General features: G+C 68.8%; 53 protein-coding genes (2 of these 53 only partly in view). 30 read left to right on the top strand and 23 right to left on the bottom strand.

The features are described from left to right. The 4 genes from NR810_RS32165 to NR810_RS32150 form a co-directional block, all read right to left on the bottom strand. Positions 1 to 1840: the 5' portion of a S41 family peptidase gene (locus tag NR810_RS32165; RefSeq protein ID WP_257458249.1), read on the bottom strand. Its footprint begins 404 nt before the window's first position; the window shows 1840 of its 2244 coding nt (coding positions 1–1840); the start codon lies at positions 1838 to 1840; its stop codon lies off the left edge, out of view. A 99-nt stretch (positions 1841 to 1939) separates the two neighbouring features. Continuing rightward, positions 1940 to 2776, bottom strand: a complete 837-nt coding sequence (locus tag NR810_RS32160) for a carbohydrate ABC transporter permease (protein ID WP_257458248.1) — start codon at positions 2774 to 2776, stop codon at positions 1940 to 1942. Further along, positions 2773 to 3729 carry a carbohydrate ABC transporter permease gene (locus NR810_RS32155; RefSeq protein ID WP_257458247.1) on the bottom strand — a complete coding sequence of 319 codons (957 nt, stop codon included), beginning with the start codon at positions 3727 to 3729 and terminating at the stop codon, positions 2773 to 2775. Before NR810_RS32155 ends, NR810_RS32160 begins: the two co-directional genes overlap by 4 nt. Next, positions 3726 to 4994, bottom strand: coding sequence for an ABC transporter substrate-binding protein (locus tag NR810_RS32150; protein ID WP_257458246.1), 1269 nt, complete (start codon positions 4992 to 4994; stop codon positions 3726 to 3728). Before NR810_RS32150 ends, NR810_RS32155 begins: the two co-directional genes overlap by 4 nt. Positions 4995 to 5125: 131 nt before the next feature. Here NR810_RS32150 and NR810_RS32145 point away from each other — a divergent pair, with 131 nt between their 5' ends. Next, positions 5126 to 6514 carry a carbohydrate porin gene (locus tag NR810_RS32145; protein WP_257458245.1) on the top strand — a complete coding sequence of 463 codons (1389 nt, stop codon included), beginning with the start codon at positions 5126 to 5128 and terminating at the stop codon, positions 6512 to 6514. 300 nt (positions 6515 to 6814) lie between these two features. Here the strand turns inward: NR810_RS32145 and NR810_RS32140 are convergent, their stop codons facing one another. Beyond that, a complete protein-coding gene (locus tag NR810_RS32140) occupies positions 6815 to 7414 on the bottom strand; it encodes a tRNA-uridine aminocarboxypropyltransferase (protein WP_257458244.1) in 600 nt (199 codons plus the stop codon). After that, positions 7411 to 7956, bottom strand: a complete 546-nt coding sequence (locus NR810_RS32135; protein WP_257458243.1) for a hypothetical protein — start codon at positions 7954 to 7956, stop codon at positions 7411 to 7413. The genes NR810_RS32140 and NR810_RS32135 overlap by 4 nt, the downstream gene beginning before the upstream one ends. 211 nt (positions 7957 to 8167) lie before the next feature. Here NR810_RS32135 and NR810_RS52635 point away from each other — a divergent pair, with 211 nt between their 5' ends. Further along, complete coding sequence (locus NR810_RS52635) at positions 8168 to 8407, top strand: ArsC/Spx/MgsR family protein (RefSeq protein ID WP_326522524.1); 240 nt, start codon at positions 8168 to 8170, stop codon at positions 8405 to 8407. A 79-nt stretch (positions 8408 to 8486) separates the two neighbouring features. Here the strand turns inward: NR810_RS52635 and NR810_RS52255 are convergent, their stop codons facing one another. The 4 genes from NR810_RS52255 to rtcR form a co-directional block, all read right to left on the bottom strand. Continuing rightward, entirely contained in the window at positions 8487 to 9353 is an 867-nt protein-coding gene (locus tag NR810_RS52255) for a DMT family transporter (RefSeq protein WP_306818669.1), read from the bottom strand. Positions 9354 to 9393: 40 nt separating this feature from the next. Further along, positions 9394 to 10743, bottom strand: a complete 1350-nt coding sequence (locus NR810_RS32110) for a hypothetical protein (RefSeq protein ID WP_257458242.1) — start codon at positions 10741 to 10743, stop codon at positions 9394 to 9396. A 42-nt stretch (positions 10744 to 10785) separates the two neighbouring features. Further along, complete coding sequence (locus tag NR810_RS32105) at positions 10786 to 12186, bottom strand: MATE family efflux transporter (RefSeq protein WP_257458241.1); 1401 nt, start codon at positions 12184 to 12186, stop codon at positions 10786 to 10788. Between the two features lie 141 nt (positions 12187 to 12327). Next, entirely contained in the window at positions 12328 to 13965 is a 1638-nt protein-coding gene (rtcR, locus tag NR810_RS32100) for an RNA repair transcriptional activator RtcR (protein ID WP_257458240.1), read from the bottom strand. Positions 13966 to 14093: 128 nt separating this feature from the next. Between rtcR and NR810_RS32095 the strand changes: the two genes are divergently transcribed. After that, the gene (locus tag NR810_RS32095) at positions 14094 to 15329 is read left to right on the top strand and encodes an RtcB family protein (protein ID WP_257458239.1); all 1236 of its coding nucleotides are present in this window, start codon (positions 14094 to 14096) and stop codon (positions 15327 to 15329) included. A gap of 192 nt (positions 15330 to 15521) precedes the next feature. Next, positions 15522 to 16535 carry an RNA 3'-terminal phosphate cyclase gene (gene rtcA / locus NR810_RS32090; protein ID WP_257458238.1) on the top strand — a complete coding sequence of 338 codons (1014 nt, stop codon included), beginning with the start codon at positions 15522 to 15524 and terminating at the stop codon, positions 16533 to 16535. 58 nt (positions 16536 to 16593) lie between these two features. Here the strand turns inward: rtcA and NR810_RS32085 are convergent, their stop codons facing one another. Both NR810_RS32085 and NR810_RS32080 read right to left on the bottom strand, forming a co-directional pair. Beyond that, positions 16594 to 17439 (bottom strand): hypothetical protein, encoded by an 846-nt coding sequence (locus NR810_RS32085; RefSeq protein ID WP_257458237.1) that lies wholly within the window; start codon positions 17437 to 17439, stop codon positions 16594 to 16596. Then, positions 17436 to 18128, bottom strand: a complete 693-nt coding sequence (locus tag NR810_RS32080; protein ID WP_257458236.1) for a hypothetical protein — start codon at positions 18126 to 18128, stop codon at positions 17436 to 17438. Before NR810_RS32080 ends, NR810_RS32085 begins: the two co-directional genes overlap by 4 nt. 205 nt (positions 18129 to 18333) lie before the next feature. Here NR810_RS32080 and NR810_RS32075 point away from each other — a divergent pair, with 205 nt between their 5' ends. After that, complete coding sequence (locus NR810_RS32075) at positions 18334 to 18546, top strand: hypothetical protein (RefSeq protein ID WP_257458235.1); 213 nt, start codon at positions 18334 to 18336, stop codon at positions 18544 to 18546. A 160-nt stretch (positions 18547 to 18706) separates the two neighbouring features. On the opposite strand, the gene NR810_RS32070 is transcribed toward NR810_RS32075, so the two are convergent. Next, positions 18707 to 19402 (bottom strand): hypothetical protein, encoded by a 696-nt coding sequence (locus tag NR810_RS32070; RefSeq protein WP_257458234.1) that lies wholly within the window; start codon positions 19400 to 19402, stop codon positions 18707 to 18709. A 227-nt stretch (positions 19403 to 19629) separates the two neighbouring features. On the opposite strand from NR810_RS32070, the gene NR810_RS32065 reads away from it, so the two are divergent. From NR810_RS32065 to ruvA, 4 genes are all read left to right on the top strand, one after another. Then, positions 19630 to 20763 (top strand): response regulator, encoded by a 1134-nt coding sequence (locus NR810_RS32065; protein ID WP_257458233.1) that lies wholly within the window; start codon positions 19630 to 19632, stop codon positions 20761 to 20763. A 133-nt stretch (positions 20764 to 20896) separates the two neighbouring features. Continuing rightward, entirely contained in the window at positions 20897 to 21646 is a 750-nt protein-coding gene (locus NR810_RS32060; protein ID WP_257458231.1) for a YebC/PmpR family DNA-binding transcriptional regulator, read from the top strand. 88 nt (positions 21647 to 21734) lie between these two features. Continuing rightward, positions 21735 to 22313 carry a crossover junction endodeoxyribonuclease RuvC gene (ruvC, locus tag NR810_RS32055; protein WP_257458230.1) on the top strand — a complete coding sequence of 193 codons (579 nt, stop codon included), beginning with the start codon at positions 21735 to 21737 and terminating at the stop codon, positions 22311 to 22313. Next, complete coding sequence (gene ruvA, locus NR810_RS32050; RefSeq protein WP_257458229.1) at positions 22310 to 22921, top strand: Holliday junction branch migration protein RuvA; 612 nt, start codon at positions 22310 to 22312, stop codon at positions 22919 to 22921. Before ruvC ends, ruvA begins: the two co-directional genes overlap by 4 nt. Positions 22922 to 22935: 14 nt before the next feature. Here the strand turns inward: ruvA and NR810_RS32045 are convergent, their stop codons facing one another. Continuing rightward, positions 22936 to 23091: a hypothetical protein gene (locus NR810_RS32045; RefSeq protein ID WP_204227196.1), complete on the bottom strand. Its 156-nt coding sequence runs from the start codon at positions 23089 to 23091 to the stop codon at positions 22936 to 22938. A gap of 80 nt (positions 23092 to 23171) precedes the next feature. On the opposite strand from NR810_RS32045, the gene NR810_RS32040 reads away from it, so the two are divergent. Continuing rightward, positions 23172 to 24122 carry an ATP-grasp domain-containing protein gene (locus NR810_RS32040; RefSeq protein WP_257458227.1) on the top strand — a complete coding sequence of 317 codons (951 nt, stop codon included), beginning with the start codon at positions 23172 to 23174 and terminating at the stop codon, positions 24120 to 24122. On the opposite strand, the gene NR810_RS32035 is transcribed toward NR810_RS32040, so the two are convergent. Then, positions 24113 to 24760 carry a TraR/DksA family transcriptional regulator gene (locus tag NR810_RS32035; protein WP_257458225.1) on the bottom strand — a complete coding sequence of 216 codons (648 nt, stop codon included), beginning with the start codon at positions 24758 to 24760 and terminating at the stop codon, positions 24113 to 24115. The genes NR810_RS32040 and NR810_RS32035 overlap by 10 nt on opposite strands. A gap of 46 nt (positions 24761 to 24806) precedes the next feature. Next, complete coding sequence (locus NR810_RS32030) at positions 24807 to 24968, bottom strand: hypothetical protein (RefSeq protein WP_257458224.1); 162 nt, start codon at positions 24966 to 24968, stop codon at positions 24807 to 24809. Positions 24969 to 25066: 98 nt separating this feature from the next. On the opposite strand from NR810_RS32030, the gene NR810_RS32025 reads away from it, so the two are divergent. The 6 genes from NR810_RS32025 (at position 25067) to NR810_RS32000 (ending at position 31581) form a co-directional block, all read left to right on the top strand. Next, entirely contained in the window at positions 25067 to 25702 is a 636-nt protein-coding gene (locus NR810_RS32025; RefSeq protein ID WP_257458223.1) for a hypothetical protein, read from the top strand. A 102-nt stretch (positions 25703 to 25804) separates the two neighbouring features. After that, positions 25805 to 27967, top strand: a complete 2163-nt coding sequence (locus tag NR810_RS32020) for a cation:proton antiporter domain-containing protein (RefSeq protein ID WP_257458222.1) — start codon at positions 25805 to 25807, stop codon at positions 27965 to 27967. Positions 27968 to 28018: 51 nt separating this feature from the next. After that, complete coding sequence (locus tag NR810_RS32015; RefSeq protein WP_257458221.1) at positions 28019 to 30130, top strand: cation:proton antiporter domain-containing protein; 2112 nt, start codon at positions 28019 to 28021, stop codon at positions 30128 to 30130. 46 nt (positions 30131 to 30176) lie between these two features. Beyond that, positions 30177 to 30995 (top strand): helix-turn-helix domain-containing protein, encoded by an 819-nt coding sequence (locus NR810_RS32010; RefSeq protein ID WP_257458219.1) that lies wholly within the window; start codon positions 30177 to 30179, stop codon positions 30993 to 30995. A 12-nt stretch (positions 30996 to 31007) separates the two neighbouring features. Then, positions 31008 to 31181, top strand: coding sequence for a hypothetical protein (locus NR810_RS32005; RefSeq protein WP_257458218.1), 174 nt, complete (start codon positions 31008 to 31010; stop codon positions 31179 to 31181). 37 nt (positions 31182 to 31218) lie between these two features. After that, the gene (locus tag NR810_RS32000) at positions 31219 to 31581 is read left to right on the top strand and encodes a hypothetical protein (protein WP_257458217.1); all 363 of its coding nucleotides are present in this window, start codon (positions 31219 to 31221) and stop codon (positions 31579 to 31581) included. 90 nt (positions 31582 to 31671) lie between these two features. On the opposite strand, the gene NR810_RS31995 is transcribed toward NR810_RS32000, so the two are convergent. Together NR810_RS31995 and NR810_RS31990 are read right to left on the bottom strand one after the other, a co-directional pair. Continuing rightward, a complete protein-coding gene (locus NR810_RS31995; protein ID WP_257458216.1) occupies positions 31672 to 32745 on the bottom strand; it encodes an MBL fold metallo-hydrolase in 1074 nt (357 codons plus the stop codon). Then, on the bottom strand, positions 32742 to 33983 hold the full coding sequence (locus NR810_RS31990; RefSeq protein ID WP_257458215.1) for a zinc-dependent alcohol dehydrogenase: 1242 nt from the start codon (positions 33981 to 33983) through the stop codon (positions 32742 to 32744). The genes NR810_RS31995 and NR810_RS31990 overlap by 4 nt, the downstream gene beginning before the upstream one ends. A 114-nt stretch (positions 33984 to 34097) precedes the next feature. Here NR810_RS31990 and ruvB point away from each other — a divergent pair, with 114 nt between their 5' ends. The 7 genes from ruvB to NR810_RS31955 all read left to right on the top strand — a co-directional run bounded on the left by ruvB (position 34098) and on the right by NR810_RS31955 (position 41775). After that, a complete protein-coding gene (ruvB, locus tag NR810_RS31985) occupies positions 34098 to 35135 on the top strand; it encodes a Holliday junction branch migration DNA helicase RuvB (RefSeq protein ID WP_257458214.1) in 1038 nt (345 codons plus the stop codon). A gap of 32 nt (positions 35136 to 35167) precedes the next feature. Further along, positions 35168 to 36622: a hypothetical protein gene (locus NR810_RS31980; RefSeq protein WP_257458290.1), complete on the top strand. Its 1455-nt coding sequence runs from the start codon at positions 35168 to 35170 to the stop codon at positions 36620 to 36622. A 387-nt stretch (positions 36623 to 37009) separates the two neighbouring features. Further along, complete coding sequence (gene lpxC / locus NR810_RS31975; RefSeq protein WP_257458213.1) at positions 37010 to 37939, top strand: UDP-3-O-acyl-N-acetylglucosamine deacetylase; 930 nt, start codon at positions 37010 to 37012, stop codon at positions 37937 to 37939. A gap of 59 nt (positions 37940 to 37998) precedes the next feature. Beyond that, positions 37999 to 39078, top strand: coding sequence for a thioredoxin domain-containing protein (locus NR810_RS31970; RefSeq protein WP_257458212.1), 1080 nt, complete (start codon positions 37999 to 38001; stop codon positions 39076 to 39078). Positions 39079 to 39091: 13 nt separating this feature from the next. Next, positions 39092 to 40354 carry a DUF4388 domain-containing protein gene (locus NR810_RS31965; RefSeq protein WP_257458211.1) on the top strand — a complete coding sequence of 421 codons (1263 nt, stop codon included), beginning with the start codon at positions 39092 to 39094 and terminating at the stop codon, positions 40352 to 40354. Then, positions 40351 to 41076: an orotidine-5'-phosphate decarboxylase gene (gene pyrF, locus NR810_RS31960; RefSeq protein ID WP_257458210.1), complete on the top strand. Its 726-nt coding sequence runs from the start codon at positions 40351 to 40353 to the stop codon at positions 41074 to 41076. The genes NR810_RS31965 and pyrF overlap by 4 nt, the downstream gene beginning before the upstream one ends. Positions 41077 to 41262: 186 nt before the next feature. Next, the gene (locus NR810_RS31955; RefSeq protein ID WP_306818668.1) at positions 41263 to 41775 is read left to right on the top strand and encodes a hypothetical protein; all 513 of its coding nucleotides are present in this window, start codon (positions 41263 to 41265) and stop codon (positions 41773 to 41775) included. Positions 41776 to 41785: 10 nt separating this feature from the next. Here NR810_RS31955 and NR810_RS31950 read toward each other — a convergent pair whose 3' ends face one another. Further along, a complete protein-coding gene (locus tag NR810_RS31950) occupies positions 41786 to 43375 on the bottom strand; it encodes a leucyl aminopeptidase (RefSeq protein ID WP_257458208.1) in 1590 nt (529 codons plus the stop codon). 117 nt (positions 43376 to 43492) lie between these two features. Between NR810_RS31950 and NR810_RS31945 the strand changes: the two genes are divergently transcribed. From NR810_RS31945 to NR810_RS31935, 3 genes are all read left to right on the top strand, one after another. Beyond that, entirely contained in the window at positions 43493 to 44386 is an 894-nt protein-coding gene (locus NR810_RS31945) for a zinc dependent phospholipase C family protein (RefSeq protein ID WP_257458207.1), read from the top strand. 122 nt (positions 44387 to 44508) lie between these two features. Beyond that, positions 44509 to 45285 (top strand): sulfite exporter TauE/SafE family protein, encoded by a 777-nt coding sequence (locus tag NR810_RS31940; protein WP_257458206.1) that lies wholly within the window; start codon positions 44509 to 44511, stop codon positions 45283 to 45285. Further along, positions 45264 to 45767 carry a hypothetical protein gene (locus NR810_RS31935; RefSeq protein WP_257458204.1) on the top strand — a complete coding sequence of 168 codons (504 nt, stop codon included), beginning with the start codon at positions 45264 to 45266 and terminating at the stop codon, positions 45765 to 45767. Before NR810_RS31940 ends, NR810_RS31935 begins: the two co-directional genes overlap by 22 nt. 17 nt (positions 45768 to 45784) lie before the next feature. Here the strand turns inward: NR810_RS31935 and NR810_RS31930 are convergent, their stop codons facing one another. From NR810_RS31930 to NR810_RS31920, 3 genes are all read right to left on the bottom strand, one after another. Further along, positions 45785 to 46588, bottom strand: a complete 804-nt coding sequence (locus tag NR810_RS31930) for a hypothetical protein (protein ID WP_257458203.1) — start codon at positions 46586 to 46588, stop codon at positions 45785 to 45787. A gap of 259 nt (positions 46589 to 46847) precedes the next feature. Further along, positions 46848 to 47717, bottom strand: coding sequence for a tetratricopeptide repeat protein (locus NR810_RS31925; RefSeq protein ID WP_257458202.1), 870 nt, complete (start codon positions 47715 to 47717; stop codon positions 46848 to 46850). Between the two features lie 24 nt (positions 47718 to 47741). Continuing rightward, positions 47742 to 49358 carry a helix-turn-helix domain-containing protein gene (locus tag NR810_RS31920; RefSeq protein ID WP_257458200.1) on the bottom strand — a complete coding sequence of 539 codons (1617 nt, stop codon included), beginning with the start codon at positions 49356 to 49358 and terminating at the stop codon, positions 47742 to 47744. A 373-nt stretch (positions 49359 to 49731) separates the two neighbouring features. Between NR810_RS31920 and NR810_RS31915 the strand changes: the two genes are divergently transcribed. The 4 genes from NR810_RS31915 (at position 49732) to NR810_RS31900 (ending at position 53238) form a co-directional block, all read left to right on the top strand. Then, positions 49732 to 51192 (top strand): M61 metallopeptidase family protein, encoded by a 1461-nt coding sequence (locus NR810_RS31915; RefSeq protein WP_257458198.1) that lies wholly within the window; start codon positions 49732 to 49734, stop codon positions 51190 to 51192. Between the two features lie 144 nt (positions 51193 to 51336). Further along, entirely contained in the window at positions 51337 to 51582 is a 246-nt protein-coding gene (locus tag NR810_RS31910) for a hypothetical protein (protein ID WP_257458197.1), read from the top strand. A gap of 94 nt (positions 51583 to 51676) precedes the next feature. After that, a complete protein-coding gene (gene bufB / locus NR810_RS31905; RefSeq protein WP_257458196.1) occupies positions 51677 to 52525 on the top strand; it encodes an MNIO family bufferin maturase in 849 nt (282 codons plus the stop codon). Beyond that, positions 52522 to 53238, top strand: coding sequence for an HvfC/BufC N-terminal domain-containing protein (locus tag NR810_RS31900; RefSeq protein ID WP_257458195.1), 717 nt, complete (start codon positions 52522 to 52524; stop codon positions 53236 to 53238). Before bufB ends, NR810_RS31900 begins: the two co-directional genes overlap by 4 nt. Positions 53239 to 53287: 49 nt before the next feature. Here the strand turns inward: NR810_RS31900 and NR810_RS31895 are convergent, their stop codons facing one another. Further along, on the bottom strand, positions 53288 to 55410 hold the 3' portion of the coding sequence (locus tag NR810_RS31895) for a TolB family protein (protein WP_257458193.1). 250 nt of this gene lie beyond the right edge of the window; the window shows 2123 of its 2373 coding nt (coding positions 251–2373); the start codon falls outside the window, past its right edge; its stop codon occupies positions 53288 to 53290.

Genomic DNA, 55410 nt, shown 5'->3' with positions numbered 1-55410 from the left:
TCGTCTCGTCCGCCGAGACGAGGTTGCGCTCGAACACCGCCCCGTAGCGCGCCTTGCGCGTATTGAGGTACGGCACGAGGCTCGAGGCCGTTCCGTTCGGAGCGCCGCGCATGTCGAGCACGAGGGCCGAGGCGCCCTTCGCCTTGTCGAAGACGGTCGCCACCTGCGAGGCCTGCAGGCGCGTCAGGTCCACGTAGGCGATGGTCCCCATCAGGCGGTAGGGCTCGCCCTTCCTGGGCTTCTGGAGCGACTTCTGGCTCCGGGTGAAGCGAACCTGTTTGCGCTGCCCGCTGGCGTCACGCACGCCCACCGTGGCCTGGGAGCCCTCGGGGCCCGCCAGCGCCCGCTCCAGCAGGCGGTGGCGCAGGTGCGCGGGGCTCGAGGCCGTCACATAGGGCTCCAGCGCCTTGAGGCGCTCGGCGAGCGGCTTGCCATCGAGCGTCTCGACGACCTGGCCGCGAACGATTCCCGGAGCGGCCTCCGCGTCCCACACCTCCATCACCACGGGCTGGCCGTCGAGCTCCATCAGCTCGAAGGGGGCGCTCGTGCCGGAGATGCCCCGCTTGTCCAGCTCCGGGTGGCCGCGCAGGGTGGTGTGCCCGTCCTGGACGAGCTTGCTCAGCTCGGCCACCACGAGCGCGTACTCCGCCGCGCCGTTGGCCTTCTCGAACCGGGGCAGGAACGTGGTCAGCGCCGCGTCCCAGTCCCGGTCCAGCAGGTGCTTGTAGGGGTAGAAGAAGTGGATGACGTTCCAGGCGCGGAAGAGCGCGAGCAGGCGGTACTCGCGGCTCGGGTGGAGCATGTCCGCGTACTGCCGGTCCGCCTGCCACCGGGCGGGGGGCAGCAGGTCCAGATCGCGCGCCTTGCCCTTCTTCGCCGGCTTGCGCGCCAGCTCGAGCGCCTTCAGGAGGGTCTCGTCCTTCTCCGAGCGGGCGCGCTTGGGCAGCACGGCGTCCGCGCGCATGGGGATGCCCAGCTCGCTGAGCCGCACGGACGCCGTCAATCCGGCGCCCAGCTCCACCTGCGTCTTCTCCACCACGGTGCCGTCGTCCAGGCGGCCCTCGGTGACGATCTGCGCCAGCCCCACGGCCTTCATGGTGAGGGCGCGGGGATCCAGGTCCGACTGGTCATCCAGCAGGAAGATGACGGGGCGCGCCTTGCCGTCGCCCTTGGGGGAAATCCGCTCGCCCGCCGTGGAGAGGAACGAGGTGGTGAAGCCGCTGATGGAGCGGGTCTGCGCGCGGTAGCCCGAGTGGAACACCGAGCGCTGTCCGGGGACCTCCAGCTCCTGGCTCAGCAGGAGGGGCAGCAGGTCACCGAGCGCCTGGGTCATGGCCGCCTGGGTTTCGGGCGCCAGCCCGCGGGCACGCAGATCGACGATGACGGCCTTGGCCTTGGAGATATCCGGGCGCAGCTCCTGGACGTTGCGGCCCCGGCTGGCGCGCAGGTCCAGGACGAGCACGTCCTTGGCCTCCCAGCTCCGCAGCTCGCGGCTCGGAGTGGACGGGCTCTTCGTCGAGCCGTCCTGCTGCTCGTCGGGGCGGAGGATGCGCGTGGCCGGGTCGCGCAGCTCCTCCAACAGGTCCTGCACGGCCGCGGCGTAGGAGGCGCGATCCTTCGCCGCCTCCACCTTGGGGATGGCGGCCACCAGGGCCGCGTCCCAGTCGATGTCCTTGTAGGCGAGGTAGGGGTGCCGGTATCGCACCTGGCCCCACAGGCGGCCCAGGTGGGCGAGCCTCTCCTCACGGGAGGGGAAGGACTCGGCGGGAGGAGGGGCCGCCACGGCGGTGGTGGCGGCCAGGCCGAGGGCCAGGATGAGCGTCGGGAGTGAGGTGCGCATGGGCCTCGTTCGCGGGGGACGTGAGGTCTGGGGCCGGACGGTATCTCACCCCGTGCCGCCGGCATACTGGGTGCGAATCCGGGGAACCTGCCTGGGTGCTCAACCCTTGACGGCGCCGGCGGTGAGACCGGAGACGATGCGCCGTTGGAAGATGAGCACCAGGACGATGAGTGGAACCGTGACGATGACGGAGGCGGCCATGATGAGGCCCCAGGGCAGCTCGTACTGGCTGGCGCCGCTCATCAGGGCGATGGCCACGGGCACGGTCCGGGCCTCCTGGGAGAGGGTGAAGGTGAGGGCGAAGAGGAACTCGTTCCACGCGGCGATGAAGGCCAGCAGTCCCGTCGTCACCAGCGCTGGTTTGAGCAGCGGCAGGAAGACGTGCATGCAGATGACCCAGGGCGAGGCCCCGTCCATCACCGCCGCCTCCTCCAGCTCCTTGGGCAGCTCGCGCATGAAGGTCGTCAACACCCAGACGGTGAAGGGCAGGGTGAAGAGCAGGTAGGAGAGCGTGAGCGCCGGCAGGGTGTTGTACAGGCCCAGCCAGCGGACGAGCTCGAACATGCCGGAGAGCACGGCGATCTGCGGGAACATGGAGACGGCGAGGATCATCAGCATCAACGGGGTTCGCCCGAAGAAGCGGATGCGCCCCAGGGCGAACGCCGCGGTGACGGCCAGGAAGAGCGAGATGATCACCACCGTGGAGGCCACGATCACCGAGTTGAACAGGTTCCTGCCGAAGGGCTGCTCGGTGAAGACGAGGGCGTAGTTCTGCCAGGCGGGGTTGCGGGGCCACGCCTCCACCTCGAAGAGGGCGCTGCCCTGCTTCAGCGACGACACCACCGCCCAGTAGAACGGGAAGAGCGTGTAGGCGGTGATGACCACCACGAGCAGTCCGAACGCGGCCCTGCCCAGCCAACGAAGTGCCTTTCTCATGCCGCCTCCTCCACCGCCGACCGTCCCAGGACGAGGTAGACCACGGTGAACATCGCGATGACCGCGAACAGCATCGACGCCGCCGCGGCGCCCAGTCCCAGCTCCTGGAATTCGAACATCTGCTGGCGCGCGTAGACGGCCATGGACATGGACTCACTGCTGTTGGTGGTGAGCACGTAGAACAGGTCGAACACGCGCATGGCGTCCAGCACGCGGAAGATGATGGCCACCAGCATGGGCCCGCGGATGAGCGGCAGGGTGACCTTGAAGAAGACGCGGATGGGGCCCGCCCCGTCCAGCTTCGCGGCTTCGTAGAGCTCGTCCGGCAGCATCTGCAGCGCCGCCAGCAGCAGCAGCGTCATGAAGGGCGTCGTCTTCCACACGTCCACGGCGATGACCGCGGCCATGGACAGCCGCGGGTCCGCCGTCCACGCGATGGGAGCGTCGATGAACCCCAGGTGCAGGAACATGGCGTTGATGACGCCGTAGACGTCATGGAACATCCAGCCCCACATCCTCGCGGACACCACGGTGGGGATGGCCCACGGCACCAGCACCGCCGCCCGGAGCACGCCTCGCCCCCGGAAGCGCGTGTTGAGCGTGAGGGCGATCATCATCCCCAGCACCGTCTCCAGCGTCACGGAGATGCCCGTGAAGAAGAAGGTGTTGCGCACCGACTGCCACCAGTCCGGGTCGTCCCAGACGGTGGCGAAGTTCTCCAGGCCGATGAACTGCGGAGGCTCCGGGTTGGACAGGTTCGCGTTGGTGAAGGCGAACCAGAAGGTTCTGAGCAACGGCCAGCCGGCCACCATGCCCAGCACGACGAGCGTGGGCAGGAGGAACAGCCACGCCGAGCGGACGCGCTGCCGGGACAGCTGGGAGACGCTGGCCGGCGGCGGAGCGGGCGTGGCCGTGGGGGTGGTGGTGGCGGGCATTCCACTGGGAACGCTCACCACTTACCTCCCCGGCCGAGGCTCTCGAGCTTCTTCTGCAGGGCCTTCAACTTGTCCTCCGGCTTGCCCGTCTTGGACAGGACGGCGTGCACGGCGTTGCGGAACTCGGCGCTCACGCGGCTGTACTTGGCGCCCGTCACCTTCGAGGGCCGCGCCACCGCGTTGGTGAAGGTCTCGAGCAGGCTGGTGTAGAAGGGATTGACCTTGAGCACCTCCTCGTCCTTGTAGAGGCTGGCGATGGTGGGGTTGAAGGAAGCGACGATGGCGCGGCGCTTCTGCTCCTCGGCGCTCGTCAGGTACTTCACCAGGTCCGCGGCGACCGCCGGGTTCTTGGAGTACTTGGACACCGCGAGCTGCCAGCCGCCCAGCGTGCCGGTGGACTTGCCGTCCGTGCCACCCTTGGGCAGCGCCATCACCGCCACCTTGCCCTTGACGGGGCTGTCCGGCGCGTTGGCCAGGGCCCACGCGTACGGCCAGTTGCGCATGAAGACCGCGTTGCCCGACTGGAAGACGCCGCGCGCGCCCTCCTCCTCGTAGTTGAGCACGCCCTGCGGCGAGATGGTGCCGATCCACGAGGCCGCCGTCTTCAGCGCCTCCACCGCCTTCGGGTTGTTGATGGTGACCTTCCCGTCGTCCGAGATGATGGTGCCCCCGCGGAAGGAGTCGATCCACTCGAGCGCGTTGCACGTCAGCGTCTCGGCCGCCTTGGCCTGGAAGACGAAGCCCTGCATCTTGTCATTGCCCGCCTTGCGCTCGGCGTCCTGCACCGTCTTGGCCACCTCGGCCAATTCCTGCCACGTCGTGGGCGGCTTCTGCTTGTGCTTCTCCAGCAGATCCTTGCGGTAGTAGAGCAGGCCCGCGTCGGTGAACCACGGCATGGCCACCAGCTTGCCGCCCACCGTGTTGTTCTCCACGATGGCGGGGAAGTGCTGCTTGAGCACGTCCTCGGACACGTAGGGCTTCAGGTCGATGAAGTGCGCGCCCAGCAGGCCCGGCCACACCACGTCCACGCGGTAGACGTCGATGTCGGAAGCCCCCGCGGACAGCTGCTGCTGGAACATGGTGAGCTGCTCGCTGGCGTCCGTGGGGCCGCTCACCAGCTTCACCTGATGGCCCGACTTCTTCGCCCAGGCCTCAGCTCCCAGTTTGCACTGCTCGAACTCCTGACCCACGGTGCCACACGAGATGGCCACCGTCTCCGCGACGGCGAGGGTGGGAACCACCACGGCCGTGGCGACAGCGAGTCCCTTCAACACGTTGCGCATGCTTCCTCCGGTGTTGGCTTCTGGACGCGCGGAATTTCTCCTGATCGCGCGCAAAACCCAATAGATTCGGGTGGCAAAATCTGTGGCACTGTAGGCGCCGTACCACTCCACCCCTCCAAGAGATTGACTCCATGACATTTGTCGCTGTCCCCCCCCTTGTGCGCGCATGCGGCCGCGCGCTGCTGGTGTTGTGTGCCCTGGTCCTGTCGATCGCGCCCTCGTCGGCGAGCGCCAGCCTGTTGGCGGATCGGCTGGAGCTCGTCATGTACGGCCGCGTTGGCGCCGCGTGGACGCCCTCGGGCCGCTACATCCAGGGCAGGACGTTCAACCTGACGGGGAGCTCCATCGGCGGACGTCTCGAGGAGGGCGACTACCTCGAGCCCACCATCAAGCTGCACCTGCTCGAGAAGAAGGACGATCCGGACGCGGCCTATGTGGACGTGGTGCTGACGCCGTCCATGTACGCGTCCAACGGCCTGTTCGTCGGCATCTTCAGCAACCGCTTCAGCCAGACCCTGCAGATCGAGCTGTTCCAGGCCTATGTGGAGGCGGGCAACGTGCTGCTGCCCCGCCTGCGCGTGTGGGCCGGTGCCCGCTTCTACCGTGGTGGAGACGTGCACATCGCGGACTACTTCTATTTCAACAACCTGAGCTCGCAGGGCGCGGGCATCGCGTACGGCCCGCTCGATGTGGCGGTGCTGCTGCAGACGTCGGCCACGGGCAGCCAGTACAACTTCGACGTGGATGGGGACGGGCGGTTGGATCTGCGGCGCGAGCGCACCGTGTTCGTGGGCCAGTACGTGCACAAGCTGGAGGCCGGCCACTCGTTCCACTTCCTGGGCGAGCTGCACCTGCTGCCGGCGCTGAAGGCGCGCGTGGCGGATGGGACGGAAGTGGGGCTGGCCTCGGACTTCGGCTGGGTGCTGGGCGCCAAGGCCCACCTGGACCTGGGCAACGGGAGCTTCAATGACCTGTCGCTGCGCTATGGCAGCCGGATCGCCAACGGTGGCCGCGCGGGCGGGCAGACGTGGGACACCTTCGGTCTGCCGGACCTCAATGGGCAGTTCTCGAACGCCGCGGGCGTGGAGGTGGTGGAGCACTTCCTCTACAACTTCAGCAAGCTCTTCAGCCTCAATGCGTACGGCATCCTCCACTGGAACCAGGGTTCCAGCGGCCTGCGGACGGACAAGTCGCTGAACTTCGCCGCGGGCGCGCGCAGCACCCTGTACCTGCACGACAACTTCCACCTCATCAACGAGGCGACCTTCCAGGGGCTGCGCCCCGGTGGCGGACCGCTGGCCACGGCGACGAAGCTGTCGATCGTCCCCACCTTCGTTCCGACGGGAGAGCGCTCCGTGTGGGCCCGGCCGCACTTCCGGCTCATCTACACGGCCGCCTTCTACGACCAGAACGCGCGGGAGGCGCTCACCGCGCCCTACCTGCAGACGGTGGCGACGGCGGGGACCGCCGTGCCGAAGGTCGGCCACTACCTGGGGACCCGCGTGGAGTGGTGGTTCTAGGAGCCCCGCCTCCGGCCCTCTGGCCCCTCCCGAGGGGTGTGAACGGCTTCACACCGTTGGTGTGAGTCGGCTCACAGACCCTGGGACGGAACCATGAGAAGGTGCCTTCCAGAAACGAGGGCGGTGGTGCGAAGCGAGGGGGCTTGCTTCGCCCGCCGGTTCAACCCTCGGGAAGCGCCTCGCTATCAAAGGGGGGGAGGCACTTCCTGTTCCCGCGAGTCCGGGGGGGCCCGCGGGATTCTACATGGCCCGCTTCTTGGTGCCGGGGGGCTCCAGGAGGCGGGCCATGCTTTTTCGTGGCTAATCCTGCTCGTCATCGCTGATGCGGCCGCGGCAGGCCAGCACGCGATCGATCATCAACTCGTGGATGTCCTGGAGCGGGCGGGCCACGGCCTCGCCCTCGAGGACGCCGAGGGCCGCGGCGATGGCCTCCAGGGTGGACATCCCGTAGGGGTGCGGCGAGCGGCGCAGGCGCCGGGTGTTGGGGGCGGGAGGCGGCAGGGCCAGCCCCGGCAGGCGGCGCAACTCTGGCATGCGCTGGTACATGCGCCGGGCCTGCGTCCAGTTGCCGTCGAGCACCACCAGACGCTGGGGAGGGGGCGTGCCGGGGGGATGCGGCTGGGCATCCGGGAAGAGCAGCCAGGTGTCCGGCGCGGCGAGCACCGAGACATCGAAGGGCGGCTGGCCGGGAGCGCCGTAGGTGAGGACGCGGCAGCGGGGCAGGGCGAGCGCCGCCAGGCGCGCCGTGTTGGTGGACTTGTTGGCCTCCTTGTTGTGGCGGATGACGAGGAGGTCGGTGCGGGTGTCCACCCTGGGCACGTCGGCGCACAGGCAGAAGGCGGTGGGCAGGTAGCAGGCGGGACAGCGACCGGAGAGATCCTCCGGGGTACGAGACCTCATTTGCCCTGACGATAACGCTGCATGAGCTCGCGCGCTTCGCGCAGCTTGGCCTCGACGAAGCGGTCCTCGGCGTCGGGCTCGTCGTCCGTCTCCAGGCCGATCTGGAAGAGGGCCGAGAGGCTGGCCGGGTTGACGTCCAACCATTCGGCGGTGCGGTCGAGCACGTTGCGGCGCTGACCGGCGAACGTCTCGGGGCCCTCGTCGGGCAGGCAGCGGCAGACGCGGGCGGAGTCGCTGGCCACGTCCACGTAGAGACCGAGCACCTCGGTGTCCAGCTCGGTGGAGATGGCGGAGGCGACCTCGGTGACGTGGGCGGCGAGGGCGTGGGCGGCGGAACGCTCGGTCATCGAGCGAACCAGGTAGACGCGCCAGCCGGCCTCTCCGAGGGTGCCTGCGGCCTCGAGAGGGGCGAGCTCGGCGGGAGGGGCGGAGATGCGCGTGAGGACGCGGCGCACGGGGGCCTCGATGTGCTCCAACTGAGCGCTCGAGGTCGGGCAGAAGAAGACGACGCGGTACTCACGGCTGTCGACGGAGGGTTCCATGAGGGGTACTGCTCCCGTAGGCGCAGTCGGGATCACCCAAGAGGACCACTCCCCTGGCCCCGAGCGCAAGCGGGGAATTGAGGGAGTGCGGATGGACTGCTACACGGAGCGCATGTCCATCACGGTCTACATCAAGAACGGTTGAACGGGTTGTAAGTCAGCGCGGGAGTTTCTCGCGCACAAGGCAGTGCAGGCGGAGATACGGGAGCTGGTGAAGAAGCCGCTCAGCGAGGCCGAGGTCCGGACGCTGGCGGCGAAGCTGGGAGGAGTGAAGGAGCTGATCGCCCCCAAGAGGAAGGCGGAGCTGGGGGGAATGGGGGAGGAGGAGCTGGTGAAGCACCTGGCGGCGAACCCGAACCACGTGAGGAGGCCGCTGATCGACACGGGGAAGCGGCTCCTGGCGGGTTTCACGGCGGAAGTCCGGGCGGCCCTGGAGAAGGAACTGGGCTGACGGTGTAAGCCCCCTCTCCCTCTGGGAGAGGGCTGGGGTGAGGGTATGCGCTCCCATACCCCACCCGAGTCCCCATGGGTCACCCCGTACCCGTGGAAACGACCGGAGTCTCCGAGACAGGAGCTGCTGGAACACGGGGCTCACTGGCGACCCAGACGCCGGAGGCGAGGACGATCAGCCCGCCGAGGAGACCCAGAGCGCCAATGGACTCACCGAAGACGAGCTGCCCGAGAAGCGCGGCGGTGAGGGGCTCCAGGTAGGTGAGGGCGGAGGCGGCGGCGGTGGGGATGCGGCGGAGTCCGGCATTGAACAAGCTGTTGCCGACGAGGCTGCACAGGATGCCGCCGGCGATCACCAGGAGGAGACGCGAGTCGAGGGCGGTGGGGAGTGCCTCGCGTCCGAAGACGAGGAGCAGGGAGAGGGCGGACAGGGGGGCGTGGAGGGCGGTGATGGCGAGGGGTGAGTAGGAGCGGGAGGCCTCCTTCGCGGCGAGGACGTTGGCCATGTAGAAGATGGCGCTGGCGCCGCCGAGGATCGCGGTCCAGGAGTCGGCGACACCGCCCTGGGGAGTACCCAGCAGGAGCGCGAGCCCCACGAGCGTGAGCGGAGCGCCGAGCAGGGCGCGGGTGGAGCGGCGCTCGCGGAGGACCCAGGGGGCGGCGAGGGCGACGAAGAGGGGGGCGAGGTAGTGGGTGAGGACGGCGACGGAGAGGGGCCCGCGCTGGACGGCGGCGAAGAAGAGGGCGCAGTTGGCGGCGTCGGTGAGCCCCATGACGGCGAGCGCGAGGGTGGCGCGGCGGTCGCGGAAGGCCTCGCGGCGGAGGACGAAGGGGGTGGGGAGGGAGACGACCACCAGGGCGATGAACGCGCTCTGGGGGCCGGAGAATCCGGTGGGCCGCAGGAAGAGGGACCAGCACCCCCAGAGGGTGGCTCCCAGTGCGACCATGACGAAGTACCTCAAGTGAACTCCAATATGCGGACGGGGCTCAGCCGATACGGCCGATCTCCGCGCCGCGTTCGTAGACGGTGATGGGGCCGTCCTCGGAGACGTTGACGGCCACACCGCGGAAGCTGGCGCGCCAGGCGGCGAGGGAGCGGGCGCCGGGCATGCTGGGCTCCCTCACGCCGAGGCGGGAGATCTCCTTGGGACTGGAGACCATGCAGGCGATGTCGACGACGTTGCCGTCCTTGTCGAGCACGACGGCGCCATCGGTGGCGGCGGCGGCGGTGATGACCTGACGCTGGGCCCAGACGGCGATGTTCTGCCCGCGGAGGCTGCGGCGCAGGTGGCTGTTGGCGGCCAGGGGGTGGCCGTGGTCGGGGACGAGATCGGTGATCTCCTCGCGGGAGTCGAGCAGGCAGAAGAGGGCGCCGGTGCGCTCGAAGGACAGGTCGATGGCGGCGCGGAGCACGCCGATGACGACGTCCTCGCGGAAGCGGGAGGAGATGCGCTCGTGGAGGGCCTCGTAGTCGAGGACGCGCCAGTGGCCGTGGGTCTTCTGGAAGACGGAGCCCTTGCCACTGAGGATGAAGAGGTCGCCCTGGGGAGAGGCCACGAGGGCGACGTCATGGGCGGCATGGGCGAGGACGGCCTGGACGGGGACGAGCGTCTCGTGGGGGGCGTAGCGCAGGGCGGCGTCGTTGCGGTCCACCTCGGCCAGGGAGATGAAGCCGATGATGCTGCCGGAGTGCATGCTGCCGAGCAGGGCGACACGGCGGCCGTCGACGACGGTGCGGATCCACTTCTCGCGCAGCAGGGCGTTCTCGATGGAGATGCCGCCGGGCAGGGGGATGAACTTGCTCTGGAGCTTCTGGGTGAGCTTGGGGGCCTTGCGGGCGATGATGAGGCAGTGGCGGACGTTGCGGCCCTCGTAGGTGAGGGCCATGGAGTCCTCCATGGCGCGCACCCAGTTGGACATCTTGTGGGGCCGGTAGTTGAGGAAGCGGGCGACGGCGCGGCGCAGGCGGGTCTGCTCGAGCGAGGACCAGTGCTCATCCAGGGGCCAGGCGGCGGAGACGTGGGTGAGGTCGTCGTTGAAGACGCGGCAGAAGGCGCGGGCGAAGTGGCTGTCGCTGGTGCGCACGGGGCGCCGCAGGTCGAGCAGGAGGGCCCCCTGGGCGACGGGCTGGCCGAAGTAGAGGAGGGCGACGAGCCGGGACTCGTCGAGGGTGAGCACCTTGGGCTTGAAGGCCGCGCGGGAGCCGAGCGACTCGAGCAGGGCGGACAGCTCGGCCGCGGTCAGCGAGGTGGTGGTGCTGCCGGGGAAGATGTCCTTGAAGGCAGTGGCCAGCGAGGCGAGTGCATCGACGATGACCAGGGGCCTGCGCGTTCGCATTGACGCCATCCTACGGAAGGGAACCCGCAGTTCCCCAGCGCTTTAGCCGCCGACCGCCACCGCGGCGGGCTGTTCGGCCGGGGCGACGAGCGACTGTTTCTCCCAGGCCCGACTCTTCCAGCGGTACCAGAAGGTGAGGCCGCGGGTCCATTCATCCGCCGAGACGGCGAGCCAGACGCCGGCCAGGCCCAGGTTCAGCTTGAACACGAGGACGTAGCCCAGCGTCAGGCTCACACACACCATCGACAGGAAGCCCATGTAGACGGTGAACCGGGCATCTCCGGTGGCCCGGAGGGCATTGACGAGGACGAGGTTGAAGGACCGCCCGGGCTCGAGGATGAGGCTCAGGAGGATGAGCTGCGAGGTCAGCTGGAGGATGCCGCCATCGGTCGTGAACAAGCCGATCAACGGCTTGCGGAACAGGATCGCGATCACATCCACCAGGACGGTGAGCGCCACGGCCCACTTCAAGCTCACGAGGACCCGGTGGTACGCGTCGTCCGTCCGGTTCGCGCCCACCAGCCGCCCGACGATGATGGACGTCCCCGTCCCGATCGCGAGGCTGAACAGGTAGACGTACTGGGAGATGGAGATCGCATACTGCCTGGACGCCAGCGCCTCGGCGCCGAGGTAGGTGACGTAGTACACGAACACCGTCTGGCAGGACTGATACGTGAGCTGCTCGACGGCGGAAGGCACGCCGACCTTGAGGATCTTCCGGATGTACTCCTTCGAGAACGTCAGATAGTCCCGAAGCACCATTCGCACTTCCATCACCTGGTACAGCATCCAGATGAAGACGAGGAGCGCGACGGCGCGGCTGATCGCCGTGGAGATCGCCGCACCGGCCACGCCCATCGCGGGCAGACCGAGGTGCCCGAAGATGAGCAGGTAGTTGACGAAGATGTGGAGCACGTTCATGCCCAGCGACACGTACATGGACTGCCGGGTGAAGCCGTACGTGCGAATCAGGCTGGAGAAGGCGTTGATGAGCGCCTGCAGGAAGAGGAATCCGCCGGCGATTCCCATGTACGTCTGCGAATACGCCAGCACCTGGCCCCGCAGGTTCATGTGCTCCAGGATCTCGTTGCCGAACAGCACCAGGCCCCCGCTGACGGTGAGCCCGAGCAGGAAGTTCAGCGTGATGGCGAGGGCCGAGATCCTGGCCGCCTCTTGCGTCCTCCGGGCACCGAGGTACTGGGCGACGACGATGGCGGCGCCATTGCTGATCACCGCGACGATCAGGATGCAGATGAAGATGTACTGATTGACCACGCCGACGGCCGAAACGGCCTCGTCGGACACACCGCTGATCATCAGCGTGTCCGCCGAGCCCATCAGCATGAACAGGAGGAGCTCGAAGAAGATCGGCCAGGTCAGCCGGAACAGCCCCAGATCCGCCTTCTCCTGCGTACTTCCACTCTGCGTGACCGCTGCGTCCATCTCTACTCACCCGCGCATCAAGTCCATCTCGCGCGCACCGGCATCTCTCATGCCCGGGCGTTGACGTCGAGTGACGATCGAGCCTCGCTATCCGCTTGCCTGCTTCTCGATGCTCGAAAATTTGAACCCATACTTTCGGACTCAAGCCACGTCGGAGAGCCCTCGCCCCGAGACATCGGCCCAACTCAGTCCGAAGCGGGTGAGATACTTCCGCAGCCGGTCCGCGTCATTGACGCTCTTCTTCTGCGCACGTGATTGGGCGAAGAGGGTACGGCCTGCCTCGGACAGCGAGCGCGCCTGCCGGCACACGGTGAGTACCTCCGCGAGCTGCGCCCGGTCGAACCGGTCCAGCGCCTCGGCCCGCTCCTCCCCGAGCACCTCCACCACGAGGTCCTCCGCCGATGACTGCTTCGGCCCGCTCTTCGCCCACGCGGCGCGCAGCCGGTCGAGCTCCTCGTCCACGCCCTCGCGGGTGATGCGCCCACCGGGGGCGAGCGTCGCCATCCGCAGCACCGCGGCGTTGAGATCCCGGAAGTTTCCGCTCCAGCGCGCCTCGGGCGAGGTGGCGAAGCGCAGGAAGTGCTCCTGCGCCTCCTTGTTCATCGTCACCTGGGTTCCCAGCGCCTGGGAGGCCTGGGCCAGCTCGTAGAGGAGGTTGGGCGGGATGTCCTCGGGCCGCTCGCGCAGGGGCGGCAGCCGGAAGGTCCACAGGTTGATGCGCGCGAGCAGGTCCTCCCGGAAGCGCCCTCGCTCCACCTCGGACTGGAGCTCCCTGTTGGTGCCGGCGATGAGCTGGAAGTCACTCTCCACCTCCTTGTCCGAGCCCACCGGCAGGAAGCGCTTGTCCTCGAGTGCCCGCAGCAGCATGGCCTGCTCGTCCGCGCCCAGCTCTCCGATTTCATCGAGGAAGAGCACGCCGCCGTTGGCCTGGCGCAACAGCCCCGGCCGATCGCTCAGCGCCCCCGTGAAGGCCCCCTTCACATGGCCGAAGAGCGCGGACATGGCCCCATCCCCGCGCAGGGTGGCGCAGTTGATGTCCACCAACGGGCCGCTCACGTGCCGCCGCGCCTTCTTCAACTGGTAGATGCGTTTGGCGAGCTGCGACTTGCCCGCCCCCGTGGGCCCGGTGAGCAGCAGCGGCGCGCGCGAGCTGGTGGCCACCTGTTCGATGCGCTCGATGAGCCGGTTGAAGGCCGGGTTGCGCGTGTCGATGCCCGCCTTGAGGAAGGACAGGCCCTCGCGCTGCTCCTGCTGGAAGCGCCTCGCCAGCGTGTCGTACTTCGACAGGTCGAGGTCGATGAGGGCGTGCTCCCCCGGCCCCCCGTGGTCGCGGCCCGCCCGGGGCGGCGACGTCTGCACCAGCCGCCCCGGGATGTGCCGGCTCTCCACCAGGAGGAACATGCTGATCTGCACGATGTGCGTCCCGGTGGTGATGTGGACGAAGTAGTCCTCCTGCTCGGGCTGGAAGGGGTACGCCTTCACGTAGTCGAGCAGCGCCCCGTACGTCTCCTCGAGATCCCACGGGTCCCGGATGGCCAGCACCGTGGGGCGTACGCGCGTCTCGGGTGACACCTGGGCGATGTCCTCCGTCACGATCTGGACCAGCTCGTCATGCCCCGGGAGCGTGAGCAGCTCCAGCCGGTGCACGACCAGGTCGTCCTGCTGACACAGGCCCACCGTGGGGCGCCACTTCTCCCACCGCTTGGGACCCCGGCCCATGTCCAGCGTCGTCCCGAGCATCCCGAGGACCACCGTCTCGCGCGCCTGCGTCTTCGCCATGGGGATAGGACTTTATCCTGCTGGATAGGGAAACGGACAGGGGATTCGGCCGCTCCCTCTGGAGGCGGGCTGGCACGCGCCCTGCTCTAGGGAGCCGGCAAGAAAGACGGATTCCGAAGGAGCAGGTCATGCAGACGCAGCGCAACTACGAGGTGCTGTCGAACGAGGCGGGTGGGGTGCCCATCAAGGCGTGGACGCTGGGCGTGCCGTTCGAGGACGAGGCGAAGAAGCAGCTGCGCGCCATCTCGTCGCTGCCCTTCATCCACAAGTGGATCGCCGTGATGCCGGACGTGCACCGCGGTAACGGCGCGACGGTGGGGAGCGTGGTGGCGACGGCGGGCGCGGTGATTCCGGCGGCGGTGGGCGTGGACATCGGCTGCGGGATGATCGCCGTGCGCACCACGCTGCGCGCGGAGCAGCTCCCGGACTCGCTCGGGCAGGTGCGCTCGGTCATCGAGAAGGCGGTGCCGCACGGCCGTACGGATAACGGCGGCCGGAACGACCGGGGCGCGTGGCAGGACGCGCCCGCCATGCACCGCGAGGCCTGGGCCCGCCTGAAGCCCGGCTACGACGCCATCATCGCGAAGCACCCGCGCATCGACCGGGGCCCGGAGCTGGGGCACCTCGGGACGCTGGGGACGGGGAACCACTTCATCGAGGTGTGCCTGGATGAGGCGGGCCACGTGTGGCTGATGCTGCACAGCGGCTCGCGCGGGGTGGGGAACCGGATCGGAAGCCACTTCATCGAGCTGGCGAAGGAGGACATGCGCCGCTTCTTCATCCACCTGCCGGACCAGGAGCTGGCGTACCTGCCCGAGGGGACGGAGCACTTCGAGGACTACATCCACGCGGTGAGCTGGGCGCAGGAGTACGCGGCGACCAACCGCGAGCTGATGCTGCGCTCGGTGGTGCAGGCGCTGAAGGCGAGCGGTGAGCTGCCGGAGTTCGAGCTCACGGAGGCGGCGGTGAACTGCCACCACAACTACGTGGCGCGCGAGCACCACTACGGGAAGAACGTGCTGGTGACGCGCAAGGGGGCGGTGCGGGCGCGGGAGGGAGACCTGGGAATCATCCCCGGGAGCATGGGGGCGCGCTCGTACATCGTGCGAGGGAAGGGGAACGCGGAGGCGTTCCACTCGTGCAGCCACGGAGCGGGGCGGGTGATGTCGCGCGAGGCGGCGAAGCGGCGCTTCACGCTGGATGACCACGCGAAGGCGACGGAGGGAATCGAGTGCCGGAAGGACGCGGAGGTCATCGACGAGACGCCGGCGGCCTACAAGCCGATCGACGCGGTGATGGCGGCGCAGGCGGACCTGGTGGAGGTGGTCCACACGCTGCGGCAGGTGGTGTGCGTGAAGGGATGACTCCGGACATGGGAGGAAGACACATGAGGGGATAGAGACACCGAGATGCCCGCTCTCTCCGAGACTTCGGTCGCTAGGATGAGGGAGCGGGCATCGCTACGTGCGGGCCCGTGTATGCCCCCTCTCCCTTTGGGAGAGGGCTGGGGTGAGGGTCTACCGACTCGGGGCACAGTGCACTTGGGGGTACCGGAAATGATTCGCATCGATGGTTCGAAGGGGGAGGGCGGAGGACAGGTGCTGCGGACGTCGCTGGCGCTGTCGCTGGTAACGGGGACGCCCTTCCAGATGGTGAACATCCGAGCGGGACGCTCGAAGCCGGGGCTGCTGCGCCAGCACCTGACGGCGGTGAAGGCGGCGGAGGCGGTGGGGGAGGCGGAGGTCACGGGAGCGGAACTGCACTCGAAGGAGCTGACCTTCCGGCCTCGGACGGTGAAACCCGGGGACTACCACTTCGCGGTGGGAACGGCGGGGAGCGCGACGCTCGTGCTGCAGACGGTGCTGCCGGCGCTGCTGAGCGCGAGCGGCCCGTCGACGCTGGTGCTCGAGGGGGGAACGCACAACCCGGCGGCGCCGCCGTTCGACTTCCTGGCGAAGTCGTACCTGCCGCTCGTGCGGCGGATGGGGCCGGAGGTGGAGGCCGCGCTGGAGCGGCCCGGGTTCTTCCCGGCCGGGGGAGGGAAGTTCAGCGTGAGCGTGCTGCCCGCGCCGCTGAAGCCCCTGCACCTGCCCGAGCGGGGGCAGGTGGTGCGTCGGCAGGCCACGGCGATGATCGCGCAGGTGCCGTACGACGTGGCCAAGAGGGAACTGGAGGCCGTGGGGCGGAAGCTCGGGTGGTACCCGGATGAGCGGCGGGTCGAGGAGCTGAAGCGCTCGGTGGGGCCGGGGAACGTGGTGAGCCTGGAGGTCGAGAGCGAGCACGTCACCGAGGTGTTCACCGCGTTCGGGGAGCGGGGCGTGCGCGCGGAGGACGTGGCGGAGTCCGCGGCGGAGGAGGCACGGGTCTATCTGGAGTCCGGTGTGCCCGTGGGCGAGCACCTGTGTGATCAGCTCATGCTGCTGCTGGCGCTGGCTCGGGGAGGCTCGTTCCGGACCCTGCCGCTCGATGGGCATGCGCGGACGCAAATTGAGACGTTCGTGCACTTCCTGGATGTGAAGGTTGAAGTGGAGCAGCTCTCGACTCATGCGTTCGAAGTGCGAGTGGATTGAGCGTATTGCATGCTGCGTCCAGGCACATCGTTGGTCGAGCACTCAGGCTGCGTGGATGCTACTCGCCATCTCCCTCATCCTTCGCCACCGCATCTCGGGCTTCCTCCCTTTCGGCAGCCCTCTTCATCTCTTCCCACTTCGTCAGGGCAGAGGCGACAGGGTGGAGCGTGTGACGCTTCAGTCTTTTGTGGTGCACCGCGAAGAAGTACTCCCCGGCGATTGACACGAAACCAAAAGGAGAGGCCGGGTGTTCCTTCAACCACGCCTCTGCTTCTCCACGGGTTTCGAAGGATGGCGCCGTGGAAGGTATTCCTCCCGCGACGAGCTCTCCAATGTACGGCTCGATGATGTAGTCGCGGTACATGTCGCGCGCGTTGTCTTCACGAGAAGACCAGGCCAGATAATATTCATCGCCAATGAGGATGCGTGCCGGACTGGGTGGTTTCGCGAGGCCCTTCAGCCATGCTTGCGCTTCATCGCGCGTCGTGAAGTGAGCGATGGCGAGCGGTGCATTCTCGAGGCGGTTGTTGACGAAGTCCTCGAAGTCATCGAGTTGTCCGGTATCGGCGATGAAGTTGAGCAGATGGATGAGGGTGCTCGCCGCCTGTTTCTGTTCAGGCTCGGGCGTTTCGTCGAAAGCTTTCAGGAGAAGCTCCATGGCCCTCTTCGAAGCCACCGCGTCCTGACGCGTTTCGAGGGCGGTGCTCACGAGGGGGCGTTGTCTGGGAGCGACTCCCTTGAGGTAGTCTTCAAACAGGTAGACCTGACCTGTTTCGCCCAGGAATGCCCTGTATTCATCTACATGGCGCCAGAGCTGCGCTTCTTCTCCATCCCCGGCTCTTGCTGCTCGCCAACGAGAGGCAGCGAATCGTGATGCGCTGACAAGAGAGTCATAGATGCTCACCAGGTAGCCTCCGTGATAGCGGGCGCGGTGGGCAACCCCGGGGGGAGTTCCGCGACAATCACGAGCGGCACCAGGAGGAGTACACCTCCACCTGAGACGGCGGACGCGGCAACGAAGGTGACTCCTGCAATGAGGATGACGGAGCCCACGAGGATCTCTTCTCGGTGATTCTTGATCCAATCCACCGCTGGCTCTATCTCATCGAACTCCGCGGCATATTCTTCGGCCCAACTGCCCATTCGCCGCTTGCACATGTCCGCTTGCTTCCCGCAATGCTCCGGACACCACCACTTCCTGGCTTCGCGCCATGGCTGTATCTTGATGTTTTCATACTTCCAGTGCCCGACCCATACCGGGCTACGGCTCGAGAGGCAGTCTTGCTCGCACTGGTCTTGCCGGCCTTCGCAATACTTATCCAGACCTGTCGAGGACGCATGCACGATGCCTCGGTTCGCTCTCATCGCACTCAGGGGTTGTTGGAGCTTCGTCGGGTCGATTTCCTCGAGTGGCTTCCAGTCGTGCGTCACCCGCCCGTCTTGCGTGTCCTGGATGATGAGCGCGTACCGGGCGAGGTCTTGCGGACCGGTGGGGTCCTGCGCCGCGACAATGGGCTGGTTGATGCTACAGGAAACAAGGAGAAGCCCGAGGCTCGATGCCATGCGCTTCCGCGCGAACGTCTGGGTGGGCATGTAGGATTCTCGGTGTGGTACTCCAGGCATCCCTTCGACAACCGGTGAAGGGATACCATGGGGAGAGTGCTTCTCCCGTTCACGAACACCGAGCTTTCGCGAACGAAGCGAGAAGGTTCACTCTCAGGAGCGGGGCACCGCCTCGGTGAGCGTCGCGCCCCAGGTCTGCTTAAATAGGGCTGTGGCCGACTTCACCGAAGAGCAGATGGATTCCGCGCTCCGCCGCGCCAGCGAGGAGCTGTCCTTCCCCAGCTACTACGAGGCTTGTGTCCGGCCTCTTCTGCGCAATCCAGAGGGACATTGGCCTCGGTGCTGTGCCGGTGGGTGCGAGCCTTGTGCGCAGACGCTCATCAAGGTCGCATTGCGCACACTGGAGATCCTTGGGACTCCTCGCGTCACTCCCATTCCAGAGTGGTGATGCGGTGGGGTCGTGAGTCGGGTTCCGTGATTCTTGGGTAGACCCTCACCCCAGCCCTCTCCCAGAGGGAGAGGGGGCATACACGGATTCAACCTGATGGGGTCGATACCCTCACCCCGACCCTCTCCCGGAGGGAGAGGGAGGAGTGGGGCAGGGGACTTCAGAAGAGACGCACTCCCAGGCCCAGGCGCACTCCGTAGCCCAGGCGTGTCTGCGTTACTCCTCGCAGCTCCTTGAAGATGTCCACCCCGAGCTCGCCCACCGCCGACAGCGACAGGTCCTCTCCCAGGTAGATCTCCGCTCCCGCCCCCGCCATCGGCTTCACCCTCCACGTCCCGCTCGGGCTCAGCCCCAGATCGTACGGCACCTCCACCAGCCCCACCGCCGTCACCGTCTCCGCCACCTTCCAGCTCGCCACCACCGCTGGATTCAGCCGCAGGAACCACCCCTTCAGGTTCTGCTCGTCGAAGTACCGGCTCCCCGTGTTCCCCGTCACTCCCAGTCCCAGCTCCGTCGCCACCGTCCACGCTTCCGTGTCCGTCCACACCTGCACCCGCCCCACCGCTTCTCCCGTCACCGCCAGCCGCAGATAGTCGAACCGGCCTCGCGCTCCAATCTCCCAGCCCCCAACCCCCTGGCGATACGCCGCTCCCACCTCCGGTACTCCCACCCACCCGGAGACAGCCGTCGCCCCGTCCGGCATCGTCGCCGGCACCACCACCCCTCCGAAGTTCTCCCGCCTCGCCTCCTCACTCACCGCCACCGCCGCCGGCTCCGCGGTCGTCTCCTGCGCCTTCGTCTCCTGCGCCACCGCCACCCACGGCACGAGCACTCCCACCAGCATCAGTCGTGTCATAGGCCGCGCACTCTGGCTCCTCGCCCCCTCGCCCGTCGAGCCTTTCCTCAAACCCTCTGCTGATGCTTATCCAACAATTTCAAGCCCTTGGGTCCTGGTATGCTACCTTCCTCTCCGCTATAGCAGAGTCCCCCCGCCTTCCCGGGTAGTCTTCATTCTGGGAATAACGTAGTTTTTCGCTGGAAGTGGACCCCGGTCCATCGGATCGTCGCTCCAGGAGCCTTCTCATGGTCGCCAGTTCACACCGCGCCACCGTCCTCGAGCCCGCAGCCTCGTCCGCCTCCGCCGACGTCAGCCCCCGGCGGCGCTCCACCCGTTTCCGCCCTCGCGTCCTGCTCGTCCAGTCCGACAAGGACGCGCGCTCCTCCCTCGCCCTGGGGCTCGTGAGCGCCGGTTTAGAGGTGCTCGCCGCTCCCTCCGTCGAGGACATCCTCGGCGAGCTGGCTCCGGGCTGCCCCCTGCCGCACCTCGTCATCGCCCAGGTCGAGCCCTCCGGCGACGGTCTCGATGGTTTCGCCTTGTGCGAGAAGCTCCGCGCCGACGCCCGCACCGAGCACCTCCCGGTCTATCTGCTCTCCCGTCACGAGGAGCCCCACCACCGCGAGCTCGCCGACGCCGTGCGCGCCGATGACTATCTCCTCCAGCCCTTGCCCCCGGAGGTGGTGGTGTCGCTCGCCCGTCTCAAGGCCGGCCGCAGCACCTCCAGTCCCGTCTACGAGGCCCATACCGCCCGCCTGTCCCTCGCCCAGGTCGTCCACGCGCTCCTGTGCGGCACCCGCGCTGGCCGCGTCGAGCTGCGTGACAACGAGGGCTGGCTCTCCTTCCGCCAGGGCCACCTGGTCGATGCTTCCTTCGCGGGCGAGCGCGGTCTCACCGCCCTGCGCCGCCTGCTCTTCTTCGGCTCGGGCGCCTACGCCGTGTCCTTCGGTGACGTGCCCGCCGAGGGCAAGCCGCTCGTCAACCTGAAGATCTACGCCTCGCTGCTGCTGCCGGCCGCCGAGCGTTTCTCCGCCCTGTGCTCCCTCGGCATCCCCCTGTCCGCCCGCCTCATGGTGGACTTCAAGCGGCTGGCCGACATGCTCAAGTCCCTGCCCGATGACCTGGGCCAGGTCATCCGTCTCTTCGACGGCCAGCGCACCGTGCACACCGCCATCCTGGAGTGCAGCCTGCCCGAGGTGACCACCCTCGAGGCGGTGACGTGCCTGTACGCCCAGGGCGTGCTGGTCCCGGCCAACCTCATCGCCGAGCGCGAGCCTCCGCCGCTCGTCATCCCGCCCTTCTTCGAGCCGGTGTTGGATCCGGAGGAGGAGGAGCCCTTCTCCGAGGCCTTCGAGTCCACGGGGCCCTCCCAGGCGGCCTGAGCCGGACTGCCCGGCACGGCGCCGGAAGTTATCTCTCGGTGTTTGACTCCGCCTCCCCGTCCAGGCGAGAAGGCGCGGCGTCGCATCATCACCTACGGATCCGCAGCGCATCCGCGAGGAGCGTCATCCCACCATGTCCGGTCACAACCGATGGTCGAAGATCAAGCGGCAGAAGGCCGCGATGGGTGCGAGCAAGGGCAAGCTCTACACCAAGGTCATCAAGGAGCTCACCGTCTCCGCCAGGTTGGGAGGGGGCAACCCCGACGGTAACGCCCGGCTGCGCGTGGCCATCGCCGCGGCGCGCGAGGCGAACATGCCCAACGACACCATCCAGCGCGCCATCAAGAAGGGCACCGGCGAACTGGAGGGTGCCGCCTACGAGGAGATCGTCTACGAGGGTTATGGCCCCGGTGGCGTGGCCGTGCTCGTGGAGTGCCTCACCGACAACCGCAACCGCTCCGCCAGCGACGTGCGCTCCATGTTCTCCAAGGAGGGCGGCAACCTGGGCGCCGAAGGCTCGGTGAACTGGATGTTCCACAAGAAGGGCATCATCACCGTCAAGCCGGGCCCCTCCGAGGACCAGGTGATGGAGAAGGCCATCGAGGCCGGCGCCGAGGACGTCCTCAACCACGGTGACGAGGGCTTCGAGGTGCGCACCGCTCCGGCCGACCTGCACGCCGTCGCCGCCAGCCTGGAGCAGGCGGGTCTGAAGCTGGGCGAGCAGAAGTGGACGTACATTCCCCAGAACACCGTCAGGCTCGAGGGCGACAACGCCAAGAAGATGCTCAAGCTGATGGAGCTGCTCGAGGACAACGACGACGTGCAGAACGTGCACGCCAACTTCGAGATGGACGACGCGTTGATGGAGTCGCTCTCGGCGTAGTGGGGATGGAAAGGGCACATCGACAGGCGGGCGGCCCGCGCGTTATAGGGCTGGCTGAACCCCTGTTCCGTTGTCCCCGGAGAAGCACTTGCGCGTCCTAGGCATCGACCCCGGCAGCCGTTTCATGGGGTATGGCGTGGTGGAGGAGCGGCGCGGCCGGCTGATCCACGTGGGGCATGGTGTCATCAAGGTGGACGCCGACGCCCCCCTGGAGCTGAGGCTCAAGGACCTGCACGGCGCCCTCATGACGGCCCTGAAGCTCTACCGGCCCGAGGCGGTGGCCGTGGAAGGTGTCTTCACCTTCCGCAACGCCCGCAGCGCGCTCGTCCTCGGACACGCGCGCGGGGTGGCCCTGCTGGCCGCCGCCCAGGCAGGACTCTCCGTGCACGAGTACCCGCCCGCCCGCGTGAAGCGCGCGGTGGGCGCGGGCGGCGCCGCCGACAAGGACGCGGTGGCGCGCATGGTGTGCACCTTCCTCGACCTCGAGGAGCTGGAGCGCTCGGACGCCAGCGACGCGCTCGCGGTGGCGCTCTGCCACCTCAACCATGGCCGCCTGGGCGTGGCGGTCTCGGGTAAGAGCAAGGTCTCGAAGTCGCGCCGCAAGTCGGCGCAGGCGCAGCTGGCGGACCGGCTCGCGCCGTCCTACCGGCGACCGGAGGCGGGATGATCGCGGCACTGCGTGGCATCGTTCAGGAGAAGAGCCTCGACGAGGCCATCATCGACGTGGGTGGAGTGGGGTACCGCGTCTTCTTCTCCTCCCTGACGCTCGGGCGGCTGCCCCCCGAGGGCGAGTCCGTGAAGGTGCGCGTGCGCACCGTGGTGCGCGAGGACGCCTTCGAGCTGTTCGGCTTCCTCTCGCGGGCCGAGGAGGAGCTGTTCCTGCTGCTCAACTCGGTGTCCCACGTGGGCCCGAGGCTCGCGCTGGCGGTGCTCTCCGGCATGGAGGTGCCGGAGCTGGTGGCCGCGCTGGGCCGGGGCGAGGTGGCCCGCCTCACCAAGATTCACGGGGTGGGGAAGAAGACCGCCGAGCGGCTCGTGCTGGAGCTCAAGGACAAGGTGAAGACGCTGCACCTGGAGCAGGTGGCCGCGCAGGCGACGCCGGCGGCGCCCGTGGCCGGGCACATGGCGGACCTGGTCTCCGCGCTCATCAACCTCGGCTACAAGCAGCCCCAGGCGGAGAAGGCCGCGGAGTCCGCCAGCGAGCGGCTCGGGGGCGAGGCCGCCTTCCAGGCCCTCTTCCGCGAGGCCCTCAAGGTGCTGCGCACCAACGCCTGACGCCCGGGGCCCTCCTAGCGGTTGCTGCCTCCTTCCTCGCCCACCGCCATCGTCGTCAGGCGATCGGTGGGCTTCGGCTTGTCGGGCTTGCTCGGTTGCTTGTCGGCGGGCTTCCGGGGTTTCGGCAGCGCGAACTTGATGAACGGCGGACCCTTCCGCGTCTTCGTCACGACATTTCCCTCCGTGGATGTTCATGTTCAGGGTTGCAAGGCCCGGACCACGTGTGGGTCCCATTCGCGGGGGGAGTGCCTTGAGAATCGGCGTCTTTGGCCCGGCGGCGGATGTGCAGTGCAGGGCGGTGGCGCGCGAGGCCGCCGCGCTCGGCGCGGACACGCTCTTCATCGAGCCCGATGCGCTCGACCGGGGTCTGCCGCTGTCGATGCTCGATGGGCAGACGTTCTATCTCGGTGAGCCGGTGGGCGATGTCCGGGGCTTCTACCTCCGCGGCATCCCCGCTCCCTACGCCCCGTCCGTGGAGCGCAATGGGGAGCTCGTCCTCTACGAGGACTGGTTCACCACCTTCATGCACACGCGCGAGCGGGCCTCGTACTACGTGGCGTGGTTGCTCCAGCTCGCCCACCGGGGCGCCACGCTGGTCAACGGCCCTCATGCGGCGAGCGTCATGCAGTACAAGCCCTTCCAGCTCCACGCGCTCAGGAGCCTCGGGGCGCGGGTGCCCCGGACGCTCATCTCGAACGACCCGGCCGCCATCCGCGCCTTCCACGCCGACGTGAAGGACGTCATCTTCAAGCCCATCATGGGCGGGGCCGTCACCCGGGTGCTGGATGACGAGGCGCTCGGGCGGCTCGAGGACGTCACCGCCTCGCCCGTCATCTTCCAGGAGCGCGTCCCGGGCGCCGACCTGCGCGTCATGCTGGTGGGGGAGGAGATCGTCTCGTCCGTGGCCATCGAGACGCCCGAGCAGCACCTCGACTTCCGGGCGGACCCCGTCTACAGCGGGGGCGGGGCCTCCTACCGCGAGGTGCCGCTCCCCGCGCCCATCCAGCGCTTCTGCCGGGAGGCCGCGCGCGCGTGCGGCCTCACCTTCGCCGGCATCGACATCAAGCAGCTCGGGGACGACTGGGTGTTCCTGGAGCTCAACAGCTCGCCCATCTACCTGGATGTCGAGCTGAAGCTCGGACACCCCATCAGCCGTGCCATCGCCCGGCGCGTGGTGGAGGGGGCGAGGGCTCAGAAATAGAGGATGGGAACCTGGGGCTCCGGCGGCTCGTCCGGGACGCCCTCGCGCTTGCGTTGGCAGGCGGCGCAGCACTCCGCCCAGGGCACCAGCTGCAGGCGCTCCAGGAGGATGGGCGTGCCGCAGTCCTCGCACTGGCCGTAGGTGGTGGGGGCCGTGGCCAGCTTCTTCAGCGCCCCCTGCACGCGGGGGAGCAGGACGGGATCCTTCTCCTCGCCCGACTCGGCCGCGTCGCGGAGCTGCTGCTGCTGCTCCTCCTCGAGCGACGTCCACACCCAGTCGGGCGGCTTCTGGCCCGACAGCAGGTAGTGGAGGATGTGGAGCTGGTGCTCGGCCTCGCGGCGCTGGGCCTCGCGGCGCATGCTCACGAGTGCCGGGTTCTCCATCAACGTCGCCAGGCGCTTCTGGACCTCACCGCGCAGCGTGGCGTCCCGGGTGAGGACGTCGATGTAGGCCGAGGGGGTCACTCCCTGGGGCTCGCAGATCTGCTTCAGCACGCGCTCGAAGATCGGTTCGATACCAACGGTCGCGGCGGTGGGAATCCACCCGGTGGACGAGGCCAGCGCATCGAGCGTGGAGAGCACCGTCCGGTGGATGTCGGGCCATGGAGGCGGGGGACCTTCTGGGGAGCCGTTCGTCATGCCTGGAGGTATCTAATCACACGGAAACGGGGTGCACACGCTCGCACTACGGCCGCGAGGGCTGCGCACCGAGTGCCTTGATCCACCAGGACACCACCTGGCAGCCCTCGGGAGGGAACTGGCGGTGGGAGGTGAACGTGGCGCAACCGGAGGCCAGCAGGAGCAGGGGCACGAGCAGGGCCGGGAGCGGGGCACGGAATGAGGGCACGGCCGCCAACGTATCAAGCAGGGGGCGTGCCGCCGCGCTTGAATCCGAGGTGTGTCCCGGGCCAGATACAGGGCGCGGTACCCCAGGAGGCGATGGAAATGTCCGGTGCTTCGCGGTGGTGGGACAGTGCCAGGGAGTGGGTGGGGAAGTTGCCCGTGGGCCTGTCCAACGAGGTGGCAGTGGACGTGGCCCGCAAGCGGCTGCGCCTGTCCCACGGACGGGTGGAGGCCATCACCCGGCGGGTGCTGCGCGACGTGCGTCCGTTGACGGTGGGCGACTGGGCCAGCCTGCCGAAGACCTATGACGTGCGGCTGGCGGTCTCCGGCTGGAAGCTGCGCGTGGAGGTGGCCCTGGAGCGGCTGGAGCTGGTCTCGGGCCGCTACCACCTGACGCTGCTCACCCCGGGCCGGGTGGACCTGGAGGAGTCGAAGATGGCCTCGGCGCTGGTGCAGGGCGTGTTGCGCGTGGGCGGCGGGAAGGCCGCGCTGCGCACCCTGCTCGACCAGGTGATGCCGGAGGGGCTGAGCTGGGACGGACAGCGCTTCCGCGTGTCCGGGCCGCTCCCGAAGGAGGGCGTGGTGGCGGCCCGTCTCTTCGAGGCCTCCTCGCTCCTGATGAACGCCGAGCATGAGCCGGAAGGCGTGTGGCTGTCGGCCGAGGCGTGGCCCGGTCTCGTCGACCTGATGCAGGCCGTTCTCAGCGTGGACCTCCCGCGCAAGCCGCCAGGTACCTGACTCTGAGAAGCCGGTAATTCATGGGCTCTTGGCCCTGGCGGGGTGACACGCTGTGCCAGAAGATGGTAAGTGCGAACTTAACGCTTCGCGGGAGGAGACCCCATGCACGCCGTCTCACACAACGCACTCACCCTGCTAATCGTACAATTCATCGTCATCATCGGGCTTTCCCGGCTGATTGGACGGGGTGCGCGCTGGCTGGGGCAACCGCTGGTCATCGCGGAGGTGCTCGCGGGCATCTTCCTGGGGCCCTCGCTGCTGGGGTGGCTGGCCCCCGAGGCCATGGAGTGGCTGTTCCCGGCCAGCAGCATGTCGGCGCTGAAGATGCTGAGCCAGGTGGGGCTCATCCTCTTCATGTTCCTCATCGGGCTGGAGTTGGACCCGAAGCTGCTCAAGGGCCGGGGACATGCCTCGGTGGTCATCAGCCACACCAGCATCATCGTGCCCTTCGGACTGGGGGCGGGGGCGGCGCTGTGGCTCTACCCGCGCCTGTCCGAGCCCTCGGTGCCCTTCTCCTCCTTCGTGCTCTTCATGGGCGTGGCGATGAGCATCACCGCCTTCCCGGTGCTGGCGCGCATCCTCACCGAGCGGCGGCTGCTGGGCTCCAAGGTGGGGGCCATGACCATCACCTGCGCGGCGGTGGACGACGTGACGGCGTGGTGCCTGCTGGCCTTCGTCGTCTCCATCGTGCGCGCCTCGGACCTGATGCACGCGGGACTCACCACGCTCTTCGCGATGCTCTACATCGCCTTCATGCTGGGCGTGGTGCGGCCCTTCCTGGCCCGGCTGGGCGCGCGCGTGGCCAACAAGGAGGGGCTCAACCAGAACGGTGTCGCCCTGACGCTGATGATGTTGCTGGCCTCCGCGTGGGCCACGGAGCTCATCGGCATCCATGCCCTCTTCGGCGCCTTCATGATGGGCTCCGTCATCCCCAAGGAGGGCGGGCTGGCGCAGGCGCTGGCCGAGAAGCTCGAGGACGTGGCGGTGGTGCTGCTGCTGCCCCTCTTCTTCGCCTTCAGCGGACTGCGGACGGAGATCGGCCTGCTGTCCACCGGCGACCACTGGGTGATGTGCGGCGTCATCATCCTCCTGGCCTGTCTGGGCAAGTTCGGTGGCAGCGCGGTGGCCGCGCGGCTCACCGGCATGCGCTGGCGTGAGGCGGGGGCGCTCGGCATCCTGATGAACACCCGCGGGTTGATGGAGCTCATCGTGCTCAACATCGGCCTGGACCTGGGCGTCATCTCTCCCACGCTCTTCACCATGATGGTGGTGATGGCGCTGGTGACGACGTTCATGACGACGCCGCTGCTGCGGTGGATCTACCCCCCCGAGGAGATGGCCCGGGACCAGGTGTCGTTCACCCCCGAGGCCCCGCTGGCGGAGGCGCCCCCCTTCACCGTGCTGATGTGCGTCTCCCACGAGCAGGCCGGAGCCGGCATGGTCACCCTGGGGCGTGCGCTCCTCGGTACGCCCTCGCCATCCTCCCAGCTCTACGCGCTGCACCTCATCCGCCCCACGGAGCGCGCCTCCTTCCACCTGCGGCATGATCCGGAGAAGGCCAGCGGCAACACCCTGGCGCCCCTGCTGGGACGCGCGAGCACGCTGGGTCTGGAGGTGAGGCCGCTGTCGTTCGTGTCGGCCGAGCCGGGGCTGGACATCTGCCGCACGGCCGAGGCCAAGCAGGCCAGCCTCATCCTGCTGGGCTGGCACAAGCCGCTCTTCAGCCGCACGATGCTGGGCGGCACCGTGCACGAGGTGATGCAGGAGGCGGGCACGGACGTGGCGGTGCTGGTGGACCGGGGCCTGGAGAACGTGCGCCGGGTGCTGGTGCCCTTCATCGGCAGCCCGCATGACCGGGCGGCCCTGGGGCTGGCCCGGCGCCTGCTGCAGCACTCCGCCGCCGAGGTGACGGTGCTGCACGTCACCCAGTCCGAGGGCACGCGCGAGCACACGAGTACCCGCCCCCTGGTCGAGGAGCTCTTCCCGGGGGGCTCCGGGCGGGTGCACTTCAAGGTGGTGGCGCACGACTCGCCCGAGGACGCGGCGTTGGAGGAGTGCCGGCACGGGTATGACCTGGTGGTGGCGGGTGTGGGCGCGGAGTGGGGCCTGGAGGATCAGCTCTTCGGCTTGCGCGGCGAGCGGCTCCTCCGGGAAGCTCCCACCTCGTTGCTCATCGTGCGACACTCGGCCGCCGCCCCCGCCGCGGAGGCCACTTCCAGGACGGAGGCGGTCCCCTCGCTGTCCGCGGGCAACGCCGCCTCCTGAGGCCTCGGGTCGGGTGGGGCGTGAATTCCCGCGCTTCACGGAGGCAGACCGATGGCAGACCTCGCGCACAACCCGCTCAGCCTGCTCCTCGTTCAGCTCGTGGTCATCATCGGCCTGTCCCGGCTGATCGGGCGGGGAGCGCGCTGGCTGGGGCAGCCGCTGGTCATCGCCGAGGTGCTCGCGGGCATCCTCCTGGGACCCTCGCTGCTGGGGTGGGTGGCCCCGGGAACGATGGAGTGGCTGTTCCCGGCCAGCAGCCTGCCGGTGCTGAAGATGCTGAGCCAGTTGGGGCTCATCCTCTTCATGTTCCTCATCGGGCTGGAGCTGGATCCGCGGGTGCTCCGAGGCCAGGGCCGCGCCTCGATCGTCATCAGCTACACCAGCCTCCTGGTGCCCCTGCTGCTCGGGGCGCTAATGGCGTGGTGGCTCTACCCGCGCCTGTCCGAGCCCTCCGTGCCGCGCCCCTTCTTCGTGCTCTTCCTGGGGGTGGCCCTGAGCATGACCGCCTTCGCGGTGCTGGCGCGAATCCTCTCGGAGCGAGGCCTGCTGCGCTCCAAGGTGGGGCTCCTGGCCCTCACCTGCGCGGCGGTGGATGACGTGACGGCGTGGTGCCTGCTGGCCTTCGTCGTGTCCGGGGTGCGTGCCTCGGGGCTGGAGCAGGCGGTGTCCACCACGCTCCTCGTGCTGCTCTACATTGGCCTCATGCTGGGCGTGGTGCGGCCCTTCCTTCAGCGGTTGGGCGCGCGTGTGGCGAGCAGGGAGGGCCTCAACCAGAACGTGGTGGTCCTCATTCTGCTGCTGCTGCTGGCGTCCACGTGGGCGACCGAATACATCGGCATCCATTCCTTCTTCGGCGCCTTCCTCTTCGGGGTCATCGTCCCCAAGGAGGGTGGACTGGCCGAGGCGCTGGTGGAGCGGTTGGAGGACGTGGTGGGCGTGCTGCTGCTGCCCGTCTTCTTCGTCTACAGCGGCCTGCGCACCCACCTGGAGTTGTTGGGGAGCGCCTCGGACTGGGCCCTGTGCGGTCTCATCCTCCTGGTGGCCTGCGTGGGCAAGTTCGGCGGCAGCGCGGTGTCCGCGCGGCTCACCGGCATGCGCTGGCGCGAGGCGGGGGCGCTCGGCATCCTGATGAACGTGCGCGGGTTGATGGGACTCATCGTCCTCAACCTCGGCCTGGACCTGGGGCTCATCTCTCCCAAGCTCTTCACCATGCTGGTGGTGATGGCCCTGGTGACCGCCCTCATCGCCTCGCCGTTGCTGCGCTGGGTGTATCCGCCCGGGGAACAAGCGCGGGACCGGGTGCCGCTCGCCCCCGTGAGTCCCCAGGTGGCTCCCGCGCCCTTCACCGTGCTGATGTGCGTGGGCCGGGGACAGGTGGGCAGCGCGATGGTGGCCCTGGGGTATGCCCTCACCGGTCCCCTCGCCGAGCCCTCCCAACTCTACGCCCTGCACCTCGTGGCCCCCAGCGATCGCTCCTCCTTGCAACCCCGGCGGGAAGAGGACACGTCAGGAGATGCCCTGGCCCCGCTGCTGGGACGCGCGAGCACGCTGGGCCTGGAGGTGAGGCCGCTGTCGTTCGTGTCCACCGAGCCAGGGCTGGACATCTGCCGCACGGCCGAGGCCAAGCAGGCCAGCCTCATCCTGCTGGGCTGGCACGAGCCGCTCTTCGGCCGCACGATGCTGGGCGGCACCGTGCGCGAGGTGATGCGGGAAGCGGGCACGGACGTGGCGGTGCTGGTGGACCGGGGCCTGGAGAACGTGCGCCGGGTGCTGGTGCCCTTCATCGGCGGCCGGGAGGACCGGGCGGCGCTGGGGCTCGCCCGGCGTCTGCTGCGCTCCACGGACGCACAGGTGACGGTGTTGCACGTCACGCCTTCCGCGGGTCCCCGCGAGCACACGCTGGAGGAGCCCGGGCGCGTGCACACCCGGGTGGTGGCGCACGACTCGCCCGAGGACGCGATCCTGGAGGAAGCACGCCGGGGGTATGACCTCGTGGTGGTGGGAGTGGAGGCCGAGCACCACGAGCGCCTCATCCGCGAGGCTTCCACGTCACTCTTGTTGGTTCACCCACACCGTCCGGCCAGCGCAGGTGAGACCGCCGATGTCGCCGATGACAAACCCGACGCGGCCCCGGCGCTCCCGGCCGACGGCCCCTTCTCCTGAGTTACTGTCACCCACCCCTACGGAACGGAAGCGAGACACCGACGTCATGCACCTGGGAGCGACCATCCGACTGCTGCGTGTGGACGCGGGGCTGAGCCTGCGCGACCTCGCCCGTCGTATCGGCGTGTCCAGCGCCTACCTCAGCCGCGTGGAGAACGGGCTGGACGCCGCCCCCACACCGGAGCGGCTCGCCGCCATCGCCCGCGAGCTGGGCGTGCCCCCCACGCTCCTCGTGGACGTGGCGCACCGGGTGAGCCCCTTCGTGGCCCACTACCTGGAGCAGGTGCCCGGCGCCGGCATGCTCTTCCTGGAGATGGCGCGCCGGGGCCTCTCGGGCCCGCAGCTCGCCCGGGTGCGCGAGTTCCTCGACGCGGAGTTTCCCATGCGTGCCGCCGCGAGCGAGGCCCCGGTGCCGGCGCTGGCCCCGCTGCTGGCGCCGGAGCGGATGGTGTTGCGCCTCACCTGCGCCGCGCTCGAGGACGCGCTGGATGTGGCCGCGGGACGGCTGGTGGGGTCCTGCCCCGGCATGAGTGCCCCCGGGCTGGTGGCGGAGCTGAAGCGGCGCGAGGCGGAGGCCTCCAGCATGGTGGGCAACGGCGTGGCGGTGCCCCACGCCATCGTCGAGCATGCCGCGCCGGTGGCCGCCTTGGTGACGTTGGCCAAGCCCCTCAAGGCCGAGACACCGGATGGTCTGCCCCTGCGGCTGCTGGTGGTGCTCGTGGGCGGAGAGCGCGGGCGTGCGCACCTGGTTCGGCTGGCGCATGTGGCACGGCTGGCCAGTCATGGTCTGGCCGAGCGGCTCGCCGACGAGGAGCAGCCCCAACAATTGCTTACCCTGCTCACGGAGCTGGAAGCCCTGAGATGAGGAGGTGCGGTCATGATGAAGACGAGCCAGGTGCTGGTGGGGACGCTCTCCTGGGTGCCCCCTCATGTGCTCGCGCTGTCCGGAGCTCGCTGGCGGTTGCTCGCGCTCGGCGCGGGGGGCGGGCTCATGGTGGGCCTGATCGCGTTGGGTCTCTGGCTCATCCGCCTCGCCCTCAAGACACGGTAGAACGCCATCTGCGATGGATTCGACGAGGACGGGTGCGATGACGATGTCTCTCTGGCGCTGGCCGTTGGCTTTCGTGGTGGCGGGTCTTCTCTCCGGGTGCGGTCTGCCGGAGGACGAGGGGCTCTCGGAACCCGTGGGCTCCACGGAGCAGGCGCTCACCAATACCTGCCACAGCCTCTCCCAGCGCTACTCGGTCCAATGCGCTACGGTCCCCGTGTACAGCTCGGCCACGAGCACCACCGCGATCGATACGATCTACTGTGGCGGGGCCAATATCAGCGTGCGCCTGTTGCAGGCGTGTCCCTCGAACGAGCGCTTCTACGTCGAGTACTCCCGGTTGTCTGGCCCGTACAAGCCGGGCTGGATCCACCGGAGCTTCATCGTGGCCGTGAACTACTGAGCGGCACGGTTCCTCGGTTCGTGGTTCAACTCGAGGGGCTCGACACCCTCACCCCGTCCCTCTCCCAGAGGGAGAGGGGTTGAGGTGAACTCAAGCTGCCCGGCGCGCGGCGGTGGTGGGCCGGATGTCCCCGTGATTCGGCGCGGGCAGGGTGATCGTCGGCGACAGGCCCGGTGCCACCAGTCCGCTCGTCAGCAGCGATGACGGATGGAAGTTCACGAACGCCCCCTCCACTCGCGACGGGCCCGCGAAGATCTTCTCCACGATCATCGACGAGTACTGCTCCAGCGAGCTCTCCCGGGTGTTGCCGTTGAGCACCACCTCCAGGCCCATCTGCTCGGCGTAGGCGCGCACTCCCGGAATCCTCGACTGCAGCGGCGTGTAGCTCTCCGAGGCCACGCCGTTCTCGCTCACCACGAACACCTCCTTGTCCGAGGCCACCGCGAGCGACATGTTCCCCATCGTGTGTCCCGGCGTCGACAGGATGGCCGCGCCCCGCCCCAGCCACACGTCCCCGTCCAGCAGCACCACCCGCTCCTCCGGCACTCCGTCCGTCCCGCCCGGCACGTACCAGACCTTCTCCAGCGGATGCAGGTTCTTCACCGACTCCCACTCGGTCCGCTGCACCAGCAGCTTCGCCCTCGGGAAGTACGCCGGCTCTCCGTCTCCGCCCAGCCACCGCCGCACGTCCTGCACGTGCAGGTGATCGAACGCGATGTAGTCCACGTCCTGCGGATGCAGCCCCAGCGCCGCCAGGTGGCTCTGCACCGTGCCCAGCCGCCGCGTCATCACCTTGTCCGACAGGAAGTTGCCGTACTTCTCTCGCAACGACGCGTAGAAGGGGGCCGCCTGTCCGCGCTCGTAGTCGCTCGGATTGAAGAGCAGGGTGCGCGTCACCCCTTCCTCCTGGAACTGCACCACCTGCATCCGGTTCGTCATCATCACGTAGGGCGCCGGTGACAGCGCCCCTCCGCTGAAGGCGAACAGCGAGGGGTAGGGGAACGTGACGAGATCGCATGTGGCCACCGCCGCCACCGGGCCCGCGGCCGTGAACACGTCGCGCGCCTCCTGTGCCGCACGGCGGAGCTTCTGCAGCCGCACGCCGGACACCGGCTCGGCACGGGCCTCTTTGAGGAAGGGCAGGGGACGGAAGGGGGCGTTCATGGGTTCACCGTGAGGTCGAAGACGGTCTTCACCGACTGGTACTGGCCACGCGCCAGGTTGGCCTCGATGGCCTCCTGGTAACGCGCGAGCGGAAAGGTATGTGTCACGAGCACGCTCGGGTCCGGGCCCTCCCGGCGGGCGAGCAGCTCCAACACCAGGTCGAACGTGTGCTTGCGCTCGCCCCGGACGCTCTCCGGGCCGTACACGAAGGAGCCGAGCAGCGTCAGCTCGTTGCGCCACACCGTCGTCCAGTCCACCTGCTCCAGGATGCCCGCCGCTCCCACCAGCACCACCTTCCCCAGCGAGCGCGTGTATCTCAACGAGTCCTGCACCGAGGCCGCGCTGCCGATGCAGTCGAACGTCACCTCGAAGCCGCCCATGAGCGCGGGCGGGCCGAGGATCGGGCGGTACACCTTCGCGCCCGTGCGCCGCGCCACCTCCTCGGCCTCGGCGGTGTCGTCCCGCATCACCCGGAAGGCCTCGTCCGCCCCGAGCTGCTTCGCCAGCCGCAGCTGGTACTCCTCGGCCGCCAGCAGCGTCACGTGGCAGCGGTGGCCCAGCGCGCGAAGGGCCCAGAGGCATGCGAAGGCCACCGGTCCTCCTCCAATCACCAACACCCGATCCCCGTCCTTCAGCGGCACCTTCAGCACCGCGTGCAGGCCCACCGCGAGCGGCTCCACCAGCACGCCCGCCTTGTCGCCCACCGCTTCCGGCAGCGGGTGGAGCTGCGAGGGGTGCGCCACCATCTCCGTCCCCATTCCCCCGGGCAGGTCCTTCTGGAAGCCGAGCATCTGCCCCGGTGCGAGGCAGCCCTCGGCGCTGTGCTCGCAGCCGTTCTCCTGGCCGGCCGCGCACGGCGGGCAGGGCGGCTGGATGCCTCGCAGGCGGCAGGGCAGCAGCGGGTTCACCACGACCTTCTGTCCCACCTCCACGCCGCGCGCCTGGGGCCCCAGCTCCGTCACCTCGGCGAGCACCTCGTGGCCCAGCACCGCTGGAAAACTGTTGAAGGGCTCCATCTGGGGGCTCATCTTGAAGAAGATCGTCCCCATGTCCGAACCGCACAGGCCCGCCAGCAGTGGACGCAGCCGCACCCAGTCCGGGCCGGGCAGAGTGGGGGAGGGCAGCTCACGCAGGGAGAGACAGCTTCCACGCCCGTAGTGCACCTTCGGGTACATTCCTCCAATCCCCTTGGCGAGGACGTACTTGGGGATGGAGAGTGCGAAGACGAGTCCCTTCACGGGGGCAAGCTCCCTGGGCAGGCGGCCTGACGGCGGGGGACGCGGAGTCTAGCCCGCGAGAGGACCCGCGACACAGGGTCCGTTCTGGTAGGGTGACGGCAGAGGGTTGACTGTATGGCGAAGGCGAAGCGGAAGTCCGACGACACACTCTCAGGAGAGGCGCTCAACGACGAGGTCCGCGTCGAGGCCTCGCTGCGTCCGCGCACCTTCGACGAGTACGTGGGTCAGGGCGCCGTCGTCGAGAAGCTCAGGGTGTACGTGCAGGCGGCCAGGAGCCGCGGCGAGGCGCTCGACCACTGCCTCTTCTCCGGCCCCCCGGGTCTGGGCAAGACGTCCCTCGCCTACCTCATGGCCACCGAGCTGGGCGTGGGCATCCACGTCACCAGCGGCCCCGCCCTCGAGCGCAAGGGCGACCTGGCCGGCCTCCTCACCAACCTCAACGAGCGCGACATCCTCTTCATCGACGAGGTCCACCGCCTCAACGCCGCCATCGAGGAGTACCTCTACCCGGCCATGGAGGACTTCCGGCTGGACATCACCATCGACACCGGCCCCGCCGCCCGGGCGATGAAGATCGACCTGCCGCCCTTCACCCTCATCGGCGCCACCACCCGCACCGGCCTCCTCACCTCGCCGCTGCGCGACCGCTTCCAGATTCAGGAGCGGCTCGAGTACTACGAGCCCAAGCACCTGGAGATGATCCTCAACCGCTCGGCGCGCATCCTCGGCGTCAAGCTGGACCGTGGAGGCGCGAAGGAGATCTCCACCCGCGCCCGCGGCACCCCGCGTATCGCCAACCGGCTGCTGCGCCGGTTGCGCGACTTCGCCGAGGTGGAGGGTGATGGCACCATCACCGAGGAGCTGGCCTCCCAGTCGCTCACCCGGCTCGGGGTGGATCCCTCCGGCCTGGACGCGATGGACCGGAAGATCCTCCTCACCATCCTCGACAAGTTCGGCGGGGGCCCGGTGGGCGTGGAGACCATCGCCGCCAGCGTGGGTGAGCAGCGCGATACCATCGAGGACGTGTACGAGCCGTACCTCCTGCAGGAAGGCTTCCTCCAGCGCACGCCGCGGGGCCGAGTGGCCACGCACCGGGCGTACGCCTATTTCAACAAGAAGGCGCCCACCACGGCGCAGGGGTCCCTCTGGTGAGCACCACCGCGACCGCCGTCCAGCCGCCTCCCATGTCCCGCGTTCCCCGTGACTTCTACGCGGAGCTCGTCCGCACTTCTCAGGGCAACCGCGCCGGCTTCCTCGCCGATCGCGAGCGCTGGCTGCGCGTGCTGCCCGTGGAGGCCCGCGAGGAGCTCCTCTTCGAGTTCGAGATGCTCCTGCGCGCCGTGGAGCGCTACGTCCACCTCCACGACAACGGCGTCATCGATCCCCAGGATCAGCCGCTCGTCACCCGCGACTTCCGCGAGGAGCTCAAGGACGTCCGCGCCACCCTCAGCCAGGCCATCCGCCTGGCGCGGCACCTGCTCGATCCGGACTCCACCCAGAAGCTCCAGTTCCGCCGCTACGTGGAGACGCAGCTGTCCGACGACAAGACGCGCCGCTCGCGCATCGAGGGCGAGCTGGATCAGGAGACGCCCCAGGAGGGCCTCTTCGTCCTGCGCCAGTCCTTCGAGTCGCTGCGCAACCTCATCGACCACCTGCTGCAGCTGCCGGTGTGCGGGCTGAACCTCTTCAACGACGTGGGCAACCTCGTCCTGAGGGAGATCGTCCTCAACCGCTACTTCCGGCCCTTCCGCCTCAACGAGTTCCGCCTGGAGTACGACCGGCTGCGCTCCATCCGCCTGCTGACGCTGCTCGCCACGGTGCCGGCGGAGACGCGGCCCCTCTTCACCATCGCCTACCTGGGCCTGTTCCGCCTGCTGCACTACCTGGCCTACGTGAGCCAGGACGCCCAGGGCCCCATTCCGCGCCGCGTGCGCGTGGTGCTCGCCCTGGTGCGCAGCGAGGCGCTCAGCCTGGTGGGCTACCTGAAGAACGAGCTCGCCCCCAAGGCCGGCCCCAAGCCCCTCCAGGCCGCGTGCCTGCGCGTGGCGCGCGACATCGCCCGCGAGACGGAGCGCATCGCCCGCGACATCCTCGTGGAGCTGGACCGGGACCGCGCCGCCGCCGCCCGCGCCTCCTACGCCTTCACCCAGCTCTTCCAGGCCCAGGTGGTGGCCCTCACCGAGGCGCTCGCCCCCGGCTCCGCCCACGGCGAGGCCCCCTTCGAGCAGCTCGTCTCCTCCATGGAGTCCGCCGAGCGGCTGCGCAAGGACCTCTGGGTCTTCTCCCAGCTGTGCCGCGCCGCCGAGGGCCACCTGCGCAACGACGACGTGGTCGCCGCCGAGGCCACCATCTCCAGCATCGTGGCCTTCCTCGGCTACTTCCAGGACGGCAGCTACCAGCTGCTGCGCTACGTGGACTACGAGGCCTTCGATCGCTTCAGCGCGCTCCTCACCGAGCTGCCCTGGCCGCCCGAGGGCCCCGCCATCCGCACCCGCCTCATCGAGGACCTGCGCGGCTTCTCCCTGGTGCTGGAGAACACCTTCGCGGCGGTGAGCCGGCGCGCCCAGCTGCGCGGCTTCACCTTCGACCGGGCCGAGGCCGAGTTGCTTCGAGACCGTTTCCTCGCCGCCACCCGGTGACGGGGTTGTCGCAGACACGTCACTGTAAAGTTTCCACACGCCCCGATTTCACCCGCCGAGCGTTTGATTCCGGGCATCCGCTTGCGCTATCTGGGGGCCGTCTTGACGCGTCATGGCGACTCCCTGCGTGTGGAAGTTCTGACACAATTGTCACGGTGACGAGGTAGGTACACAGTGAGTCGAGGGGGTAGTGGAGGTTGGAGAGCCCGGCCTCCCCTGCGAGCGGATGTAAAAAGCCAGTGAATCTCACGGTTTGGGAATTCCGGAGGCCCTCGCGGGGCTCCATCCCAGGGGTGGATTCAGTGGCGTGTGGCTTGCAACGATACGCGGCGCGTCAGATGGGCAGTGAACAGTGAAGCACCCGCATCGAAGAGGCGACACCGAACCATGGCTTCCAACCCGTACAACCAGCGCACCCTGTCCCAGCCCGTCCATTGCCAGGGGGTGGGGCTTCACTCTGGCGCGCCGGTGAACCTCTCGTTGCTGCCCGCGCCGGTGAACCACGGCATCATCTTCGTGCGCACGGACACACCGCGCCCTGTCTCTATTCCCGCGCTGACGGAGTACGTAGTGGACACCTCCCTGGCCACCACCCTGGGCAGGGAAGGGGTGAAGGTGAGCACGGTGGAGCACCTCATGGCGGCGCTGGCCGGCATGGGCCTGGACAACGTGCGCGTGGAGCTGGACGGCCCCGAGGTGCCCATCATGGATGGCAGCGCCGCGCCCTTCGCCTCCCTCATCGCCGAGGCAGGCGTGCGCGAGCAGGAGGAGCCCCGCCGCCTGCTGGTCATCAAGAAGCAGGTCTCCGTGGTGGACGGTGACAAGGAGGCCAGCCTGTCTCCCTCCAACCGCTTCCGCATCTCCTGCTCCATCGACTTCAAGCACCCGCTCATCACCGAGCAGGCCTTCGACCTGGAGTTCTCCGACCGGTGCTTCGCCCGGGAGATCTCCCGCGCGCGCACCTTCGGCTTCCTCCGGGACGTGGAGATGCTCAAGAAGATGGGCCTGGCGCGCGGCGGCTCGCTGGACAACGCCATCGTCGTGGACGAGTTCTCCATCCTCAACCCGGACGGCCTGCGCTTCCCCGACGAGTTCGTGCGCCACAAGATCCTGGACGCCATCGGGGACATCTCCCTGTTCGGCCGCCCGGTGGTCGGCCATCTCAAGGCCTTCAAGACGGGGCACGCGCTCAACCAGAAGCTGGTCAAGGCCGTCCTCGCCGATCCCAGCAGCTACGAGATCGTCCCGGCCCGCAAGCACCTGGAGTTACCGGAGCTGCGCCTGCCGGAGCTCGGCCTCGAGCCGATGGTGGCCTGAGCCCGGCCCGAGAAATTTCTTTGCGGGTCCGGGGTTTTCTCGACTAAGGACCCCTATCCATGCTCATGCGCTCTACTTCCACCATTCTGGCCGCGTTGCTGGCGGCTTCCCTCTTCTCCGGTTGCAACAAGGAGAAGTCCCCGGCGACCGCCGCCCCGGCGACCACCACCTCGGCGGAGCCCTCTCCGGACACCGTCGTGGCCACCTACGGTGACGGCCAGAAGGTCACCTTTGGCGAGCTCAACGAGCGCGTCAAGGAGCCGCTGGCCAACCTGGAGAAGCAGAAGTACCAGCTGCGCAAGCAGGGTCTGGAGGGCTTCGTGGTGGAGAAGCTCGTGCAGGCCGAGGCCAAGAAGCGGGGCGTGAGCGAGGATGAGCTCATGAAGGCGGAGATCGACGGGAAGATCCCGCAGCCGCCCGAGGAGGAGATCAAGAAGCTGTACGAAGAGGCCAAGGAGCGGCTGCCCCCGGGCACCACCTATGAGCAGGTGAAGCCGCAGATCGTCGACTTCCTCAACGGCTCCAAGCGCCAGGAGCGCGCGCGCACCTACTTCGACGAGCTGAAGAAGGCCAACAACGTGCAGATCACCCTGCCCGAGCCGCCCAAGCCCCCGGTCGAGCGCAAGGAAGTGGCCGCCACCGGTCCGTCGCGCGGCCCCGAGAACGCGCCCATCACCATCGTGGAGTTCAGCGACTTCCAGTGCCCGTTCTGCAGCCGCGCCATCAAGACGGTGGACGAGGTGCTCGCGGCGTACCCCAACCAGGTGCGGCTGGTGTTCCGCCAGTTCCCGCTGGACTTCCACAAGCAGGCGCCCAAGGCCGCCGAGGCCTCGCTGTGCGCCAATGACCAGGGCAAGTTCTGGGAGTACCACGACACGCTCTTCGCCAATCAGCAGGCGCTCGAGGTGCCCCAGCTCAAGGAGCACGCCAAGAAGGTGGGCCTGGACTCCGCGAAGTTCGACAAGTGCCTGGACTCCGGCGAGAAGGCGTCGATCGTGAACGCCGACCTGGAGGCCGGCAAGAAGGTGGGCGTCAACGGCACCCCGGCCTTCTTCATCAACGGCGTCCTCCTCTCCGGCGCTCAGCCCATCGAGGAGTTCAAGAGCATCATCGACGCCGAGCTGAAGGCGAAGAAGTAAGGAGCCTCTCCGCGTGGCGATACGCCCCAAGGCCACGCCTCGCCTGGGATTGAGCGGTGAGCCGACGACGCTCGAGTTGGAGCGTCCTCTCGCCGCCAGCCTCTCCCCCGGCCGTCCCCTCGCGGCGCACTTCCATGCGCCCGAGGGGATGGTGCTGTTGCGGGAGCCCGCCTCCCTCTCCGGCTTCTTCGCGGGCAGCCTGAGCTCACTGGCCGTGGAGGAGGTGCTCGGCCACGTGCTGTCGGGCATCCGCAGCGGCCAGCTCATCCTCCAGCACGGCATGGTGCAGCGCACCGTCACCTTCCGCGACGGCCAGCCCATCTTCGCCGTCTCCAGCGTCCACCATGAGCGGCTCGGCGCCGTGGTGGTGCAGCTGGGCCTCGTCACCCCCGAGCAGCTCCACCAGGCCCTGGGCAAGGTGACGCCCACCCTGCGCATCGGCGCGGTGCTCACCCGCGAGGGCTTCCTCTCCGAGGCCAACCTCTACAGCGCCATGACGTACCTGGTGCGCGAGGTGCTGCTCAACCTCTTCGAGATGGCCGAGGGCAGCTTCCTCTTCCTCGAGGGGCGTCCGCCCGAGGGCGACTCGGTGAAGCTCCAGGAGCGCACCAAGGATCTCGTCCTCCAGGGGATGAAGCGCGGCGAGGTGGTGGCGCGGCTGCGCAAGCACTTCCCGGACGACATGCCCGTGTCGGTTGGCCCCGAGGCTCCGCCCCCCGGTGAGGAGGCCCTCTTCGCCAGGGCCGCCTCCGGCACCACGCTGGGCGCCCTGCGCTCGCTCTGGGAGGGCAGCCTCTTCTCCTTCCTCACCTGGGTGGAGGAGCGCTCGCGCGACGGTGCGCTCCTCCTCCAGCAGAAGCCCAACGCGCCTCTCATTCCCCGGCGGGTCTCCGGCACCTTCATGGCGGTGCCTCCTCCTCCGGTGGCGCCCCTCAGCCCCGAGGAGCGCTTCAACGTATTGCTCGCGCAGATCCACACCGCCATCCGCCTGGCGGGCGCCAACCCGGATCTGCTGCGCGGCTTCCTCGAGTCGCCCACGCCCGGGTTGGAGACGGCCTATGAGGGCGTCGAGCTCGGCCCGGATGGCCGGGTGGACGTGGCCCGCCTGCGCCAGAACGTCTCCAGTGGCGACGAGGCGCTGGCGCGCGCCATGACGCTCGAGGCGCTCGACGCCTTCGTCTCCTACGCGCTCTTCTCCGCGCGCAACGTGCTGCCGGGCGAGATGTCCGAGCGGCTCTACCGCAGCTACAGGGATCTCCAGGAGGGACTCGCTTGACGGACACCTCACAGGCGCGGGCCCGGCTCGCGCTCGCCGCGGATCTGCCGCTGGAAGACGGTCTGCGCCTCTACCAGCAGGTGGCTCCCCACGTGGCCTACGCGAAGGTGGGCCTCTCGCTCTTCGTCGAGCACGGCCCGGCCGCCGTGGCCGCCTTCCTGAAGCTGGGCGCCAAGGTGTTCCTCGATCTGAAGCTGCACGACATCCCCAACACCGTGGAGCTGGCGGCCGCGCGTGCCGGGGCGCTCGGCGCCTCCCTGCTGACCGTGCACGCCGCCGGGGGCGAGGCCATGCTCAAGGCCGCCGTGAAGGGCGCCCGCGAGGGGGCCCGCTCCAAGGGCCATGAGGCCCCCCGGGTGCTCGCGGTGACGGTGCTCACCTCCATGTCCGCCGAGGATGTGAGCTCGGTGGGGCTCTCCGGCGCCCCCGAGGAGGCGGCGCTGCGGCTGGCCCGGCTGGCCGTGCGCGCGGGGGTGGACGGGCTGGTGTGCTCGCCCCGCGAGGCAGAGGCCTTCCGCCGCGAGCTCGGCCCCTCTCCCTTCCTCTGCACCCCGGGCATCCGCCCCGCGGGCGCGGCGAAGGGGGACCAGAGCCGCGCCGAGACGCCGGCCTTCGCGGTGCGCGCGGGTGCGGATCTCCTCGTGGTGGGCCGTCCCATCCACACCGCGGCCGAGCCCCTGTCCGCCGCACGCGCGATCGCCGAGGAAGTTTCCGCCGCCTGACACAGGAGCGCGCACTGGGGTCGGGGGGGCCTAGCCGCCCCCACACCCCATCTCCAGCTTGTGCCCCCAAGGCCGTTGTTGGGAGGTTACATGGGCGCAAGGCGGGTATGGGTTTGGGCGCTGGTCGTGGTGTGCACTGCGTGCAGCGGCGCGAAACAGGCAGTGAGGGAGCCGTCCGATCCGGGGATGGGTGGCTCGGGTCTGGAAGCGGACGCGCAGTCCCCCGGCTCGGATGAGTCCGGTTCGCGACGCTACGTGGACCAGGCCCTGGGCTTCGAGCTCACCCAGCCCGGGGACGGCTGGACGTTGGACCAGACGGACGAGCAGACCCCCGAGGGGCTCACCATTCCCGTCGTCCTGCGCCACCGCGCCAGCGGCGCCCAGATCGTCCTCCAGGTGGCTCCGGCGGTGGCCACGCCGGCCCAGTTCGCCGAGAAGCTGACGATGGGCCTGCGCAGCCAGCCCGGCTTCGTCACCTCGGATCCCGAGCCGATGCCCATGTCCGACAGCGCCGTGGGCTTCCACTTCGCCGTGGGCGACAACGTGCGGGGCCGGGTGGTGGTGCGTGATGGCAGCCCCGGCCACGTCTTCATGATGCTGGCCACCTGGCCGTCGGTCGCGCCGGACGAGGTGCCCGCGGCGGTGAACGCCCTCTTCGAGAGCGTCCACCCGCTGCCCACCATGCCCGATCAGACCTGAGCGGGGGGCCTCAGCCCTTCGCCCGGCCGCCGCGCGACGGCTTGGGAGCGGGAGCCTCCTCGGCGGCTCCACTGCTCTCGAGCTGGCTCGCGCGGCGCCGCACGTACTCCACCAGCGTGCGCACGCCCACGCCCGTGCCGCCCTTGCCCAGGTAGCCCCGCTCCTTGGGGCTCACCGACGGGCCGGCGATGTCCAGGTGCACCCACGGCGTGTCACCGACGAACTCCTTGAGGAAGAGGGCGGCGTTGATGGCTCCGCCCCAGCGCTCGCCGGAGTTCTTCATGTCGGCGATCTCCGAGCGCAGCGCGTCCTTCTGCAGCTCGGTGACGGGCAGGCGCCACATCTCCTCGCCCGCAGTGCGCGCCGACTCCAACACGTCGTTCACCGTGGCGTCGTGATCACCGAAGGCGCCCACGATGTAGTTGCCCAGGGCGATGACGCACGCGCCGGTGAGCGTGGCCAGGTCGATGATCGCCGCCGGCTTGTGCTCGGTGGCCCAGGTGAGGATGTCTCCGAGCACCAGGCGCCCCTCGGCGTCCGTGTTGGTGATCTCCACCGTCTTGCCCGAGCGCGACACGAGCACGTCGCTGGGCCGGTAGGAGGTGCCCGAGGGCATGTTCTCGCAGGCGCCGATGAAGGCGTGCACGGGGAAGGGCGGCTTGAGGGTGGCGATCACCTTCATGGCGCCGAGCACCGCGGCCGAGCCGGCCATGTCCGTCTTCATGTCCACCATGGAGTCGGTGGGCTTGAGTGACAGGCCGCCCGAGTCGAAGGTGATGGCCTTGCCCACCAGCGCCACCGGGGGCTGCTTCGCCTGCCGCGCGTTCTTCGGCGTGTACTCGACGTGGATGAGCTTGGGCTCGTTCGCGCTGCCCTGCGCCACCCCGAGGAACATCCCCATCTTCAGCCGCTCGATCTCCTTGCGGTTGCCCACCGTCACCTTGAGGCCGCCCTCGCGCCCCATCTCCTGGGCCGCCTGGGCGAGCCGCTCGGGGTTGACGACGTTGGGGGGCTCGTTGACCAGGTCGCGCGCCCAGTTGGTGGCCTCGGCCACGCGCTGCGCGAGCGCCACCGCCTGATCGTGCTCCTTCGTCTTGTCCGTGCCACCGGGGAGGGCCAGGCGCACCGTGGTCAGCTTCGGCGCGTTCTTGTCCTCCTTGGCCGCCGAGGACTTGTAGCGCTCGAAGCGGTAGGCACCCAGCTCCAGGCCCTCCACCGTGGCGCGCAGGGCGGAGACGAGGTCCTCCACCGCGGGCACGGCGAACACGACGGTGCGCACCTTCAGGCGCTGGGCCGTCTTCGCGGCGCGGCCGGCCGCCAGGCGCAGCACCTCGGGCGTGTACCGGGCACGCGAGCCCAGGCCCAGCAGCGCGACGCGCTCGGCCTCGAGCTTGCCCAGCGTGTGCATCACGAAGGTCTGATCACTCTTGCCCTTGAAGCCCTCCTGGGCAGCGGCGGCGGCGAGCTTGCCGTCCAGCGGGGCGTCGGCACCCGCCAGCGACGCGGGCGGCTTGTCCCCGAGCTCCCCGTCGAAGAGGGGGATCACGAGCAGCTCACCGTTCGCGCGTGCGGCCTCGCCGGAGATGAAGCTGAAGTTCATGAGGAAGATGGGCTCCTGGAAAAGGGGTGGGCGACTGTAACGCCGCGAATGTTTCAGGCAAGAACGGTCCAGCTATCCGTCGTTGCAATGACACGCCGCGGTGGATACGTCCGGCACATGCCCTCGTTGCTGCTGCACCTGACCGCCATCGAGCGACTGGCCACCAATCCGGGAGACCTGCCCGAGGATTTCGTACGCGCGCTGTCCGAGGACCTGGCCTACGCGCGCTTCGGCGCGGCGCTGCCCGACCTGCCCCTGTGTGACGGGCTGCGCGGCGGGCTCAACGCGTGCTCCTCCGGGACGGACTGGCCCCAGTTCGCGCGGCTGTACCATGAGCGCGCGCCGGTGGGCATGGGCCTGAAGATGGCCGAGCTGGTGGCCGCCGGAGCCCTGGTGGGCACCGAGGCGGGGCTCGCGCTGCTGGCCGGCTACTTCACCCACCTGTCCCTGGACCGCGTGCTCCATCCACATGTGGACACTCTGGTGGTGCGCCACCGGCGCATGGGGGAGCACGCGCTCGTCGCGCACCGGAAGATCGAGTGGACGCAGACGCTCTTCTACCTGCGTGAGCTGCACGGGGTGGATCTGGTGGGCAGCCCGCGCCTGCGCTCGAAGTTCGAGGTGACCAAGAGCGCGGGCTTCCCGGTGAAGGGCATCGGCCGTGGCATCTACGAGCTGGTGCGGCTGGCCTCGCAGGAGACGTTGCAGCAGGCGCCCACCAAGCAACAGGTGGATGGGTGGGCGCGGGGGCTGTACACGGCGGGGTTGTACCTCTCCAGCCCGCTGGGGCGGATGAGGGCGCTGCCCGCCTACTCGCAGCTGAGCTTCCAGGAGCTGTACCGCAACGACGCCTTCGACTTCGCCTCCGAGGTGGAGCACGCGGTGGCTCAGTGCCGCGGGGTGTTGCGGCGTCTGCTGGCGTACATGGCGCGAGGCATCTTCACGCCGCGTGCCCGCGCGCGTTTCCTCGAGGAGTTCCCCGAGGGCACCATCGGTGCGTGCGCGGCTTAAGCACTCGGCCGCCCATTGGAAAGTTGCACGCGGAGAGAGGGGCGGCCAGCCGATCGAGCACCGGAGGTCACGGGGAATGCCGCTATCCGATCGGCAAGGCGACCCCTATCCTCTTCGTGGGTATGACGGTACTCCTTCTCATCTCCGCCGGTGTCCTCGCGGGTGCGACAGGTGCCCTCCTGGGGGTAGGCGGAGGTGTCATCCTCGTTCCCACACTGGTGTTGGGCTTCGACGTACCGCTGGAGGAGGCGGTCCCCGCGAGCCTCATGTGCGTGGTGGCCAGCTCCTGCGGTGCGGCGGCCAGCTACGTGGAGCGCCGGCTGAGTGACATCCGCCTGGGGTTGACGCTGGAGCTGGCCACGGTGATGGGAGCCATCGCCGGAGGGCTGGTGGCGGGCCTGCTGGCCCCGGCGTGGGTGGCGCTGGTGTTCGGCCTCTTCACCCTCTACGTGTCGGCGCAGATGCTGCTGTCGCGTCCGCCGAAGGAGCAGTGCGTGGAGGACTACGTGCCCCACAACTACCCGTTGGGCATCTCCGGCTCCTTCGTGGCCGGGAGCCTGTCGGCGCTGCTGGGGGTGGGGGGCGGTCCGCTCAAGGTGCCGCTGATGAGTCAGGGCATGGGAGTGCCCTTCAAGGTGGCCAGTGCCACCAGCAACCTCATGATCGGCGTGACGGGGGCGGCGAGTGTGGCCGCCTACGCGTGGCGCGGGCACGTGAAGCTCGCGCTGGTGGCGCCGCTGGTGGTGGGAGTGCTGGCGGGCGCGTCCGTGGGGAGCCAGGTGATGCCTCGCGTGCCCACGGCGGTGCTGCGGCGGTTGTTCGCTCTGGTGCTGCTGCTGGTGGCGGCGCAGATGCTGTGGAAGGGGGGGGAGGGACTGTGGCCGAATCTGCTGAGATGACGAGTGCGGCGGCTCCCGCCGTGGTGACGGTGGGGGCTGCTCCCGTGGAACTGACGAACGCGGTCCGGGTGGAGATGACGAGCGCCACTCCCGCGGGACTGACGCAGGAGACACCTCCACGTCAGCAAGCGGTTTCCGGTGCGCCAGTGGCTCCGCTGCGGGACGACACCCCCGCGCACGTCAAACGGGCGGAGGCGGGGGAGCGGTGGATCTCCCGGCTCCTGAGGACGGGCGCCATGTGCAGCGGGGCGCTCTTCCTCTCCTCACTGGTGCTGGAGAGCCTGCCCGAGTCCGAGTCCGTGCACGTGGCCATCGACGTATTGCGCAAGGGCGCGGCCTCGGCGCTGCTGGTGACTCCGGTGGTGCGGCTGGTGGTGGCGGGCACCACCCTGGGAATCCGCGGCGAGTGGCGGTACGCCGTCTACGCGGCCGGAGTGCTCGGACTGCTCGCCCTGGCCGTGGGCGCGGGCTTCCACGCTTGATGCCTTTCGACTTCGCGCTATTGCATTCCGAGCTCGTGCTCCCAGTCATGTAACAGCCCGATCAAGTCCGCCGTGCGTGCGGCGGATACCCGCTCGAAAGCCAGGGGCGCGAGGGAGGCGAGGCGCTCGCGCTGGAATGCGGGGTCGGCCAGAACCTGCCGGTGCTTCAGGCCGCTTTCGGAGGAGATCGCCCGGGGCATCTGCCGGAGGATGGCCTCGATGCTGTCCTCGCGGGTTGCCCTCGCCATGCGTTCCACCGCCAGCTCCAGGCGCGCGCGCACCGGGGGCTCTTCCTCCGGGCACCACGCATCCAGGGCCCAGGGGCAGGATGCGACCATCAGCTCCTCCAGGGTGTGTGCGGTTCCCGGGTTCATGAAGAGGTAGCGCGCCGTCTGGAGCGGCTCCCAGAAGCGCAGCACCGCGCGTAGGCGCGAGGCGGCGCGCTCCGCGCTCACCGGGCCCATCTGCGCGAGTGCGAAGAACAGCGCACCCCAGGCCGTGTCGTGGAAGGACTCCTCGTAGGCATTCCTCACGGCGAGGGAGTTCTGATCCTCCAGGGTCTCCCACAAAGCCTCCAGGACGTTGGACACCATGTAGAGCCGCCAGACCCGCTGCTCGTGCTGGAAGTCGGCCACCCCGAGCGTCGACACCACCTCCCCGGGAGGTATCTCCAGCACCTCTCGAGGGAGGGGGAAGGTGCCGTTCTTCCGGTACTGCTCACCGAACCACTGCCCCGCCTTTCGCGTCTTCCGTTGAACCGAGGGGTAGGTTCCATGCAGGAAGGCCGGCAGTTGAAGGGAAGCAGGCTGTCCAGATGTCATGGGGAGTGTCCTAACAAACCGGATCCTCAGTGAGGATATCCCTGGACAGTCGGACTGGAGGGCTCCCCACCCGCCGCCGGGCCGTCATTCATTGCCAGCAGGAGTCGCGGCGACGGAGTGGGCGCGAGGGGCGCCCTGTACCGCGATGCCTCCTGACCCCAGGCAGAGGACATCCGACCGCTGGACGCCGTGGTGCAGCCGGCCAGTGCCGATACGAGCAGCAGGACCGTTCCACACCACGAGGCCTGGGTCAGCCGTCTCACACCCCGCGCGCGTCGAAGTGGGCCAGGACCTTCCGGGCCTTGGCCACGTCGTCGTGACGGCCCTGCTCCTCGAAGAGCGGAATGACCGCCTCGAGCTCGGCGCGCGCCAGCTTCCACTCCTGCCCGAAGGTGTACGCGATGCTCAGGTCCCACCGGGCTCGCGCCTCGTACACGTGGTCGTGCAGCTCCGAGTAGAGATCCACCGCCGACTGCAGCAGCGGTCGCGCCGAGTTGTGGTTGCCCAGCAGGCCCTCGGCCTCGCCCAGCAGCAGCCTGCACAGCGCCAGCGGCTCCGGATCGCCTTCCTTCTCCAGCAGCGGCATGGCCTCGGCGAAACGCTTTCGCGCCGCCTCGTACTCGCCCGCCTCCATGCGGATGTCGCCGATGTCCATCAGCAACTGCGCGATGCGCGGCCCGTTCTTCGCCTGCCGGTACAGCAGCAGCGCCTCCTGGTACTTCTCCTCGGCGCCCCGGGCCTGGCCCAGCGAGCGCAGCGACTCGCCAATGGCCGCCCGGCACAGCGCCTCGTTCTCCTGATCCTTCAGCTCGTTGAACAGGAACGTCGCCTTGGCGATGTGCTCGATGGCGCCCCGGTGATCCTCGAAGTGGGCGCGCGACACCCCGAGCCCGAAGAGCACCTGCGCCTGGCCGTGCTTGTCTCCCGCCGTCTGGAAGAAGCCCAGCGCTTCCTCGTAGTGACGGCGGCTCTCGGCATGGTCCTCGAGCATGCCGTGCAGCTCGGCCAGGTGCACCAACCCCCGGCCGATCTCCACCGGTTCTCCGGTGATGCGCGTCGTGGCGAGCGCGTTGCGCTGCTTCTGGATGGCTTCGAGGATGTGGGCGCGTTCGGTATCGGTCAGGCTCATGAAGAAGGCTCGGTGCTCCTCGGCCTAGTTGTTGCGGCGGCGGGACGGCTTGTCCAGTGATTCCACACGCGGTGGCTCACGCTGGGACTCGCGGTGCTCGCCGTTGCCGTTGCCATGGCCATTGCGGCCCTCGCCGTTGCGGTGCTCGCCACGGCCGGCCTCGTGCACGAGGAGGGGAGAGAAGAAGCAGTCCTTCTTGGTGTACTCGTCGAAGGAGAAGGCGAAGCGGTAGCTGGCGGCCGCGCGCTGGTTGCAGTCGGTGCGCTCGCAGAAGCGGCAGGAGATGCCGCTGGGCACCGCGTCCTTGCGCAGATCCGTGGTGGGCAGGCCGTACGCCAGGTACTTGGCGTTCTCCGCGTGCGTGCCCAGGCCGATGGAGTAGGCCGTGCCGCGCACGATGGAGCCCTCGATGGGCTGCAGCTGCACCTTCGCGAAGCAGAAGTACGAGGTGCCGTCCGGCATCATCGAGTACTGCCGGGTGATCTGCGACGGGTTGAGGAAGGCCAGGTGCACGGCCCACTTGCCGCACGAGCCGCCGCCCGTGGCGAACTTGATGCCGGTGCCGCTGTAGCGCTTGGAGATGTTGCCGGCGATGTCCGAGCGCAGGAAGTGGAAGGGCAGGCCCCTGCGCTTGGGATCCGACAGGTTGCACAGCCGGTGAGCCACCGTCTCGTACGTGGTGCCGAAGAGGTTGGAGAGCAGCTCCACGTCGTAGCGCGTGCGCTCCACCTCCTTGAAGAAGTCCCCGTACGGCAGCATCAGCGCGCCGGCGAAGTAGTTGGCCAGGTTCACCTTGATGAGCCGCTGCGTCTCCGCGTGCCGCGTGCGCACCGCGCCGACGATCCGCTCCACCAGCTTCTCCCGGTCCAGCACCATCAATCCGATGGACGCGGCGAGCTGGAACTTGAGCGGCTGCTCGGTGAGGTCCGGCGAGAGGATGAGCTCCTGGTTCTCCGGATCGAACCGGCGCACCACCGAGGAGCCGCTGGCCGCGGACTCGAAGCGCACCCGGTAGCCGAAGCGCTCCTCCAGCAGCGGCACCATCTGCGCGCTGGTGAGCAGGCGTCCCAGCTTGAAGTCGCGCCGCAGCGCCTCGGCCTGCTCCTCCAGCTCGGGGAAGTAGTTGTGGTGGGTCTGGAGGAAGTCACTCACCTCGTCGAAGGGTGAGTAGTCGAAGCGCAGGCCCGGCCCCGCCGAGCTGCCCGGCGCCGACTGCGTGCGCGCCCGCTCCTCCGCGTTGAGCTGCGCCAGCACGTTCTCCAGCTGCGTGCGCGTGTTCTTGTAGAGGTTGAAGAGCGCCGCCACCGTGCCCGCCAGCTTCGGCTCCGCCGACAGGCTCTGCAGCGACTCGGGGTCGATGTCGAGGCTCTTCAGCAGCGGCTCGTCCAGCAGCTTCGCCAGCGCCTCGTCCACCCGGCCCTCGCCGAGCGTGGACATGAACTGCTCGGGGTCCTGGTCGAAGTAGCGCAGCGCCTTCCACAGCAGAGGGAAGGGCATGACGCGTTTGCCCTTCTCGATGAGATTCAAATAGGCCGGGGAGACCCCCAGGTCCTTGGCCGCGTCCGTCTGCTTGATGTTCCGCGCGAGCCTCAGGCTGCGCAGCTTCAAACCCACGTTCGCGTTGAGTGCGTTCTCGTTCATCTCTGAGTGTCCCGGACAGGTGCCCTACCCCAAGTACCCGTCACCTCCGACACGCCCACTGTGCGGAGCCTTTTACCGATTTGCAACGAACGTTTTCGGGGGGAATGAGCCCTGTCCGTCAGGGAACGGTGGGCCACCACCCCTCTCCTCCCGAGCCGTTCGGGAGAATGTAATCCTCTGGATTTGCTGATGATTTCCGTCAGCCCGTGGACCCGTGGGGGCAGGTCGTCAAAAGGGCTGTCAAAGGTTTACCAATGAGGTGTAACAGCGTGCCGGTAGGAAGAAGAGGGAGGATGGCGCAGGGCCCGGGGGTCTGGAGGCCATTCGGGCGCTCGCTTGCGTGGAGGCGTTGGGCGAGGCTCGAACGATGTCCATGGCCGAGCTCCGTCCCCCCCGTGGATGGCCGACCCCTTTCCTCTTCTTCGTGCTGGTGGCCCTCGGGTGGGTGACGGGCGGGTGCCATATGGGGGCGCCGCGCCCCACGCCCGGGCCCACGAGGGAACTGGCGGCGCTGCGCTACCACGTCACCTACGTCCGGGAGCCCGAGCGCGCCCTGGAGGTGGAGCTCCTGCTGCCGCGGGAGGAGGCCCCCCTGGATTTCCTCTTCACCCAGCCCGGAGGTGTCTCCGAGGTCCTCGCCTCGGGCGAAGAGGGCTCGGAGCAGGCCCTGCCGGTGTCCGAGGAGGGCGGCGTCCTCGCTCCGCCGGGCACGCGCCGCCTGCGCTACCGCTATCCGCTGGAGGCGCGCGGCCGTGAGGGACACTCGGCCCTCTTCGCTGGCATGGGCGAGGGGGACGCGTGGCACGTCGCGGGCCGGGCCTGGCTGCTGCGCCCTCGCGTGGTGACGCCGTCGCTGCGCGCGGAGCTCGTGGTCGGGGGCACGGAGGCGCTGCTGCCCTGGGCTCCGGACGCGGACGGTGTCTACCGGCTGCGGGGCGTGGATCTGGTGGACTCGGGCTTCCACGGCTTCGGGGGCCGGCGGTGCACCGTGCGCCTCCCGGGCGCGGTGCTGGAGGTGGCGGTGCTCGGACGCATGTCGCACGTGGAGGATGCGGCCTTGTGTGCGTGGGTGCGCCAGGCCGCCGAGGAGGTGATGACGGTGCGGCGCACCTTCCCGTACCCGCGCGTCACCGTGCGCATCATCCCGGTGCCGCGGCGCGCCAATCCCTCTCTCTTCGGCATGGTGTTGTGGAGCTCGCCCCCGAGCATCTCCCTGCTCGTGGGCCAGGAGTCGACGCCCGAGTCCTTCGCCCGCGACTGGGTGGCCGTGCACGAGCTCCTCCATCTGACGCATCCCATCTTCATTCCGCGCGTCAGCTGGCTGTCGGAGGGGCTGGCCACCTACTTCACGGAGCTGGCGCGGGCCCGCTCGGGCAGACAGACGCCCGAGCGCGCATGGCAGGAGCTCCTGGATGGCTTCAACCGGGGGCGCCAGGCCGTGGGCACCCGGACGATGCGGGACGTCATCGACCGGGGGGACTCCTACATGGGCACCTACTGGACGGGGGCGCTCTTCGCCCTACATCTCGACGTGGAGTTGCGGCGCACCACCGGCAACCGCCACGGGCTCGAGGACGTGCTCGAGCGGCTCGCGGCCGCGGGTTCCACCGCCAGTCTGGAGGACTTCACCCGAGCGGTGGATGCCGTTGCGGGCCGCCCCCTCTTCCAGGCGTTGCTGTCACGTCATATGTCCGCACCGTCTTTTTCCGAACAGGATGCTCTGTTACAAGCCCTGGGTGTGGAATCCGGACCGCTCGGCCTCCAGCTCGGCTCGGCGCGTGACAGCCAGGTGCGAGAGGCCCTGGTGGCCAGGCGCTCCAAGCCAACCAGGTAGCCGCTGCGCCCGGAGGAAAGGGAGCCCGTAACCCGACGAGCCCGGAACACGTATGTCAGACCGCGCACGCACAGTCCCGGGCGATGGGACTCCCCGCCACGTGCAGTTCCCATCTCCCACCCAGGAAGTACGAAAGGAAGTCCCATGAACGTCAAGGCCATGGCCGCCATCGTCGGAACCCTCTCCCTCGGGACCCTCGCCACGGGCTGTGCGACCGGGAAGCCCGTGAAGTCCTCCGTCTCCTCGGATAGGGGCAGTCAGTACGCGTGCAAGGTCGACGTCTCGGCCGCCCGGCAGGTGAACTCCACCGCCGCCACCGCCACCGCCGAGAAGGCCAGCGAGCACTCGTGCGGTAACTCCAGCTGCGGCGGCGCCGCCGCGCCGCAGTAGGCATCGAAGCTCCCGGGACTCCCGGGGGCTCTTCTTCCGGGCGGCAGGGGGATTCCTCTCGCCGCCCGCGTCTTTTTCACGGGGAATCATCGGCATGCCAGCGAGCTACGCGCGCAGACATGGATTGAAGCCGCTCGGAGCGGGCATCGGGCTGCGGCGCGAGTTCTACGCGCGGCTCCCGGAGACCTCCCGCGCGCTGGACTGGGTGGAGATCATCCCCGAGAACTTCCTCACGCTCGGCGGCCGTCCCCAGCGCGCGCTGGACGCGTGCGTGGAGCGCTGGCCGACGCTGCCGCACGGCGTGGCGCTGAACATCGGCGGGGCCGAGCCGCTGGACGAGGACTACCTGTCGCGGCTGAAGGCGCTGGTGGAGCGGGTGGACGCGCCCTTCTTCTCGGATCACCTCTGCTACACGCGGCTGGGAGGGGCGTACCTCTACGACTTGCTGCCGCTGCCCTTCTCGGAGGAGGCGGTGGAGCACGTGGTGCCGCGGGTGCGCGAGGTGAAGGCGCGGGTGGGCCGGCCCTTCCTGCTGGAGAACCCGAGCTACTACGCGCGCATGCCAGGGGGGACGCTGAGCGAGGCGGCCTTCCTGCGGCACGTGGCCGAGGAGGCCGACTGCGGCCTCTTGCTGGACGTGAACAACGTCTACGTGAACGCCCAGAACCACGGGTATGACCCGAGGGCCTTCGTGGACGCGCTGCCGCTGGAGCGGGTGGTGCAGCTCCACCTGGCGGGGCACGAGCGGCTGCCGGACGTCATCATCGACACGCATGGGGCGGCCGTCTGCGACGACGTGTGGACGCTGTACCGCTACGTGCTGGAGCGCACGGGGCCGGTGTCGACGCTGATCGAGTGGGATCAGGACATTCCCTCGCTGGACGCGGTGCTGGACGAGGCGGACCGGGCGCGCGCGGTGCTGGCGGAGGTGGAGGGACGATGAAACCCGGGCTGCGCGGCTTCTTCGATTCGATGGCGGAGTACTTCGCGGACCCGGGCCCGGAAGGGGTGGAGCGGCTGTACGGGGCGCACCCCGGCTGGGACGCGCCGCGCTCGCGGGTGGAGCTCTACGGCCGGCTGGTGCGGCACCATGTGAGGTCCACGCTGGAGAAGCTCTACCCGCTGACGCGCGCGAGTGTGGGCGAGGAGCGGTGGGAGGAACTGGTGCGGGCGTACGAGGCACGCCGGCCCGCGCGCCCCTTCGAGATGAACCGGATGGGCGAGGGCTTCCCCGCCTTCCTCGCGGACGAGGTGGAGCGGCGCGGGTTGCCAGCCTTCCTGCCCGCGCTGGCGCGCTTCGAGTGGACGGACTTCGCGGTGTACGCGTCGCTGGAGCCGGTGCCGGAGAAGGTGGAGCGGCTGACGGTGAACCCGACGCTGGCGGTGCTGGAGCACCCCTTCCAGCTCTGTGCCTACGTGAGGGACAGGGGCCAGGGGCAGCCGGCGCCGGAGCCGGAGATGGCGCTGCTGTGGCGGCACCCGGAGCAGCTGGTGACGATGTTCGCGGCCGCCAGTGACCGCTCGCTGCTCGCGGTGAAGATGGCGCTGGAGGGGCTCACGCCGTCCCAGGTGGCGGAGGCGACGGGCGTGGCCGAGGCCGACATCCAGGCCGCCGTGGACGCGTGCGTGGCGGACGGCCTCGTCCTGTCTCCGTGAGCGAGGAGGCGGCTCCGGTCATCCACCGGAGCCGCCGGACCGCTCGGGCCTACTGGATGGGCACCTTGCACACGGTGCCGTTCGCCGAGTTGGCGCACCTCAGGCCATCGCAGCACGCGGCGTTGGGTCCGCACTGCTGACCGAGGCCGGAGCACGGCGGACGGCAGGTGCAGTTCTCGCCGGTGCACTCGGCGCCGCCGTCATCCAGGCACCGCATGCCATCGCAGCAGGGCGCGACCTGCGAGCACTTCTCGAAGGCCGTCCCGCACAGGGCCGGGGGCGGCTTGCACACGCAGGCGCCGCTCTTGTCGCACGGGATGGGCGGGTCCTTGGTGGGATTGACGCAGTTGAGGCCGTTGCAGCACGAGCCGGCCCCGGTGCAGCTCTCACCCACCGTGGAGCACCCGTTGACCACGAAGTACTCGGCCCACTGGGCGATGTGGTTGGAGGTGCCGAGGGTCTGGAAGGGCAGGGCGAAGGCCGTGTAGGACGGATCCTCTCCCTTCTCCATCTTGCCCCCCTCCACCGCCGCCATCCACAGCAGCGTGCCGCTATCGGGGTACTCGGAGCCTCCCTTCGGCGGCTTGCGCAGGCCGTACATGCGGCTGGAGGAGAACGTCGTCCACATCAGCTGGCTGCTCTCGCTCGCGCTGCCCCTCGTCACGAAGGGGCTCCACTTCGGGTAGCTGTTGGTCAGGTTCGTGTTGCCGTTGTCCATGGGGCCCGGCGCGTTGATGCGCGCCAGCTCCACCGGGGTCGCGTTGGCCTGCAGCTTCACCGCCCACATCTTCGCGGACGGATCGGTGTCCGCGTTGCAGTACGTCTCCTTCTCGGAGCCGGCGGTGGGGCAGGTGGACTCGTTGTACACGAGGAAGGCGTTGTTGGGCGCGATGGCCGGGTAGTAGCGGTTCTTCCCACTCACCGCGGGCACGAGGGTGAAGGGCGCGCTCCAGGAGCCATTGGCCTGCTGCGTCACCGCCTTGATGCTGCCCTTGCCCATGCGCTGGTTCGTCTCGCGGATGCCCACGGACGTGTAGGCGATCGTCTTGCCGTCCGCGCTCCAGTCGGGGTGGTTGGCGGGATTGGTCTGGGTGCCGGTGTTGGGGATGAAGCCGGTGCGCTTGCCCGTGTTGCCGTCGAAGAGGAGCAGGTTGTGGTTGTTGGCGCCAGTGTCGGTGTAGACGCCGACGAACTTGCTGCCGTCCGGGTTCCACGACTCGAAGATGCTCTTGTCGTCGTCGGTGGTCGTGACGAGGGTCGTCGTGCTGGTGGGGGTGAAGTTCGTCAGATCCACGAGAGCCAGGCGGCCATCGTGCTGACCCTGGACCTCGGCCACCAGCTTCTTGCCGTTGCGGCTCAGCGCGTGGCAGCCCACACAGTTGACATTGGAGCTGTTGATATTCGTCTTGGTCAACACCTCGGAGACCCCCTTCTTCTCGGGATCGGCGAAGTCGTAGCGCAGGATGCCGGGGTTCTCGCCCGTGGTGTTCCAGTAGTAGAGCGCGCCCTTGAGCTCGGCGCGGGAGAACTGGATGGAGATGGGATCCGAGACGCCCACCGTGCCACCCGTGTCACCCGTGGCGCGCAGGATGACCCGGACGGGCTGGCCACCGCGGTTGCTCTGCGCGAGGAAGTTCCACACCTCCTCCGAGGGCGTGTAGATGCAGCCGCGATTGACGCCTTCGGGCAGGACGAAGCCCTTCGGCAGGTAGCAGCGCAGGTAGACGCGCACGTCGGTGACGGCGTTGCTGAAGGCCAGCTCGAACAGCGTGTTGGTGGTGGGACCGGGCAGGATGTGGAACTCCAGCTGTCCCAGGTTCGGCGGCACCATGACGCCGCTGTTGGGGTAGACGAGCCTGGGCTTGCGCGAGGCTTCCACCTGCCCGTCGAACCTCGACTCCGGCTGCGAGGGAAGGGGGGAGGTGCTGGGCGTGTTGCTGTCCGGCAGCTTCTGCGCCATCTTCACGGTGATTGGCGTGGAGACGGACATGGTACCGACCTGCGCGCGCACGTAGCTGGTGCCGCCCACCTTGGCGCTCGACTCGAAGGTGGCGCCCTTGAACGAGCCCAGCTGCGTGTTGTCGATGAAGAAGCTGGCCTGCGCCGTCACGTCCTCCGTGTGCTTGTCGGTGAAGGTGCCGGTGACGGTGTACTTCTGGGTGACGCCCGTGT

The organism is Archangium lipolyticum (assembly GCF_024623785.1).
In the GTDB taxonomy this organism is placed as follows: Bacteria; Myxococcota; Myxococcia; order Myxococcales; family Myxococcaceae; genus Archangium; species Archangium lipolyticum.
The sequence above is the reverse complement of the archived record's forward strand: the minus strand, read 5'-3'. Positions and strand labels throughout refer to the sequence as shown.

Coding starts and splice junctions, on each gene's coding strand:
- NR810_RS32095 (WP_257458239.1), top strand. CDS start 14,094: ATGCAGACGCAGCGCAACTACGAGGTGCTGTCGAACGAGGCGGGTGGG.
- NR810_RS32005 (WP_257458218.1), top strand. CDS start 31,008: ATGATGAAGACGAGCCAGGTGCTGGTGGGGACGCTCTCCTGGGTGCCC.
- NR810_RS31980 (WP_257458290.1), top strand. CDS start 35,168: ATGTCCCGCGTTCCCCGTGACTTCTACGCGGAGCTCGTCCGCACTTCT.
- NR810_RS32020 (WP_257458222.1), top strand. CDS start 25,805: ATGCACGCCGTCTCACACAACGCACTCACCCTGCTAATCGTACAATTC.
- NR810_RS31930 (WP_257458203.1), bottom strand. CDS start 46,588: ATGACATCTGGACAGCCTGCTTCCCTTCAACTGCCGGCCTTCCTGCAT.
- NR810_RS32070 (WP_257458234.1), bottom strand. CDS start 19,402: ATGACACGACTGATGCTGGTGGGAGTGCTCGTGCCGTGGGTGGCGGTG.
- NR810_RS31950 (WP_257458208.1), bottom strand. CDS start 43,375: ATGAACTTCAGCTTCATCTCCGGCGAGGCCGCACGCGCGAACGGTGAG.
- NR810_RS32105 (WP_257458241.1), bottom strand. CDS start 12,186: ATGGACGCAGCGGTCACGCAGAGTGGAAGTACGCAGGAGAAGGCGGAT.
- NR810_RS32060 (WP_257458231.1), top strand. CDS start 20,897: ATGTCCGGTCACAACCGATGGTCGAAGATCAAGCGGCAGAAGGCCGCG.
- NR810_RS32150 (WP_257458246.1), bottom strand. CDS start 4,994: ATGCGCAACGTGTTGAAGGGACTCGCTGTCGCCACGGCCGTGGTGGTT.
- NR810_RS31945 (WP_257458207.1), top strand. CDS start 43,493: ATGCCCTCGTTGCTGCTGCACCTGACCGCCATCGAGCGACTGGCCACC.
- NR810_RS31995 (WP_257458216.1), bottom strand. CDS start 32,745: ATGAACGCCCCCTTCCGTCCCCTGCCCTTCCTCAAAGAGGCCCGTGCC.
- NR810_RS32025 (WP_257458223.1), top strand. CDS start 25,067: ATGTCCGGTGCTTCGCGGTGGTGGGACAGTGCCAGGGAGTGGGTGGGG.
- NR810_RS32035 (WP_257458225.1), bottom strand. CDS start 24,760: ATGACGAACGGCTCCCCAGAAGGTCCCCCGCCTCCATGGCCCGACATC.
- NR810_RS31970 (WP_257458212.1), top strand. CDS start 37,999: ATGCTCATGCGCTCTACTTCCACCATTCTGGCCGCGTTGCTGGCGGCT.
- rtcR (WP_257458240.1), bottom strand. CDS start 13,965: ATGGCGAAGACGCAGGCGCGCGAGACGGTGGTCCTCGGGATGCTCGGG.
- lpxC (WP_257458213.1), top strand. CDS start 37,010: ATGGCTTCCAACCCGTACAACCAGCGCACCCTGTCCCAGCCCGTCCAT.
- NR810_RS32075 (WP_257458235.1), top strand. CDS start 18,334: ATGGATTCCGCGCTCCGCCGCGCCAGCGAGGAGCTGTCCTTCCCCAGC.
- NR810_RS32000 (WP_257458217.1), top strand. CDS start 31,219: ATGACGATGTCTCTCTGGCGCTGGCCGTTGGCTTTCGTGGTGGCGGGT.
- NR810_RS32140 (WP_257458244.1), bottom strand. CDS start 7,414: ATGAGGTCTCGTACCCCGGAGGATCTCTCCGGTCGCTGTCCCGCCTGC.
- bufB (WP_257458196.1), top strand. CDS start 51,677: ATGCCAGCGAGCTACGCGCGCAGACATGGATTGAAGCCGCTCGGAGCG.
- NR810_RS32135 (WP_257458243.1), bottom strand. CDS start 7,956: ATGGAACCCTCCGTCGACAGCCGTGAGTACCGCGTCGTCTTCTTCTGC.
- NR810_RS32010 (WP_257458219.1), top strand. CDS start 30,177: ATGCACCTGGGAGCGACCATCCGACTGCTGCGTGTGGACGCGGGGCTG.
- NR810_RS31915 (WP_257458198.1), top strand. CDS start 49,732: ATGGCCGAGCTCCGTCCCCCCCGTGGATGGCCGACCCCTTTCCTCTTC.
- NR810_RS31910 (WP_257458197.1), top strand. CDS start 51,337: ATGAACGTCAAGGCCATGGCCGCCATCGTCGGAACCCTCTCCCTCGGG.
- NR810_RS31925 (WP_257458202.1), bottom strand. CDS start 47,717: ATGAGCCTGACCGATACCGAACGCGCCCACATCCTCGAAGCCATCCAG.
- rtcA (WP_257458238.1), top strand. CDS start 15,522: ATGATTCGCATCGATGGTTCGAAGGGGGAGGGCGGAGGACAGGTGCTG.
- NR810_RS31900 (WP_257458195.1), top strand. CDS start 52,522: ATGAAACCCGGGCTGCGCGGCTTCTTCGATTCGATGGCGGAGTACTTC.
- NR810_RS32015 (WP_257458221.1), top strand. CDS start 28,019: ATGGCAGACCTCGCGCACAACCCGCTCAGCCTGCTCCTCGTTCAGCTC.
- NR810_RS52255 (WP_306818669.1), bottom strand. CDS start 9,353: ATGGTCGCACTGGGAGCCACCCTCTGGGGGTGCTGGTCCCTCTTCCTG.
- NR810_RS32145 (WP_257458245.1), top strand. CDS start 5,126: ATGACATTTGTCGCTGTCCCCCCCCTTGTGCGCGCATGCGGCCGCGCG.
- NR810_RS32160 (WP_257458248.1), bottom strand. CDS start 2,776: ATGAGAAAGGCACTTCGTTGGCTGGGCAGGGCCGCGTTCGGACTGCTC.
- NR810_RS31940 (WP_257458206.1), top strand. CDS start 44,509: ATGACGGTACTCCTTCTCATCTCCGCCGGTGTCCTCGCGGGTGCGACA.
- NR810_RS31920 (WP_257458200.1), bottom strand. CDS start 49,358: ATGAACGAGAACGCACTCAACGCGAACGTGGGTTTGAAGCTGCGCAGC.
- NR810_RS32110 (WP_257458242.1), bottom strand. CDS start 10,743: ATGCGAACGCGCAGGCCCCTGGTCATCGTCGATGCACTCGCCTCGCTG.
- NR810_RS32080 (WP_257458236.1), bottom strand. CDS start 18,128: ATGCCCACCCAGACGTTCGCGCGGAAGCGCATGGCATCGAGCCTCGGG.
- ruvB (WP_257458214.1), top strand. CDS start 34,098: ATGGCGAAGGCGAAGCGGAAGTCCGACGACACACTCTCAGGAGAGGCG.
- NR810_RS31955 (WP_306818668.1), top strand. CDS start 41,263: ATGGGTGGCTCGGGTCTGGAAGCGGACGCGCAGTCCCCCGGCTCGGAT.
- ruvA (WP_257458229.1), top strand. CDS start 22,310: ATGATCGCGGCACTGCGTGGCATCGTTCAGGAGAAGAGCCTCGACGAG.
- NR810_RS32065 (WP_257458233.1), top strand. CDS start 19,630: ATGGTCGCCAGTTCACACCGCGCCACCGTCCTCGAGCCCGCAGCCTCG.